Consider the following 57,671-nt stretch of genomic DNA (forward strand, 5'->3'; position numbering starts at 1 on the left):
GGGTCATGATAGATGAGATAGGGTCATGAACATTTTTTGCTTGAGCAACCACACGTTTCGTCATGTCCTTATCGGTGATCATTCCAATTAGATGTTTGTTTTCATCGACAATAAAAGCGCATGAAACGCCAACCACATTGCGCATTTGATGAGCTACAGCTTGAATCGAATCGGTAGGAGAGGCAATCGCTATGGTTGAATCCGCAATATCACTGTTAGGACGAAGGTAGTTTTGATGCGCATGCTGTTGGCTATCTTGTTTACTATCCTGCGCTCGCAAACGCGTTTTTAAACTTAAAGCAAGAGATGAAGCGACTTGAGGATAAGCCTCCACTGACGCCATTAGTGATGTGTAGTCAAAGCGATATAGAAGCGTATTTTCTATGGCAAAAATGGAATAGCCAAATTCTGAGTCATTTTGCTGTAGGTTAAAGCCAAAGATATCTTCAGGCCCTAATTTGGATCGCAATGTACCATCAAGGTTATTCTGCTGTACTACGCCTGTTCTAATAATATAGAGATGGGTAGCGTTATCTTCATGAGATATGGTCTCTTCAGGACCAAGCAATAAGATATCGACAGTTTGAGCAATATCATTGAGCGCTGTTTGTGGCAGTAAATCAAAAGGAGATATTGTTTGTAAGAAGGAAACAATATTTGGGAGGAGTTCATTATTCATATTGTTCATACCTTCTTATCATGGTCTATTTTGATTGATAATAACATTATGCTCTACAAACATTGCAGGCTATTCATATTAATTGCAACCAACTGATAATTAATATGAATAGCCCCATCATTGGATGAGGCTAGAGAAGATTACCAGAATACTGAGTACAGCACTGCAAGAATAATCACAACAACGTAAGCGGCAATATTAAAATTACGTTCTGTCGCAAACATGGAAGAGTCTAATGCGATGGCTTTAGGATCATCATCATGATCTGAGTAACTTAGGCTCGTGAATGCAATCACTGCCATAGTAAACAGAAGTGTGTATAGCATTTGATCCATAAACGGCATGTTTAATGGCATGAACTTTAAGAACAGTGCGAATGGGATTGATACTATTACACCAATAACGGCACCTTTACTGTTGGTTTTCTTCCAGAATAGACCCAGTAAGAAGACCGCTAAGATACCCGGGCTTACTAAGCCTGTGTATTCTTGAATATATTGGAATGCTTGACCAAGGTTACTTAGCATTGGAGCGATTAAACAAGCGACAACTAAAGCAACGATAGCTGAAATACGACCCACATTTACAAGCTTGTGATCGCCTGCTTTTTTACCAACAAACTCTTTGTAGATGTCCATTGTGAAAATGGTAGCCGTTGAGTTCAGCATTGAAGCTAATGATGACACGATTGCTGCGGCTAATGCGGCAAATACAATACCTTTAAATCCAACGGGTAAGAATTGTGTTAGCCATGGATAAGCTTTATCCGCATGAGCAAGCGTAGGAACGTTGGACGTTGCAATGCTTCCAAGTTGCGACATTAGTTCTGGAGAGGAGGTAATTACGTAAGCGGCGATACCCGGAACGACTACAAGGAATGGTACGAGTAATTTTAAGAAAGCCGCGAAAATAATCCCTTTTTGAGCTTCAGCAATAGATTTAGCCGCTAATGTTCGTTGGATAATATACTGGTTAAAGCCCCAGTAATATAGGTTTGCAACCCATAGACCACCAATTAGAACGGCAATACCCGGTAAGTTCATATATTGAGGATTACTTTGATCTAAAATCATTTCAAAGTGGCCTGGTGCGGCTGTCGCCATTTTTGATAAACCACTAAACCAACCGTCAGTACCGCCGATGAAATCAACAGCCATGTAAGTGGTTAATAGGCCACCAAGGATCAAGAAGAATACTTGAATCACGTCTGTCCAAACAACCGCTGATAACCCACCGTAAATAGAGTAGGCCAATGCAAATAATGCTAAGCCAATAATAGAGTACATGAGTGGAATACCAAGAATCGTTTGCAGTGCAAGGCCACCTAAGTATAGAACTGAGGTTAGGTTTACAAAGACATATAAGCAAATCCAAAATACCGCCAAAATGGTTTTTAAGTTTTTGTTAAAGCGTTTTTCTACAAATTCTGGAATGGTGTAGATGCCTTTATCGATAAAAATAGGTAAAAAATACTTACCAACAATGATTAAGGTTAGTGCTGCCATCCATTCATAGGAAGCAATCGCTAAACCGATAGAAAAGCCAGAACCTGACATTCCAATAAATTGTTCCGCTGAAATATTAGCGGCGATTAACGATGAACCAACCGCCCACCAAGGTAGAGATTTTCCTGCGAGGAAATAATCTTCTGTACTTTTTTGAGAGCCTTTTTTATCTCTGGATACCCAGAGGCCAACGCCAATAATGATTGCTACATAGAGAGCAAAAACGATGATGTCGACAATACCTAATCCATTTTCTACATGAGACATTGTATTAACCTACCACTTATTGTTTTGATTTGAGGTTGGATTGTAAACGTTTACAATTTTCGTGGTGGTGATAGCTGTCACAAAATGTTACAAATGGCATTATTTTCTTTATTATTTTTTAAGTTGTTGTTTTTAATTAATTATAATTTGATTTGAGTTCTTTGTTAGTTGTATTTATATGGTTTTCTTGCCTTGGTGTAAACGTTTACATTTTTTGAAACTGATCACGATATTATTTTGGAGGCACTGGTAAACTTTACTAAAATCTAGCAGGAAGAGTTGATCATGAAAGTATTAGTTACAGGTGGAATGGGTTATATAGGTAGTCATACGTGTATTCAAATGATTGAAGCGGGTATTGAACCAATCATTTTAGATAATTTGGAAAACAGTAAAGTAGCTGTATTAGATCGTATCGAGGCACTTACTCAAACTCGCCCTGTTTTTTATCAGGGAGACATTCGTGATGAAGCCTTTTTAGATAGTATTTTTGCTGAACACTCTATTTCATCTGTGATCCACTTTGCAGGTTTAAAAGCAGTGGGTGAGTCCGTTGCAAAACCTCTAGAGTATTACGATAACAATGTGAATGGCTCATTGGTATTAGCTCGCTCAATGCGAAAAGCCAACGTAAAAAGCATCGTATTTAGTTCATCTGCAACTGTCTATGGTGATCCTGCCATTGTACCGATTACAGAAAGCTCACCAACAGGCGCAACCACTAACCCGTATGGTCGCAGTAAATACATGGTTGAAGAGTGTTTCTCTGATCTGTTTGATGCCGAGAACGATTGGAGCATTACCTTACTTCGTTATTTCAATCCAGTCGGCGCACACCCATCGGGCACCATGGGAGAAGACCCTCAAGGTATTCCAAATAATCTAATGCCATTTATTGCTCAAGTTGCGGTTGGTCGTCGTGAATCATTGTCTGTATTTGGTAATGATTATCCGACACCAGATGGAACAGGGGTTCGTGATTATATTCATGTGATGGATTTGGCTGATGGGCACATTGCCGCATTAAAAGCGGTGGGTGAAAAATCAGGCCTGCATATTTACAACTTAGGCACTGGTAAAGGCTCAAGTGTATTAGAAATGGTTGAGGCATTTTCTCAAGTATCAGGTAAGCCTGTTCCTTATACCTTATGCCCACGTCGTGCGGGTGATATTGCTGAATGCTGGGCAAGCACGGAAAAAGCCGAAAAAGAACTGGGATGGAAAGCGACTCGCAATATCATGGAAATGAGTGCGGATACATGGCGTTGGCAATCGAATAATCCAAAGGGTTATTGAGAGCTAAAAGATTAAGAGTTCAGAATTCAGATCAGTCGCAAGCTCCTTGACAGAGTTCAGAGAAGAGCATGGTTAGAGCGAGAAATATAAGTATCTGAGTTCATCTGTATTTTATTAAAAAGAATTGAGTATAAAAATTATGTCAAATGTTGAGTTTAACCCAGTTGATCATCCGCATCGCCGTTATAACCCATTAACGGGTCAGTGGATTTTAGTATCCCCACATCGTGCGAAACGTCCGTGGAGTGGTCAAGATGAAAAGCCATCGACAGAGCAACTACCACAATACGATAAAGGCTGTTTTTTATGTCCAACTAACGAGCGTATTTCTGGTGATACTAACCCAGACTACAAAGGCACTTACGTATTTGGTAATGACTTTGCCGCACTGATGACGGATTCTCCTGAAGCGCCGCAATCGTCTAATCCGCTATTTAAAACACAAGGTGTTCGAGGATTAAGTCGAGTGATTTGTTTCTCGCCAGATCACAGTAAAACCTTACCAGAGCTACCTGTAGGTCAAATTCGTAATGTGATTGATACATGGAATGATCAAATTAAGGAGTTAGGAAAAGAATACGTTTGGGTTCAAGCATTTGAGAACAAAGGTGAGACTATGGGGTGTTCTCAACCGCATCCTCACGGTCAAATCTGGGCAAACAGCTTTTTACCTAATGAGATTGAACGTAAAGAAAAACATCTTAAAGAGTATTACCAAGAACACGGTTCAAACTTGTTAGTTGATTATGTTGAATCAGAACTAAAAGATGGCGAGCGCACAGTGGTAGAAACGGAACATTGGATTGCCGTCGTCCCTTATTGGGCTGCATGGCCATTTGAAACCATGTTATTACCAAAAACACACATTCGTCGTATGAGTGAATTAACGGACGAGCAACGTGATGACTTGGCGTTAGCCATTAAAAAATTAACCAGCCGTTACGACAACTTATTCCAGTGTTCATTTCCATATTCAATGGGTTGGCATTATGCACCTTTCTTTGAAGAGGGCACTGACATTGAGCATTGGCAATTACACGCATTGTTTTATCCGCCACTGCTTCGTTCTGCATCGGTTCGTAAGTTTATGGTGGGTTATGAAATGTTAGCCGAAAGCCAACGAGATTTAACTGCAGAGCAAGCCGCGCAAAAACTGCGTGATGTGAGTGATGTGCATTATAAGGATTAGGGACTAACTGCGAGGACGCTTCGCTAAAGGATTCAGGGGTATTTGTTGTGATTATGGTATCTAACAAATGTAACCCTGAAACCAACAAGGGAGCTTGCGACTGATCTGAAACCTAAAAATAGAATTCCCTACAAAATTTTGAGAACAAGACTATGACAAACCTAATTAAAAACGTAAAAGACGCATTCAACTCAGTACTTTCTTACGCTCCAACGCACATTGTTCAAGCACCGGGTCGTGTGAACTTAATTGGTGAGCACACCGATTATAACGATGGCTTTGTATTACCTTGTGCAATTAACTATCAAACGGTAGTGGCAGCAGCAAAGCGTGATGACAACATCGTTCGTGTTGTATCGGTTGATTATGGTAATGAAACGGATGAATTCGATATCACTCAGGAGATCATTTTCCAAGAAAACAAAATGTGGTCGAATTACATTCGTGGCGTAGTGAAGTGTTTAATTGGCCGTGGTTATGAGTTTAAAGGTGCTGATATTTCAGTATCGGGTAACGTACCTCAAGGCGCGGGCCTTAGTTCATCGGCGGCGCTAGAAGTGGTTATTGGTCAGACGTTTAAAGAACTGTATAACCTAAACATTAGCCAAGCAGAAATCGCACTGAATGGCCAGCAAGCAGAGAATGAATTTGTCGGTTGTAATTGCGGCATTATGGATCAAATGATCTCAGCAGAAGGCAACGAAAACCATGCGATGTTATTGGATTGTCGTTCATTAGAAACCACAGCGGTATCCATGCCAGAAGATATGTCAGTAGTTATTATTAATTCAAATAAAAAACGTGGGTTAGTGGATTCTGAATACAATACGCGCCGTGAGCAATGTGAAGAAGCCGCTCGCCTCTTTGGTGTGAAAGCATTGCGTGATGTGACTATTGAAGAATTCAACGCAAAAGCGCATGAATTAGATGAAATGGTCGCAAAACGTGCGCGTCACGTGATTACAGAAAATGATCGTACCGAAGAAGCCGCAAAAGTGTTAGCGTCAGGGGACATGAAACGCATGGCGGTTTTAATGGCTGAATCTCATGCCTCAATGCGTGATGATTTTGAAATCACGGTTAGCGAAGTGGACACCTTGGTTGATATCGTTAAAAACGTGATTGGCGCAGAAGGTGGCGTACGCATGACAGGTGGTGGTTTTGGTGGCTGTATTGTTGCCTTAGTTCCACCAACGTTAGTGGATGAAGTGAAAGCGGCCGTTGAAGAATTATATGAAGCGAAAACAGGCTTAAAAGAATCCATTTATGTTTGCCAAGCAACCAATGGTGCCGGTCTGGTTTTATAAGGAATAAAGATGATAGAACAATCAACATTGTTCGAAACCATGACTCAGGAGGCGACCAGCGATGGTCGCCTTGCTCAGTTATTCGAACTGAAAAATCAACATGGAATGCGTGCCGTATTTATGGATATTGGTGCAACGTGGCTAAGTTGCAAAGTGCCGGTTAAAGGTCAATTACGTGAAGTGTTGTTAGGGCAGTCAAGCATGGCTGATTTTTTAGAACAACAAAGTTATATGGGGGTCACTGTTGGCCGCTACGCAAATCGTATCGCAAATGGCCAATTTAAAATTGATGGTATTAAACATCAAGTTGAAACCAATCAAGCAGGAAACACCTTACACGGCGGGCCTGAAGGGTTTAATAAACGTCGTTGGAACGTGGTAGAAGCAACGGAAAGCAGTGTTGAATTTGGCTTGGTATCATCGGATGGGGATCAAGGTTTTCCCGGTGATCTCGATGTGACCGTAAAATATCAGCTTACTAATGATAATGAAGTAACCATTAGCTACAAAGCGACAACGAATAAGACAACCCCGATTAACTTAACCAATCATGCTTATTTTAATTTACTAGGGGCGGACAGTGAACACTTAGGGATAGATCATATCTTGAGTGTTAATTCTCAAGAGTTTGTACCAACGACAGAGTTTGGTATTCCTAAAGGACAATGGAAACGAGTTAAAAACACGAATTTTGATTTCACTTCACCTAAAGTGATTTCGCAAGATTTCATGCTCGATAAAGACCAAGAAAAAGCCAAGGGATACGATCACTCTTTTGTTCTTGATAAAGCGTGTTCTAAGGGAGAAAGCGCTGCGAGTTTAACTTCTCCAGATAGCTTAGTCACCATGCATGTATTTACGACTAAACCGGCAATGCAGCTGTATACCGGAAATTGGCTCGCTGGTACACCAAATCGAGTGGGAGGGGAGTATCAGGATTATTCTGGTATTGCATTAGAGACCCAATTCCTGCCTGATGCGCTAAATCATCCAGAGTGGGATCACCCAAGTACTATTTTGCAACCAGATGAAACGTATCAACATCAAACTTGCTATCAATTTATTGTTTGATAGTTAAGGTCATTAGATAGAAAAAAGGAGCGATCATTCGCTCCTTTTGATTTAGTTCTTTTTATGAACGATGTTACTCTTCAATGGCTTTGATTCTGAAGAACATCGCATAGAACAATGGAATAACGATTAACGTCAGAATCGTTGCAAATAACAAACCAAACATAATCGTTACCGCCATACTCTTAAAGAATGGGTCAATCAGTAATGGTGCAACCCCTAAGATAGTGGTCAATGCGCCAAGTAATACTGGTCGAGCACGACTTAAAGAAGCGTCGATAATGGCATGATATGGCATCTTACCTTCTCTAATTTCAGCATCCGCTTGGTCTACCAATACAATGGCATTCTTCACCATCATACCAATTAAGCTTAAGAAACCTAATATCGCCATAAACTCAAATGGTGTTTGGAATATGATTAATCCAACCGTTACCCCAATGATAGCAAGTGGTGCGGTTAACCAAATCACGAGAGGCTGACGTAGCGCATTAAACATGAAAATAACCGATAAGATCATTGCAGCAAAACCATAAGGCGCTGAAATTACTAATCCTTCATTCGCATCTTTAGACGCTTTGTATTCACCGTACCAAATTAACTCGTAACCTGCTGGCAGATCGATCGCTTCGATTTTTTGACGAACTTGATTAAATGCATCAGCGGTTAATACGCCCGGAGCGGGGTCCGCTTGCACCAGAATCGTCGGCATTCTATCAATACGACGCAAAATCGCATCTTCCCAAACCACATCAGTGGATTCAACTAATTGGCTAACAGAGATAAAACCACCAACAGCATGGCTGTATACTTCAGTGTTTTCAATTGCACGTTGGTGACTACGCTCTGTTTCTGGTGAGCGTGCCACAATCGGGATAAGATCATTGCCTTCACGATAAACACCAACATTACGTCCAGATAAGGTCTGTGCAATGGCTTGGTTAATTTCTTGTGTTGTTAAACCAAATTGTTGTGCTTTTTCTTCTGAATAGAGAGGACGCAGCACTGGCACTTGTTGACGCCAATCATCTTGAACCGCAATTAACTGTGGATCATTCAACATGATGGTTTTTGCTTGTTCTGCTAGTTGACGAAGTACGGCACTGTCTGGACCTTTAAATCCAGCTTCAATTTTTTTACCACCCCCACGACCCAGCATGAACTTCCATACTTTGATGGATGCATCCGTGTATTTTTCATCAAGTTCACTTTGTAATTCACCCAATAATGGCGCAATGTTTTGGTAATCATCAATATCAATTAATAATTGACCGTAACTTGGATTACGAGCCTCTGGTGAATAGGTCAGCATAAAGCGTAGACCACCGCCACCAACAAAGCTGGTGATGTTAGTAATACCTGCTTTTTGTTTTATGTCTTGCTCAATACTTGCAATAGTTTGCTCTGTACGTTTTATGTCTGAGCCTTGAGGTAAATACACATCAACAACAAATTGTGCACGCTGAGATTCAGGCATAAAACCTGGTGGAATGTATTTTGCCCCATAAATAGAAGTAAATAAGACCATCAATAATAGACTAAGACTAATGACTCGGTGTTTAATTACCCAAGTTAATAGCTGACGATACCAACGACTTACACGGCCAATAGGTGCTTGTGTATCTACTGGTTTTACTTTTAAAAAGTCGTAGCACAACATTGGTGTGATGGTTACGGCAAAGACCCAACTTAGTAGCATAGAGTAAAGAATTACCCAAAATAGTGAACCAGCATATTCACCCATATCTGATGGTGATAAACCAATGGCACTGAATGCACAGATACCTACAACCGTACCACCCAGCAGAGGCCATTTTGTGGCATTAACCACATCAGATACGATGTCATCTCGACTATCATTTGGCGTCGTTTGCAGGCGCACCAAAATACCATCAGTCACAACAATGGCGTTATCCACGAGCATCCCTAATGCGATGATTAAGGCGCCTAATGAAATGCGCTGCATCGCAATGTCTTCAATCAGCATGATGCATAAGGTGCCAGCAACGGTTAGTAGCAATACAAAGCCGATGATGATCCCTGAACGAACTCCCATAAAGAGAAGAAGTACAATAAATACGATCACAACCGCTGCAATCAAGTTATCAATGAAGTTCGTAACCGACGCTCGAACCGAATCTGATTGCATTGAAATAACATTGAGCTCAATACCTAAAGGGCGCTGGTTTTCTAATTCAGCAATGCGTGCTTTTACAGCATCACCCATATTAACCACGTTGCCACCTGCGACATTCGAGATACCAAACCCAACAGCGCGCTGGCCATTGTAGCGAACCATCATGCTTTGTGGCTCTTGATAACCACGAGTTACCGTTGCAATGTCACCTAAACGAAGTACCGCATTATTGTCACCCAGATTGATTTGCAGATTAATCAGATCATTAAACGAGTTCACATTTGAGCTTGGAATAACAGGGATACGCATTGAATCGGTCTCAATGCTGCCTGCAACCGTCACCATGTTTTGTTTTTGTAATACTTGATAGACTTTTTCTGCTGAAACCCCAAACTTAGCCATACGCTCGGCAGACATTTCAATAAAAATGGTCTCTTGGCGTTCACCTAATGTAGCGGTTTTTGCTACACCGGGAACTAATACCAGCTCACGACGAAGATCATCAACATAATCTTGCAGCTGTTTATCACTAAATCCATCACCAGTCACGGCGAAGAATAGGGCATAAACATCTGAGAAATCATCATTAACGATCGATGATCCAGCTCCCGGAGGTAACATGCGTTGTGCATCACCCACTTTGCGACGCAGTTTGTCCCATACTTGTTGCAGCGCGGCTTGACTGCCTGCAAATTCAAGTTTGATCTCGACCGTCACTTCAGACATGCCTTGCTTTGAGACTGACTTTATCTCTTTTACTTCTTGAAGAGACTGAACCGCACCTTCAATAACATCGGTTACTTCATCAGAGACCTCTTGAGCGGTAGCACCAGAATAAGGGGTATTGATTACCGCTTGGCGAATCACAAATTCAGGATCTTCAAATCGTCCAAGTTTTAAGTAGCTTAAATAGCCACCAAATAAAATTAATGCAATAAGCACCCATACCGAGGTACGTTTAGCTATGGTGTAACGAGCGATATCCATACGTTATTCCTCAACCTGCGAAGAAAGCGTGTCAGTATATGGTCTCACTTCCATGCCTTCTTTTAAGCTAGAAGCTCCTGCAATAATAATACGCTCACCAGTATGCAACCCATCGTTAATAACAATTCGATTTGATACTAAAGTTCCAGCGTTAATAGTACGCTTTTGAACTTTATTCTCTTGAGTTACAACCCATACAAATTGACCACCTTGGTTGTCCGGCACAACCGCTGTTAATGGTACAGTAATGAGTAATGACGCTTGATCTTGTTCATCTGAATAAACCGGTACGACTTTAACCGTCATCCCTGGAAGTACATTAACACCACGCAGATCTTCAAATTTAAGAACCACAGGATACGTTTGTGTGATTGGATCCGCTTGTGTTCCATAAGTGCTTAGCACAAGAGGGAAGGTTTCATTACGAAGTGCACTAATTTGAGCGAGTGCTTTAGATCCTTTTAAGTCTCCTAACATCACACTATCAGGAATATGGATTAGCACTTCCAAATCATCAAGGTTATGAACCGTTAATACAGGACTGTTTGCTTGAATTTGCACGTGATTATCGATCATTTTCTTGCCAATGATGCCATCAAATGGTGCATTTAGTTGCGTGTATTCGAGTTGACGTTGAGCTTCATCTAAACGGTTTTTGGCTAATTGATAACGCGTGGTTAATGTATCTAAATCGCTTTTTGCAATTGCTTGGCTTTTTTCATAAATGGCTTTGCCGCGAGTATATTCTGCCTTGCTGTTTTTGTATTCAACTCGAGCTGATTCTAATGCCGTTTGTGCATCACGAGGATCAAGTTGAGCTAATAGTTGTCCTTTTTTAACTTGTTGACCTTCATCAACTAAAACATTAATCACACGTCCGTTCATTCTAAATGCTAAATCAGCACGTTGTGCAGAGCGAACGACACCATTAAAACGCAGTTGTGCGTTAGCACTAGGAGATATGATCTCAGTAAGCGCTGGTCTAATTGTCGGTTGTGAGATCTCTTTAGCTACTTCATTAGTGTCACAACCAGAAATGACTATGGAGCCAACAGCAAGACTTACTGCAATGGCCGTTTTTTTAATTAACATTAATGTAGAAGTGGTAGAACGCATTTACTCAGTCCTCATGAAAGAGCGATTAATCCAATAAATTGATTGAAGGAGTTTTACAATTAAAAAGTAAACTCATGAGTTTATTTTATACATAAAAGTAATAAAGTAAACTCAAAAGTGTACATTTGTTTTAGGAATGGTTAGACTAGCTCATATAGATTGGAGGAGACATGCAAAAGAAACTGACGAGATCACAGCAAAAGCACCTAGATATTATTAATGCAGCAAAAGAAGAATTTATTGAATTTGGCTTTTTAGCCGCAAATATGGATAGGATTACCGCATCTGCAGAGGTTTCTAAACGTACGCTTTATAGACATTTTGAAAGCAAAGAAGTGTTATTTGAATCTGTTTTGACCATTATTAATGATTCAGTGAACGAGAGTGTTTCTTATCATTTTGATCCCGATAAGAGTACAGAAGAACAGTTGATAGAGATAGCTTATAAAGAGATTGATGTTCTTTATAAAACCTATGGTATTGCTTTAGCTCGAACCATTGTGATGGAGTTTTTGCGTCAACCCGAAATGGCAAAAAATCTTATCCAAAACATCTATAGTATCCGTGCGATTACTCAGTGGTTTAGAAGTGCAATTGAAGCGAAAAGGCTCAAAGATGTCGATCCAAAGTTAATGACAGATGTGTATGTAAGTTTGTTTCAAGGCTTGTTTTTTTGGCCTCAAGTGATGCATTTAGATAGCGAACCTCAAGGTGAAGAATTAAGACAAAAAATAGAAACATTAAGCACGATTTTCTTACAGAGTTATGAGTTTGTTGAGTAACCCATTTGTATAAAGATGTAAATATGCACCATATCATTTCAATAATTAATGAGGGAAAGATCAAACTTAGCTGAGTTATTTTACGACAAAGTACTTAAGGCGATTATAGTTAATAATTATATCTACAAATAAAGTGCTAGGTTTTTATGAATAATGATATGTCATTAAAGAAAAAGAGCATTCTCGCGTTAGCTTGCTATGTTTGTTTTTTAATTACGGTTATTGGCAGTATTACTTATTATGTTGTTGAACCTCCTATTCGTGAAAACCTTGAAAATAACCTCAATTTACGTACTCAACTTTTAGCCAGAGAAATTGAAGATCCGCTTAATCATTCTCTTTCAACATTGCATGCTCTTGTTGGTGTAGCTGTGAGTGGTTACTCTAAAGATGTTCTTGAAGATATGATTTATTCTGTTTTCAAAGAAAGTGACGAAATCATAATTAGTGGTGGGATCTGGCCTGAGCCAAATACACTTGAACCATCGAAACAGTTAGCTAGTATTTTCTTTTCACGTGATGATGAAGGAAAAATTAGTTTTATTAATGATTACAACCTTCCAAGTAACACGCCTTATCAACAAGAATCATGGTATACATCGGTTTCACATGAAAACAGTAGCCATAATATTTCATGGTCTGAGGTTTACATTGATCCTTTTACCAAGCAGAAGATGATCACCGCTTCACAACCTTATTTTGAAAATAACCAGTTTGTTGGTGTTGCAACTATTGATATTTCATTGAAAGGATTAATTGGTGTTATTGAATCTCAAGCTGAGAAGCATCAGTTAGGCATATCAATTTACGATGGGCACACAACCATTGCGGAGTATAAGTTTTCCGTTAATAAAAATATGTATGTGGTTGAGCACTTAATGAATGAGTTGAATTGGCAGCTGAAAGTGGTTAATTCAGTTCTTACCGTAGCAGATGAAACTTATGCCCAAGTGGTTAATATTGAGTTTGGTATTGTGCCTATTTTATTGGCTTGTGTGATTTTGGCGTATTACTTTATTAATCGTAGTTTAATTAACCCAATAGTCTTGATTTCACAGCAAGTAAATGAGAGGGAATCAAGCGGAAAAATCGATATTAATTATAGCTATAAAGACGAAATTGGTGATTTGATATATTCGTTTAACCAAAAAACAGAATATTTAGAGATTGAAAAAACAAAAGCAGAAGCATTAGCTAAAGCAAAAAGTTCATTCTTAGCTAACATGTCTCATGAAATTCGAACACCATTAAATGGTATTATTGGTATGTCTGATATCTTAGCTGAAACGGATTTAACACCGGTTCAATCAGAATATGTTGAAACCATTGATACCTCATCACAAACACTGCTTTTATTAATTAATGACATTCTTGATTTATCAAAAATAGAATCTGGAAATTTAGTTATTGTCCCTCAAGAATCAAATGTTGCGGAAGTTGCGTACGATACATTAACTGTGATTTTAAGCAAAGCGACAGAAAAAGGGTTAGCGTTACAAATCGATCTTGCCACTGATTTACCAGATATTGTCATGCTGGACGAGCATCGATTACGTCAAGTATTGATGAATTTGTTATCTAATGCAGTGAAATTTACCCAAGATGGGGCGGTCATTTTATCTATTAATTACCAGCAAAAAGAAAATGGTCGAGGTCTATTATTCTTTTCAGTAAAAGATACGGGCATTGGGATAAGTAAGGATAAGTGTGAGCAGATATTTGAACCATTTACACAAGAAGATAGTTCAATTACTCGTCAGTTTGGTGGAACTGGTTTAGGGCTAGCAATCTGTCGTCAATTAGTTGAAATGCTTGGCGGTGAATTGAAAGTGGATTCTGAAAAAGGTTTTGGAAGTAAATTTCACTTCATATTGGATGTTGAGGTAATTGAGCCTAAGCACAAAGGGTTAGAGCAATACGCTCAATCCCCATGCATCATCATTAGTAATAATGTGCTTTATGCGACCCAGCTTGAAATGGAGTGTAAAAAGTTAGGGATTCATAGTCGAATAATTCAAGCATTAGATTTACAAAATGAATCAATAAGTCAAAGTGATGTGGTTATTTATTGCCAAAAAACATCTACGGAAGCGTTAAGTGATGTTAGGTTAATGAATGAATTGAAGAATCGACCTGCAATTGTTGTATGTAAGAAGCATCAAGATGAAAAAGTTGATTTTGAGAGAACAATTGAAGGCGTGATTACGTATCCATTACTCGGTAAGCGTTTTTATAAGGTAATGAAACAAGCGTTTATGGACAGTGGATCTTTTCATGAAATAGAGTCAGAAAAGACGAAAGGCGATAAGCTAGAAATTGATCAAGTTAAAGAAAAACCGCACGAAATAGGTAATGCCGCTGTTGTTGAAAAAACGGTTCTTGTTGTTGAAGATAACGCGATTAATCAAAAAGTAGCGTCTTTATTACTTAAAAAAGCCGGTTTTTCTGTTGAAATAGCCAATAATGGCCAAGAAGCATTAGATATGGTTATGGCACAAACATCGTCTTATAGTTTAGTACTTATGGACTGTATGATGCCAATAATGGATGGATTTGCGGCTACTGAAGCGATTAGGAAATGGGAAGAAAATCAAGAGAAGAAACGCTTACCTATTATTGCGTTAACAGCGAGTGTTTTCGTTGAAGATATTGATAAATGCTACCAATCAGGAATGGATGATTATGTAGCAAAACCATTTAGAAAAGAATTGATTTTAGAGAAATTAGAAGCGTATACATAATTAAATAAATGATACGCTTCATTAATATTTATTGAGTATGTACTGAATTACGCTTGATAAGTGTCGGTGCATACATTTCTTTGCCTGTCTCTGGTTTTTCGTCTTTTGCTAGAACTAGGGACAGCAGTGCCGCTTGTGTGGCCATCTCGCTAATAGGGTAATCAATGGTCGTTAATTTCGGGTGTACGTATTTAGCAATCAGGCCATTATCGAATCCAACAATGGAAACTTGATCTGGTACCGAAATTCCAGCTTTTTCAAGAGAGGCAATAGCTCCGGCTGCCATATAATCGTTATAACAAACAACACCACTGAATGGCTGTTTAGTTTCAATTAACTGTGTCATTGCTTTTTCACCTCCTTCATCAGTGGGCTCACCTTCGCTTAATAAAGAATTATCAATGGGTAATCCATGTTTATTTAAGGCTTGAGTAAATCCCAGTTTTCGATCAAAGCTGTCATCAATTTGTTGATTTGAATTAATGTAAGCTAATTGTTGGTGACCATTTTCAATGAGATGCTCTGTTGCAAGTGTTGACCCTAATTGATTATCAAGGGATATACATCGATGTGCAATTTGAGGAACGTGACGGTTAATAATGACTAAGCCGGGAACTTCTTTTGCGAATTGAGAGAGTTCGTCATCACTTAGCCCTTTTGAATGGATAATTAGGGATTCACAACGGCTATTAATTAATAATTCAATGGCTTCTTTTTCGACTTGAGCATTATGGTAGCCATTGCCTATCAATAGGTGCTTATTGTTGGTTCTGGCAACGGCATCTACTGCCTTTATGAGAGAGCCAAAGAATGGATCAGAGACATCTGCGACTAATACACCAATCGTGTTGGTACTTTTACTCACTAAAGCACGAGCATTGGCATTGGGCCGATAACCAAGCTTGGTCATGGCTGCATTAACTGATTCTATTGCCGCTTTGCTGGCTTTAGGCGATTTATTTACTACACGAGAAACGGTGGCAACAGATACACCAGCTTCTTTTGCCACGTCTTTAATGGTTGCCATAATGATGCCTTAATTATTATTAATTTGATCTAGTTAAAGTTTTAGTAAACTTTTATTTTGTTTTCTATCTTAATGCAATAGGATTGATTTTGTAAACGTTATCATCAATTGATTGTAAGGATAAATTAAAATGGAAACAATAGCATACGGTGATTTTGCTAAATTAGATATTCGTGTAGGAAAGATCACGGAAGTAAAACGTCATGAAAATGCCGATAAATTATATATCGTTCAAATTGATGTAGGCGAGAGAAGTTTACAGACGGTAACGAGCCTTGTTCCTTATTATACAGAAGAAGAGCTTATGAATAAGCAAGTTGTTGTGCTTTGTAATTTAGCAAAAGCAAAAATGCGTGGTGAAACTTCAGAATGCATGCTGTTATGTGCAGAAACCGATGATGAATCAGAAAGTGTATTACTGACTCCTGAGCGTATGATGTCGACGGGAGTAAAAATCGTTTAATCTGACTTAAATTAAGTGTCATTGTTAATATATGATGGCACTTAGCTTACACCAAACTCTTCAAGCGACTTCTACAGCATAAAAATATAATGATGAAATATGAGGCGGATTATTTATTTGTTAAATTAATGTATACCATTATTTAGTGCTGCATTTCACACTTTCATTCTATTAAAGTTCCTTATTGTTAACTCGCTGTTAACTTTTGGTGTATGGTTGGTTGTATTTTGTACCAACACATACAATGAAAGGGAATTTTTATGCAAGGTGTAGTTGATTTTCTAAATGGAATAATTTGGAGTCCGTTTCTCATCTATTTATGCTTAGGTGCGGGTTTGTTTTATTCAATTCAGACGAGGTTTGTTCAAGTTCGACATTTTAAAGAAATGTGTCGCTTGTTAGTTTCAAATAAAGAATCAAGTAAAGGAATTAGTTCATTTCAAGCATTAGCAGTATCTTTATCTGGACGTGTAGGCACGGGTAATATCGCCGGTGTTGCTGCAGCGATTGGTTTTGGTGGTCCCGGAGCCGTCTTTTGGATGTGGGTTGTTGCCTTTCTAGGTGCTGCGACAGCTTATGCTGAATCCACTCTTGCTCAAATCTATAAAGAAGAAGATGAAGGGCAGTTCCGTGGTGGCCCTGCTTATTACATAGAGAAAGCAATGGGACAAAAATGGTATGCGTGGATTTTTGCTATCGCAACTATTTTTGCTTGTGGTGTGTTACTCCCGGGGGTTCAATCAAATAGTATTGGCAATGCAGTCGAAACCGCGTTTGGCTCCGGTAGCATGATTGACACTGGGCTTGGTGTATTCAGCTTTGCTAAGATCTTCACTGGTGCAGTTATTTCGATAATTCTTGGTTTCATCATTTTTGGTGGTGTGAAACGTATCGCCAATTTCACGCAAATTGTCGTACCGTTTATGGCTTTGGCTTATATTATCTTAGCGTTTGTGATTATTCTGTTGAACATTAATGAAGTTCCAGCGATTTTTGCAATGATCATTGGTGATGCATTTACACCAATGGCAGGATTTGGTGCAGCCATCGGTTGGGGGGTTAAGCGAGGTGTTTATTCAAACGAAGCGGGTCAAGGTACTGGTCCACATGCTGCTGCTGCGGCAAGTGTTGAGCATCCTGCACAGCAAGGGTTAGTTCAGTCATTCTCTATTTACATTGATACATTGCTAGTTTGTTCTGCTACAGCATTTATGATTTTAATTACTGGCGCTTATAATGTACATGGTAGTGGAGAAGGTGTTTTCTTAGTTCAAAATATTTCAGAAACTATTGGTGCAAATGGCCCTATGTTCACTCAAATGGCAATTGAAAGCACTCTACCTGGTATCGGAAAAATCTTTATTGCTTTTGCATTATTCTTTTTCGCATTCACGACAATTTTAGCTTATTACTATATTGCCGAAACGAACATTGCTTATATACGTCGAACATTAAAAATTGACGGAATGATGTTTGTTCTTAAAGTGGTGATTATGTCTGCAGTATTCTACGGAACGATTAAAACGGCGAATCTTGCTTGGGCTATGGGTGATGTCGGTGTTGGGGTAATGGCTTGGCTAAATATCATCGGTATTCTGATTATTTTCTTCTTGTCAAAACCTGCATTAAAAGCGCTAAAAGATTATGAAGAACAGCAAAAACAAGGTGTAAAGAGTTTTACGTTTGACCCTGTAAAATTAGGCATTAAAGGTGCAACGTATTGGGAACAAAAATTAGAAAGAAACAAAAATAAAGCCAGAGAAAAATAAATATTGTTATCTAAACTAAGAAAAATGCCGTTAATGTAACGGCATTTTTTATTGTAATTTGCATGGAGAACAACATGTCAGGGATTTTTGAATTAGATGAACTGCTTAGAACAATGAAGCCAGAATTGTTAACTCAAGAGTATGTGTTTTGTAGTGTGAAAGGGGAGCTGAAAGAATATATTAGCTTAAACCCTATCGGGACTTTTGTTGAGCAAGAAGGATTAACGTTAGTTTTAGAGAAAGACGTTGCTCTTAAGGAAAACATTCCATTTGATGGGGTATTTCGTCAAATAACGTTAACGGTTCATTCAAGTTTAGATGCTGTAGGCCTCACTGCCGCTGTTTCAACTAAATTAGCATCAAAAGGGATAAGTGCGAATGTCGTGGCTGCGTTTTATCATGATCATATTTTTGTTCCATCTAGCAAGGCTGAGTTGGCATTATCAGCGTTAAAAGAGATTGAATAATCACTATACATTTTATATGGCATTGCTAATGCCTATGGTAAAATCAGGGCACATTTGTTTGTTAACCAAGAAGTATAAACATGGATATTCAACGTATTAACCCAAGTGAAAAATGGTCTGATGTAACAGTATTTAATAAAATGGCTCATTTTGTCGAAGTAGCAGAAGATGAAACGGCAGATATGCTAGGACAAACTGAGCAAGTATTCGCTCAAGCTGAAGCGATGCTAGCAAGTGTAAATAGTGATAAGTCTCGTTTGGTATCGGTTACTATTTATGTGACTGATTTTGCTAATTTAGCCGTATTTAATGAAGCATGGATAAAGTGGTTACCAGAAGGGTGTGCTCCAAGCCGTGCGTGTTTAAAAGTAGAGCTTGCTGATCCTAATTACCTAGTTGAAATCGCATTCGTTGCTGCAGTGAAGTAATGATTATGTCGCTAAATAGGAAGACTATTTAGTGGCATAAATACAGATTTATTCAGTTGTTGTTTGCTCTTGTTTATAATGAAATGCTTATTATCAATAAATATGCTTTACAATCTTCGGGCTTTGATTTAGTTTAACAACAATTATTTTATAGAGTGTATAACTTATGTTTACGAACATTAAAAACAATCTGGCTGCTTATCAAGCAGAATCGAGCAAGATTGCTTATACACTTGTCTCTGTCGTCGTTGTCATTCACTGATACTGACGGCTTTTTTATTCGTCAGTTAGGCTGGCGGATAGAGCACTCCTTTTATATCTTCTAGCCCAACTGATACCAAGTAAACTTATAAGGTATGTTGTGTGAACAGAAGAGATCTCGCTGCTATTGGCTTTATGACCTTCGCCTTGTTTTTAGGTGCTGGCAATCTAATTTATCCACCATTAATGGCTCAACAAGCTGGTGAAAACTGGTTAGTCGCTATCGTCGGCTTTCTATTAACAGCTGTTGGTCTACCTGCATTTACACTTGTCGTGTTAGGGCGTTTATCTTCTGCTGATAAATTAACAGCGCTATTACCTAAATGGATGGATCGTTCATTTTGGTTTTTAGTTTTAACCACTTTAGGCCCTGCATTTGTATTACCTCGAGCTGTCACTGTTGCCTACGAAATGGGCGTGAAACCTTTCTATTCTGGTAATGGTTTAATGGTTTTTTCTGCTCTATTTTGTGCATTAACATTATGGTTAGCGTTAAAACCAGGTAAGTTAGTGGATTATATTGGTAAAGTGATGACACCGGCCTTAATAGCGATGTTAGCAGTATTGGTTATTGCAGCATTAGTGAATCCTTTAGGGGAACCAAGCCAAGCAATTGAGGTTTATCAACAAGCACCTACGGTGAATGGCTTAATTCAGGGGTACATGACATTAGATGCTATCGCTGCTGTTGCGTTTGGTTGGGTGATTATTCAAACTATTCGTAGTAAAGGGATTGAAGATAAAAAAGCGATTTCTTATTACACTATTCGTATTGCGGTTATTTATTCTGTTTTAATGTCGTTATGCTATTTAGCGATGGGCTACTTGGGTTCTACCTCATCTGAAATTGCACCAAGTGCAACCAATGGTGGTGAGATCTTAACGCGTTATGCGGCAGGTGAGTTTGGTATGTTAGGCCAAATTCTATTAGCTGCGATTACACTTATGGCGTGCTTAACTACAACTATCGGCCTAACAAATGCTAATTCAGAGTATTATAAAAATACTTACGGGGTTACATTCAAAGTTAGTGCTACTGTGATCATGGTGCTAACGGCGATCATTTCAAACTTTGGTTTAGAAACGATTATTGAAGTAAGTTTACCTGCTATTTTAATTTTGTGTCCTATTGCTATTTCATTGATTATTGCGATGGTGTTAATTTCTGAAAAATCGGAATCAAATACACCAACGATTTCAATGAGTCATACTGTAGTTGTATGTATTGCAGCATTGTTTGGTACGATTGATGCCTTACATATTTTAGGTAAGTTACCTGAGGGAATTACTGCGTTTTGTGAACAATGGCTACCGTTGTTCTCATCACATACATCTTGGTTATTGCCTGTATTTATAACTATTTTTGTTCATAAGCTGTTTAATAAAACAATGATAAAGAACGTTGCAGTAAATAATTAGTATTATTTTGTGTATTGATAAAGAGCAGCCATAATGGTTGCTCTTTTGGTTTTAGAATAGGGATCTTTTCGTACATGTTGGCGTTAATTTATCATCCGATATATTCTCAGTTGGCTCTGCCTGATGGACATCGATATCCTATCCAAAAATATCAGCGTTTGTATCAAGCCATTCAACCTCATTATTCTGATGAGGTTTATCGATGTTTTGAACCAATACCGTTATCTATTGAAGCACTTAAACAAGTACATGAAGAAAACTATGTAAATGCGTTAATTACAGGAACTTTACCTGCAGCAAAAATGCGACGTATTGGTTTTCCTTGGAGCGAATCATTAATAGAGAGAACACTGCTGTCAGCCTCTGGTACTTGTCTAACCGTTGATAAGGCAATTGAGAGTGGTATTGCTATACATTTAAGCGGTGGCTACCATCATGCTCATTATGATTTTGGAAGCGGCTTTTGCTTAGTTAATGATTTAGTTATTGCAGCACAGCACGGATTAAAGCAAGACAGCATAGATAAAGTATTAATCATCGATAGTGATGTACATCATGGAGATGGAACCGCGACACTATGTGCTGATAGAAATGACATCATTACGCTTTCTTTTCATTGTGATAAAAACTTTCCTGCGCGAAAACCCATGTCTGATTATGATGTTCCTTTGCCCATTGGCACACAAGATAAGGCATTTTTAGAGGCCTTTAAGCAAGTTGTTGAAATGGCAATTAATCATCATCAACCTGACCTCATTATTTATGATGCAGGTGTAGATATTCATATTGATGACGAATTGGGTTATTTAAGTGTATCAACAGAAGGTCTATACCAACGAGATAGATTTATGAAAAGTATTGCAACACAAAAGGGGATCCCTATTGCTTGTGTTGTTGGTGGTGGATACAGGGGTAACCACGAAGACTTAGTTGAACCTCATTTGCAATTGATACGTGCATTTGTCAGCTAAGTTTCAATAAAGCATGTGACACTGTCACTATCTTAACAAGAGAGGAGTGGGGTGCTGTTGGTTGTAAAGAAATAGATTATATCATTTAATTAACTTTATGATTTAATAGCTTATTTTCTTTTTAAGCGTTTGTTTTGTCATCTGGTTTTTTCTTTATTTTTGTATTGTTATGAAAAATAAAAGCGTATACTCCTTTCTTTTTTTAAAAACCAAAATGAAAAAATTAATCTTGCTGATTGCTGGGATCACCATTATTTCAGTTGCGACAGCTTTTGTTGTGAATGAAACGCTTCATTCCCATGATGTTAGTGATAGATCTGTTGATTATAAGAAGCAGCTCATTGAACTATCAACGTTGTGTAAGCCACTTGAATGCCAAGTTATTGCTGATTTTAACCGCTTTAGTAAAAACGAATATCAGCATAATATTGAAGATATAGCTGAAAGTATTCGACCAATTATTAACTATCAAAATGGTCCTAAAATTGGTACAGCAATCTTAAATATTGCATTACAAGATGGTCATCTAAATGAAGATTTCCAATTATTAGTTTTAGATAAAATAGCTACGCTACGATATAAAGATAATGATCTTTATGGAATGATCGATCCATCATTAAAATATATAGACATTGCTCATGAAAGTGGAGATGAATTAAAAGTTGCCACTGGAGAATTTAGCTTGGCATTAATTATTACTTATTTTAAAGGTTATGATTTTGCAAATAAAATAATTAATTCTATTCAATATAAAGATAGCTCAGATGATTGGAAAAAATTAAAAACTAGAGCAATATTAAGCTTAGCTGAAAATAAATTAGCAATAAATAAACCAAGGAGAGCATTGGATCTTCTTGAAAATGTAGATAAATATCAAGCTGCATATAATGAGGAGGATTGGCGTGATTATCATGTCTATCTATTATCTTTGAAAGCAGAAGCTTATGATGAAATCGGTTTAATTGATAAAGCAAATCAGTGTTTAACACTTGCTCAATCAGAATTAGAGAAAGATAAAGTTAGTTTATTACTAGATAAGCACATATTAATAAGAGTAATAGAGTTTAAATTAGCATTGAAAAATGAGAATTACTCATTAATTGAAAATAAAAAAGAAGACTTATTAAAAATTGCAGACAGAACCAATCAAATAAGATTTACGAAATTAGTGTATTCAACTCTTTTTGATTACTATCTTAAAACGAATAATACAACTGAATTTTATCATTTAAATAAAAGATATAATGCTGTACGTGATGAAAGACAGAGCGCTAGTTATCATCTTTTAATCTCAAATAAATTAAAGCAAAGTGAAAATAGTCATTTGAATGAAGACCATCAACAATCGTTGTTATTTTTGAAAATTGCATTTGTGATACTGCTTGTTATCTCATCGTTATTATTAGTGATGATAGTTAAAATAAAATATTTGAATATTGAAACGTATACGGATCCACTAACTCGTTCATTAAACCGAAGAAAGTTTATGATTGATTATGAGGAGATTTTACAAAAGAATCATGCTTTTTTAATTGTAGATATTGATGACTTTAAGGCTATCAATGATCGATTTGGTCATGAGGTTGGAGATGAGGTTCTAGAAAAAGTCGCTAGTGAAATAGCATTCATACTTGGAAGGGATCATTATCATTATCGGATCGGTGGTGAAGAATTTGTTGTTCTTTTTACTTTGATAGAGCCTCAAGCTTGTATTGAATTATCGGAAGATATTCGTAGGCGTGTTGAGAGTCTGAAATGGAGCCATGATTTAAAAGTAACCATTAGTGGTGGGTTGAGTTTTTCAAGTAAAGATAAAAACACGTATAAATCAGCCGATGAATTACTTTATAACGCAAAGCGTATGACTAAAAATGTTATTTTGAATGATCAGTTTCTTTAAGTAACTCTGAATCTAATAAGTCGATTTAGCCGCTAATTTAAGTTAGCGGCTTTTTTATGTGTGTAATTGTTACTGAACTCACACTTTGGATCTGAGGGTACAAAAGTCCAGTAAATGCTTGAAATATCAACTTACCAATCTTGTTCTAAATTCATATCATCTTCCTATCGAATAAAACCATATAACTTATAAGGTAATATTTTGTTTTTAACCTTTTGAATTTTAATGGTTTTAATTTTTTTGCTTTGACTCTTTTATGAGTGTAGGAAATAAAAATGATCACATCATTAGTTAATACAGATTTAATTACACTGGATTTAAAATCAACCACAAAAGACGGTGTTTTTGCCGAACTAGCTGAAACTCTGTTTCAAAATGGCCGAATTAATAATAAAGAGAATTTTTTAACTGATATTTATGCTCGTGAAGCGCAATGCGTAACTAGCGACATGGGAATTGCTTATCCTCATGCAAAAAGCTCAGCTGTTACCTCTCCGGCAATCGCCGTTGGTGTATCGAAAGAGGCGATTGAATATCAAGCTGATGATGAACAACCAAGCGTATTTTTTATGATTGCATCACCTGAAAGCGGTGACCACCACATTTATGCACTACAAGCGTTATTTGAAAAGTTTGGTGATGACCTGATTGCAGATATGCAAAAAGCGACAACTAAGCAACAAATTTTAGACCTATTGACTAACTAACTTTTAGGATTACTTTTATGTCAACGATGACTGCAACGCATAATCAAAGTGATTGGAAACAAACACTATCAAAATTAAAAGGACACTTACTTTTTGGTACTTCTCACATGCTTCCATTCGTGGTTGCTGGTGGGGTTTTGTTAGCTTTAGCGGTAATGGCTACAGGTAAAGGTGCGGTTCCTGATACAGGTATCTTAGCGGATATTTCAACCATTGCGATTAAAGGGTTGGTTCTTTTTCCAATCATTCTTGGTGGTTTTATTGGTTACTCAATTGCAGATAAACCAGCATTAGCGCCTGCATTTATTGCATCAGGCATTATGGCTGATTTAGGTGGTGGTTTCCTTGGTTGTATCGTTGCCGGTTTCATTGCTGGTGGTGTGGTTCTTCAACTTAAGAAACTTCCTATTCCTGCTCATTTAAGTGCGTTAGGTGTGTACTTTATCTATCCTCTAGTTGGTACATTAGTATCTGCTGGTATCGTAATGTGGGGCTTAGGTGCTGCTATCTCTTCTTTCATGGTTGGCATGAATGAATTCCTAGCATCAATGGCGGGTTCTTCTAAAGCGGTTTTAGGTGCGATTCTTGGTGGTATGACGGCGTTCGATATGGGTGGTCCAATCAACAAAGTAGCAACACTATTTGCTCAAACACAAGTAAACACGCAACCATGGTTAATGGGCGGCGTTGGTATCGCGATTTGTACTCCACCACTAGGTATGGCGCTTGCAACATTCTTATTTAAGAAGAAATTCTCTAAAGAAGAGCAAGAAGCAGGTAAAGCAGCAGCTATCATGGGTTCAATTGGTATATCTGAAGGTGCAATCCCATTCGCAGCAAACGATCCAGTACGTGTTTTACCATCTATCGTAATTGGCGGTATGGTTGGTTGTGTGTTTGGTTTCTTAACTGACGTATTACTTCATGCTCCATGGGGTGGTTTAATTACAGCTCCTGTATCTAGTAACATTCCAATGTATGTTGTCGGTATTGCTCTAGGTTCATTAACAACAGCATTAATTGTAGGTTTCTGGAAACCAGTTGTTGAAGAAGAGGCGGAATTAGCAACAGCAGCTCCAGTTCAAGCCCCAACAGCTGCACCAGTAGCAGGTGAAGGTGAATACGATGTGTTAGCTGTGACTTGTTGTCCTTCAGGTGTCGCACACACATTCATGGCAGCAAAAGCACTAGAGAAAGCAGGTGCAGCAGCTGGCATCAAGATTAAAGTTGAAACTCAAGGTTCTAACGGTCTGGTGAATAAACTGACAGCAAAAGATGTTGCGAATGCTAAGTTCATCATCCTTGCTCATGATATTCCAGTAAAAGAATCTGACCGTTTCGCTAACATTCGCCAAGTTGAATGTTCAACGAAAGAAGCAATGAAGAATGCGTTAACTCTGATTCAGGGTTAATAGAAAAACAGAAGAGATTAACCATCTTCTCTGAATAAAATCTCCTAATTAAAAGCCTCTTATCCCCCAAGAGGCTTTTTTGTTATTTACAATAAAAAGCCCGTATTATAAGAATACAGGCTATATCTTTTAAGTTAAGTAGTTCAAATGCAGACCAACAATCTGTTTAGAACCGTATTTCTATGCTTTTAACGCTTTTCTGATTCGTAAACCGATAAAAAGAAAGCTCATTCCTTCAAATATTAGTGATACACCAACAAAAGTGCCTAATAGTGATAACGAGAACTCAGGGTTATCTAAAAGGAAGAAGAAATACCCACCAATAGCAACAGAAAGCAATCCACTCAATATAACCATGCCGCTACCAGGTAGATTTTTATTGGTAAATCCGAAAATCATACGTGTTAAGCCATTAAATATCATAACTACAATCATGATAGTAGTTATGGTCATAAGGCCTTCTAGTGGCTTAAAGAGAATAAATAAAGCACCAACAATATAAAATAAAGCACTTAATACATACCATAACTTTTCTTTCCATGCGTGAATACGGAACGTATGGTATACCTGAACTAAACCTGTGATTAACAATACAATACCAATTAATGTCGAAATGGTTACACCAGCCATTACTGGTAGGCTCGTCGCTCCTAAACCTGCTAGCGTAACTATTAGGCCTACAGCAATAAAATATTTCCAACTTTTTGAAATTAAAGCCTGACTTGGTGTTTGATTTTTCATTTTAACCTCTGAGTTAAATAAATGAGACATCAGTAGTGTAGTTGATAAATGTGATATTGATCACGATACAAACTTAGTTTTCATATTTAGTCATAATGTATAAAATTTAGTCTGATTGAATAAGAATAGAACGTAAATGAAGTAGGGATGCAGACGATGTTTATTTTATGAACTAGACCTATACTAAAATAGTTCTTGTAGAAATAGATCAAGAGCTTAAACTCATTTTTTAGCAGACGTATGTAGTAAAGGTGATAATTTGTTAGAACATCATTTTCGTAATTATATTGCAGGTAAATTAAATGCGTTAGGTATCAATAGTGATCCTTATGGCATGGAACTGACGATCGTATTTGTTCTAGTTGTTATTGGGATTGCAGCGATAAGTCACCTTATTACTCATCATATTATTGTTCGTACCATTAAAAATGTACTTCATCGTACAAATGAGCCTTTATCTGAGAGTTTTTCTAAATATAAGGTATTAGAGAAACTCACACTTTTTGTACCCATGATGGTGTTGGATCTCTTTATTCCTCTTGCTCTTGGACATTATGAATTGCTTTCAGCTATCGCAGATAAACTGCTTAGTATTTCAATTTTAGTCATCTTTATAAGGATGGTATTTGCTTTATTAGATGCGCTTAATGATGTTGCTAATGCCAGAGGTATTACTCGACGAATGCCAATAAAGAGTTTTGTACAATTAACTAAACTGTTTACTTTTTTAGTGGGTTTGGTTGTGTCGATGTCAATTCTTGCTAATGAGTCTCCTGTAATATTCCTTAGTGGGTTAGGGGTAGCAACTGGTTTTGTCATGTTGGTGTTTAAAGATACGATTTTAGGATTTGTTGCTGGAATACAGCTTTCTGCTAACCGAATGATCACACTAAATGATTGGATAGAAATGGATGCGTATAAAGCAAATGGTACCGTTGAGGAGATTTCATTAACAACGGTTAAAGTTCGTAATTTTGATAATACAGTGAGTATGCTTCCTGCTTATGCCTTGGTGCAAAATGCGTTTATTAACTGGCAAGGCATGTCAGATTCAGGTGGCAGACGCATTAAACGAGCGGTAAATATTGATGTAAATTCAATTCGTTTTATGACCGATGATGAAATTGAATCATTAAAAGATATTCGGATCCTTAGAGAGTATCTGTTTGAGAAATCAAAAGAAATTAAAACCTTTAATGATGAGTTAGACGATATTCCACATTTGGGCAATACACGTCAGATGACCAATGTAGGTATTTTCCGTGCATATTTAGCCGCTTATTTGCGAACAAATAAAGATATTCATCCATATATGTTATTTATGGTTCGGCAGCTTGAACCAACTGCTGAAGGTCTTCCACTGCAGATTTATGCATTTACCAATAATACGGATTGGGTGTTTTATGAAGGTGTTCAAGCCGATATTTTTGATCACATATATTCAATTATGCCGTTATTTGGTTTACGTCCTTATCAAGCCTTAAGTGGGTATGATGCGTTAGCGCTTTCCTCTACAAACCTTCACAATTAATTATGAATAAATGCTAGTGACTAACTAGCATTTTATCTATTAAACCGTTTTTGGATAATGCTCGTATTCATCGTAGGCATATATTCAGCATAAATTGTTTTTAATTGGTTAATTTCCCATCGTTTACGAGCAAGAATTTTGTTCTTAAAACTAAAAAGAGGTTAAAAAAAGACTAATAAAACATTTGGAAACATTCATTATCGGTCTTTTTTATCTTTATATATCAATGTTATTTATTGTTTTTTATTTTTTATTGTGTTTTTTGTTAATGTTTGATTCTGATTGTGTTCAATGATCGTTTATCTTGTTTTTAAATTGTTACTTGAACGGTCTGGTTATGGATTAAACCATAATAGACATCATTAAATGGAAATTAGAATGAACAAAAAATTACTTGCCTTAGCTATTATCACTGCTTCTTCAAATGCAGTTGCTGTTGAATTGTATAATGAAGATGGAACAACATTTGATATTGGCGGACATGTATCTGTTGCTCTTGAAGGATCTGATGAAGGGGATACAGGTTTAACCGCTGTTTCTCCACGTATCAACTTTAATGCTACACACGATTTAGGCAATGGTTTTGTTGCCGACGCAAAAGGTGAATGGGCGCTAAATTATTTAGACGGTGGTGAAAACGCATTTACTACGCGTCTTGGCTACATTGGTGTTACTCATAATGATTTCGGTCGTATGGTTGCTGGTACACAGTGGGCTCCTTACTACAGTGTTGCTGGCGTAGCAGATATGCCGATTGCTTTTGCGAATGATTTTATTTATGAAGATCATGGCAATTTAGGTACAGGTCGTGCTGAAGAGATGTTGAGCTATGGCAAAATGTTTGAGATGGGTGATGCTGGCAAGTTAGGTTTAGCAGCAGGTTGGCAAGGTCGTAAATCTGATACAATTGACGGATCGGTTTCAGTAACGAATGATTATGGTAACCGTGGACAGGTTGCATTAAATTATCGTATTGCTGGTTTCTCTGCTAACTATGCATACAATACGGGTGATGTGAATTATGGACTTAGTAGCCAAGCGGTAACTTCTGAATCACACGTAATAAGTGGCACATATGGCACATACGGTTCAGGTTTGTATGTAGCAGGTGTTTATGCGATGAATGAAAACATGAACAGTGATGCATCACCAATAAAAACTCTAATTGAAGATAGTTCAGCATACGAAGCATTAATTGCTTATGCTCTAGATAACAGCTTAAACCTAAGCTTAAACTATGAATCAGTGGTGGATAATGACGCAAGTAAAACAGTTTATAGCACCTCTGCAATTCAAGCGGAATACAATTTCACTAAGAAGTTCGTTGGCTTTACCGGTTACCAAATTGATCTAGGTAACGATTACAATAATAAAGAAGACAATAAATGGATGTTAGGTGCACGTTATTACCTATAATCTTAGTTGATTAAATCCATTACTTTCCTAATTAATCCAGTGTATCTGCAAAGTACACTGGATTTTTCTTATGTTTAGAAAATAAATGCATAAATGATGGCGACTTACCGTAGGGTTAATATGAATGGTTTGCTACAATCAGCGCCAATTATTGTCTATGCATAGGTTCATCATGTCATTTGCGTCTCTAGGATTAACAGAACAAATCCTAACAACGGTTGCAGAATTAGGTTTTAAAGAAGCAACTCCCGTTCAGAAACAAGCTATTCCACTGGTATTACAAGGACATGATGTACTGGCTGGAGCACAAACAGGCACTGGTAAAACAGCTGCATTTGGTCTGCCATTGATCCAACGCTTGATTGAAAATCCGATTGAACGTCATGAAGAATCCAAAGTGGTGCGAAGCTTAATTCTTACGCCTACTCGTGAATTAGCACAACAAGTTTTTGATAGTTTAGTAAGTTACACTCAACATACTGAATTAAAAGTTGTAGTGGCATATGGCGGTACAAGTATTAATGTGCAAAAAGAAAACTTGCTTGGTGGGACCGATATATTAATCGCAACACCAGGACGTTTGTTAGACCATCTGCATATAAAAACCATCACATTAAATCAAGCTGAGTATTTAGTGTTAGATGAAGCTGACCGTATGTTAGATATGGGCTTTATTCCTGATATTAAAAAGATTTTGCGTAAAATGCCTGATGAACGTCAAACTTTGTTTTTCTCTGCGACTTTCAGTAAGAAAGTAAGAGAGATTGCCTATTACATGCTTAACAAACCTAAAGAAGTGCAAGTAACTCCTACTAATAGTACGGCTGATACGGTTGAGCAGATGGTTTATCCAGTAGATAAACATCGTAAGAGTGAACTATTGGCTTATTTAATTGGTTCCCGTAATTGGCAGCAAGTACTGGTCTTTACTAAAACTAAACAAGGCTCTGACGAGTTAGTAAAAGAGCTAAAAAAAGATGGGATAAAAGCCGCTTCTATTAATGGAGATAAAAGCCAGGGAGCGCGTTTGCGAGCTTTAGAAGAATTTAAAACAGGTAAAGTTCGTGCATTAATAGCAACAGATGTTGCTGCTCGTGGTTTAGATATAGAACAACTTGAATGCGTGATTAACTATGAGTTGCCATTTAAAGCAGAAGATTATGTACACCGTATAGGACGTACAGGCAGAGCAGGGCATACGGGTAAAGCTATCTCTTTAATGAGTATGGATGAAGAGTATTTATTAAAGGCGATTGAAACGTTATTGGATGCACGTTTACCACAAGAGTGGTTACAAGGATATGAACCCGATCCGAATGCGCCATTAAAAGAAGATCGTCCAAGACAGAGTCGCGGTCGTTCTTCTGATAAACGAAAAATGAAAGCAAAATTAAAAATTCATGCAAATCGTGGCAAAAATAAGCGATAAATATAAATAAAAAAGGCGCTATCGGCGCCTTTTTTGTTAGAATTAATGTTGTCTTTATGTTTTTCTTTGTTAATGGTATTGCGTTTATCTATTGTTCACTACGAAGTATTCTGTGATTTGATTCTAAAAAACGCCATTGCTTCTCATTTTTAATACAGATTCTATCTATTTGTAAATCAGTGTAAAAGAAGATTGATTATGAAAAGGTGGAGAGTATTATTCATCGAAAACTGAAGCCGCTTTTGGATTACTTTCCTTCAGTATTTGGAGTCTTTATGTCGCAAAGAGCACTTTCTGTACTTTGCTTGTTATTCTTATCTTATTCATCTTCGTTGTTTGCAGAATCCTTTACGTTACCTATTTGGAAAGATGAAGCAGAAGCTCGTGGTTATGATTTACCAGAAGCATTTGGATTAAATATTAGCTATATGAAACAAACTCAGGATATCTCTGTAGATAGCGTGGGTTTTGAAGGAACTATTCCTGCATTATTACCTTGGAATCCGCCTCACCAAATCAGTGACTTAGTGGAAATTGAACCTATTGGAAACGGCAAACAAATGAGTGAAGTTCTGACATTACGGGGTGATGTGTGGCTTTTTCCTTTTTTGAATTTGTATGGAATTGTCGGTCAATTAAAAGGGTATTCAGAAACCACGATTAATGTTAAACCGTTTGGTAAAGAAGCGGGTATAAAAATGCCATTTCGCCTAGATTTAAATGGCACACTTTATGGTGCTGGTTTTGTATTGGCTGGTGGATATAAAGATGTATTTGCATTGGCAGATGCCAGTTATACGGAAACTGAGCTTAATGTTATTGATGGCACTATCAGCTCCATTGTTATTTCTCCACGTATTGGTTATGACTTTAATCGTTTAGGTGCACCACTTCGTCTGTGGGTAGGTGCTATGTATCAAGATGTAGAACAATCATTATCAGGTAATTTAACTGATATTGGTTTAACGGGTAGTTTGGGTAGTCTTGTTGGAAAAGTCGATAATGGTCGTTTTAATGTTGAACAGCATCTAGTGACACCATGGAACCCTCTAATTGGTATGCAATATAAACTACATGATCGATTGTACTTGCTCGGTGAAGCTGGACTTGGTGATCGTAAAAGCATTTTCTTTACCGTTGATATGCGATTTTAAACAATGACACTTTTAAAAAAATCGACGGCAGTATTATTGAGCTGTTACGCATTGTCGATCTCGGCAAAAGAAGAACCACAAAGTTGGGTTGACACTTTTCTTGAAGAGTTAGGTTCATCTGAAGACATCGATGTTAGCCAAGGTGTTGATTGGGCAGTGCTACCCGGTCCTTTTGCTAACCCTGAGCAAGGTTTTGGTCTTGGTATTGCCGCTGTTGGCTTATATTCGCCATTAGAAGATAAAGACAGCGCTCCATTATCTACGGTTAGTATTACGGGTTATGGTTCGAGCTCTGGTTCCTATGGAATAGGGGTTAATAATCGCACTTATTTTGAGAATGATGAAATTCGTCTTTTAGTTCAAGCTAAAGCAAGCCATACCCCTGAATACTATTGGGGTATAGGTAAAGAGCAAGCTGAGAATGAAGGAAACAAAACCTTAGTTGAAGCTGAGATCTTTGGGTTTACTCCTAAAATAGCGTACCAGTTTTACCCTAATACCTATTTGTTAGCGGGTTTTGATCTAGAAAGCCATCGTAAACAGACTTCAGACTCGTTACTTTTAAATTCAAAAGATTTAGAAAATACCTTATTGACAGCTGCAACAATCAGTCTTGAATACGACAGTCGAGATTTTGAACTTAATGCTCATAAAGGCATGTTACTTAGTATTAATTGGAATGAGTACAGCAAGTCTTTAGGTTCCGATTATGAATTTAATAAAGCGACCTTTAACTATCGTCAATATTACAAAGTAACCAGTGATACGGTACTTGCATGGGAAGCGTACAGTGAGACTGTGCAAGGAGATGTTCCTTGGTTTGCTTTGTCTTCATTAGGCAGTGATAAACGTATGCGTGGTTATTATAACGGGCAATATCGTGACAATACGCAGGCGTCAGCTCAAATAGAAGTGCGTCATCAATTTAATCACCGTCATGGAATGGTTGCTTGGGCTGGTGGTGGTAATGTTGCAGATTCTTATCAAGGATTATTTGATAGTAAGTGGCTACCTACGTATGGAGTAGGTTACCGGTTTGCTTTCAAACCAAGAGTCAATGTAAGACTTGATTACGGTATAGGTAAAGATAGCCAAGCCGTATATTTTCAAATTAACGAAGCATTTTAAGGGCGGGAATATGAATAACAAATCTTTATTCATGATAGCGACCAGTCTTCTTTTCGGAAGCTCATTTTCAGTATATGCAGACGCCCCTGTTGGTGTGAGGCCATGTTGTGCATTTGGTACTAATTTACAAACAGAAGTTGGGGGAATTCCCGTACCATTTGTCTCTGTAGAGAATGTACTAAATGTTGATGATCTTGGTGATCATATTTATAACGATGGCAGCCAAAGTGTAGCAAGTAGCCTGATGGGCTTTGGTGATGAGAGCAATGGTATCTTTTATTCAGAGAAAGGTGGTTTTTTAGATTCAGCACACGTTCGTGATACCGCTGATTTTACTTATTATTTGTATACTGAATTTAAATCTCATTTAGGAACAGACTATTCGATTACTTTATCACCTGAATTAAAAGATCGTGTTATTCAATTAACCGAGTCAAAAAACAGTTTTACGAGTGAAGAAAAAGAAAAAATCAGTGTTGAATTAGCTGCTTTAACAGCATATCGCCTTGCTCAATGGCATGAAATAGCTCAGTGGTTTGGTATGGAATCGGTTGGTGGTTTCAAAGAATTGGCTTCAGCATTTTCTCCTGAAGATTTATATTCAAATATGCTAGGAGCGAAAATAGCGAGCTCTGTTATCGCAAAAGATCCAAGTTTATCGAAAGATGATTTCTCAAAGGCAATGACAAAAGCCATTGAAGCTAAATTTATTGAGCTTGGCGTTGTATCTAAAGAAGAATCAAAAGCTCAAATCGAAAGTATGGATGGGGTATGGTGGGATAGCGATAAGCGCTTGCCAAACAAATGGGTTGTTATTCATCGTGAATATCATTTAGGGACAGATCTTCGACCAAATGGTTTTAAAAGTGGGGTAGAAGAGAGTCTATCAACAGAGTATGAAGACTTAGCAACGTTTAAGCTGCTGCATAATAAAAATGATAATGCGTTTAATGCCTTACCTGAGGCTCTGAGAAATAAAGCTTATTGGACACCAAGTGATTTTCAAACGATAGCTGATTTTGCTAAAGCACAAGACGAAAAAGAACAAGCTAAAAATAAATAATATCACTTATTGATAATAAAAAGCCCTGATTCGATTTTTCGTATCAGGGCTTTTTTAATTATAACATTAAATAATTTATGCTTTTGCTTTATCCATATTTGGTGTCGAACCAAACTTTTCAGTGCTAAAGCCTTTAATTAGACTGACACACATCATAAGTAGAATAAACGTAAATGGTAGTGCAGTAGATACCGTACCTGCCTGCAGCGCTTGCATTGCTTCTGTACCACCAACCCACAGTAGTACCGCCGCAATCGATCCTTGAACCGTTGCCCAGAAAATACGCTGAGGAACTGGAGCATCAACTTTACCACCAGCAGTAATACTGTCGATAACTAATGAGCCAGAATCCGATGAGGTTACAAAGAACACCATAATCAGTACGATAGAAATAACCGAAAGGGCAGTGCTCATAGGAATCGCATCATACATATTAAACAGTGCCATAGTGATATCTTGTAGACCATTCTCACCTAATTCACCGACTTTATTTACGACTTGTTCAATTGCAATCCCACCAAATGCAGACATCCATAATGCCGTAGCCAACGTTGGAATGATCATTACAGATATCAAGAATTGACGAACGGTACGACCTTTAGATACACGAGCAATGAACATACCTACGAATGGGGACCATGAAATCCACCAAGCCCAATAGAATACTGTCCAACCGTGCATCCAACCTTCATCTTCACGACCATGAGGATTACTTAGTGGAATGATGTTTTCAATATACCCTGTCACAGTTAACGGTAATGCACTCATTACATCAGAGAAACCAATGAAAATAATGAAGAATAATAAAGCAACAGCCACAAGCATGTTGACGTTACTTAATAGTTTTACACCGCCATCAATCCCTCGTATTACCGAGATCATAGCAAGCATGGTAACAAAAATGATCACGCCAATTTGCATATTAACGCCACCATCGGTACCAAATACGTGATTGATTCCACCAGCTGCTTGTTGAGCTCCAAGACCAAGAGAAGTAGCAAGGCCAAATAGCGTTGCAAGTACCGTCATTATATCAATGATATGACCAAACCAACCCCATGTTCTATCACCTAAAATAGGATAGAAAACAGAGCGCATTGATAACGGTAATCCTTTGTTAAAGGTAAAGAATGCTAAAGATAGCGCGACTAAACCATATATTGCCCAAGGGTGAATACCCCAGTGGTACATCGTTCCGCCTAATGCCAGTTTTTTAGCTTCTTCGGTAAATGGTTCAACATCTAAAGGCGTACCATACCAATCAGTGAAGTAAGCAAGAGGCTCTGCAACACCATAAAACATTAAACCAATACCCATGCCAGCAGCAAACAGCATTGCCATCCATGAGATTGTAGAGTGTTCAGGTTTTGCCTTGTCGCCACCAATACGAATTTTTCCAAAAGGAGAAATGATCAGCGCTAAACAGAATATCAGGAAGATATTACTAGACCACATAAATAGGCCATCAAAATTGTTGATGATTTGCCACTTAACACCGTCGAGAAGAGATTTTGCTTCAGTTGGGTCCATAACTAGAAGCACAGTAAGAAAAAGAATAATGGAACCAGCACTAATACCAAAAACCTGGTTATGAATATCAAAACCCCATTTTTGGATATTGTCCTGTCCAACCTCGTAGTCAGTACTGTCTATACTGTACTTATCCGTAGTACTCATGCGTCCTCACATTAAAATATAATGGCTCCCATTGGAGACCATCAAACGACTGCAACATCAATGTAACAGCTTTTTTCATGAGGATAATATCAGAGTTAAGAATCCAATAACATATATAATTTTTTTATTGATATAAATAAAAACGCCTTAAAACAGTGCTTTAAGGCGTTTTGATACAGATTAAAGGTGATTAGTGGTCAAGGTATAGATAGTTTTGCCAAGACTTCATACGAATTAATACTTTACGCATAATTGATACATGCTCGAAGCTATCAGAGTAAACGGAAATCTCAGCGTTTGAACCAGCTGGAAGGTGAAATTCCGATACATCATCAGTCAGTTTCAGTTTTACTAATGCTCGACCATTTGTACGGATTGCATTTGTTCCTAAAAGGGCGCCAGATGCTTGGATTTGACCTTCACCAATTGCAGGAATAACTTCGACGACTTCTCCTTTAAACACACGTCCAGGAATCGCTCTGAAAAGAAACTCAGCTTCAAAGCCTGCCTGTAATCGTTGTAATGAGTTTTGTCTGAAAGCACCAACAAAGTATTGATCTTCTGTGTGTACAAACGTCATTACAGGACGAAGTGGAATAGGGACGGCCATCATTCCTGGGCGAAGTGCCATTTGAGTTACATATCCATCAGTTGGTGCTTTAACAACAGTTTCGTCAAGGTTAAATTGCGCTTGTTCTAACTCTGCACGCATACGAGCTACTGTGGTATTTTCACCATTTATTTCAGATTCTAGTGCCAGTTTTGCTTGTTGCTCTTGCGCTTGAACCGATTCTAATGTTGCTTCAGATGCTTTGTAGGTTTGTTTACGAGTATCAAGCTGTTGTGCGGTGAAAGCGCCTTTTTTATAACCTTTTTCATAACGTTTAAATTCACGGTAGGCTTTATCTTTATCCGCTGTTGCTTTTATTGTGTTTGATTGTGCTGATTTATAAACCGACTCTAATTGAAGAGCGGCTTGCTCGGCTTCACTTAAAGCTGCTTGTTTACGAACAACTTCAGCTTGAAAAGGAATTGGGTCAATTTTAAATAAAACATCGCCCGCAACAACAGGTTGGTTAGGCGTAACATTAACCTCTATAACTTTCCCCTTAACACTTGGGACAATTGGCGTGGTTACATAAAATTGTCCACCAAATTGAGTAAATGGGTGGTTGTAGTTCATCAATAGAACTAAAGTGCCAACTAATACAACGCCACCTAAACCTGCGGTAGGAACTGTCCATTTGTTTAGTGGAATATTAAAGATTTTAAATACCGCGATACATAAAGCGGTGTACGTCAAAATAAGCAATAAATCCATTACGCTTGCTCCTCTTGAGATGGCTTTTGAGGCGCTTGTTTAACTTGATTAACTTCTATTTGAGAGAGTTTTTCAGTTAATAGCTCTACTTGGTCATTAAGATGATTAACACGAGTTTGTAGCTCTAATTGATTGTTTTCGATTTTATGGAAGCCCCAACCACGATCTTCACGCCATAGCGTTGCCCAGATCCAAAGAAATGGCCATAAAACATGGAGTGTAAATAGACTTACCCAACCTGCGACATGAATAGCATCAGAATGTGGGTGATTACGTTTGTGAGCTATTTCATAAGGAATATCATGAATGACAATGATGCCATAGAAAATGACAAGGGCAACGAAGACCAATAAACCAAGTGCAAAATAATCTAAAAACATAAACGTATCCTTGTTTATCTTTATTGTTAACAAAAACTATATTTTTTAATAACTTGAGTTTGGCATTTGTAAGAACAATACGCAAGGTTAATAAGTTTTTAGAATAAAAAAAACCGACTGCAGTCAAATGAGTCGGTTTTTTGAGTGTTTTTAAGCAAAGGTTAAGTTATTCACTTACACAGTTACGTCCACCTTCTTTAGCTCTGTATAAAGCTTCATCGGCTGCTTTAATCACGAGCTGCGGCTTTCTTAAATCTTCGCTATCGGCAACACCAATACTGATGGTTACGTTTACGACTTTTGTTTTATTTGCTTTACCACGCTTAGCTTGTCCTTCTTTATTATCTTTAGGACGAGTAGAAGTATCACGAATAATTAGATCATAATCAGCGATGTCTTCTCGTAACTCTTCAAGGTACTCTAAGCTTTGTTTTGCCGTTTTTCCTTTAAATAAAACCGTAAATTCTTCACCACCGTAACGATACACTTTTGCGTTACCACCGGTTTGCGCCATGATACTCGCTACTAGTTTAAGTACATCATCACCAGTATCGTGCCCATAGGTATCATTGAATTTCTTGAAATGGTCAACGTCAAGCATTGCAATGGTATAGGTGCGACCAAGGTGTTTCATTTCAGATTCTAAAGCTCGTCGGCCCGGAATTCCCGTCAACTGATCAATAAACGCTAACTCATGACTTGCTGTAATGATATAGAGTAAAAGCAGCAACCCTGCAATTGAAAACATGGTGCTTGAAATATAATCAACACTAAATAATGAAAAAGTAAGTGATGAATACAGTAGACACGTATAAGACGCCAAATCCGTATTATTGCTTCGAGTTAAAACGAAAATAGCGGATAAACCACACATTACGATACTATAAAGAACAACGATAACAGGTAAAGGTGAAATTTCTGGAATATTGAGCAAATAGGTTTGCCATATTTCAGTCATGTCATTATCTGCAAAGTGTACTGTGATTATCCAACACCAGAAAAACATGAAGAGTAATATACATAAATAGCCAGCGCCAAACTTAGAGAAAATGCGACGCTCAGGGAAAATAAATGTAGCCATCATGCAGATAGGTAATAAGAAGGCGGTTAATGTAAATTCAATTCGTGTCGTACCGTATGATAATGGTACTTGCAACCTTTCTTGAATTATCCAATAAGCGATAGCCATACTTATCGCTATCATACCAATACGCCCTTGATTAAAAGGCTGACTGAGTAATAAAACAATAGATAATACAATATAGGGCAGTATATAGGAGAACCCTTTATTCTCAGATGAGAGTTGGATTATACCATCCATTCCAGTAATCACAGATACAACTATGATAATAGGCAGCAATAATTTGAATAAAGGATGGCTGAGAAGGTTAAAAGACATTATTTTTTTAACTAATCCTATAAAACTAAAAAAAGAAAGAGTGTGTCACTGAACTGATAAGACAATTTGTTATTCTATCAATAACGTGACTCTATTCATATGCTTACGATACACTTAATGCATTAAACAACAACAAGGTGCCTCTATGGAATCAAACATTCATAATTATATGGAAGTACTCGTCAATAAACGATTTTTTGCATTGGAATTCCACCAGATTTATACGCTTGATCAAATCACAGATATGAAGTGTATTGCTTTAAATCAGCTTCCTACACTTTATATTCGTTATAGCTTGGATATGTTAGCGGCAACATCACAGAAAAAATTAATGCAATATAACGAAATGGTTGCAGCTGCGGTTGAAAATGCAGAAAAAATGATCGCGAATGATAGAAGAGAAAGAAAAGATGATTTTGAAGATATCGTTGTTTATCGACCAAAAGATCGTTTTCAACTGGAAGATGAAGAGGAGTCATTTTCAGGAAAATTGAATTTAGATTAGTATTTAGCTATAAAAAGAAAACCCATACCGAGAAGTATGGGTTTTGTTTTGTACGAAAATAAAGATTACTTATGCGTTCGCATTTGTTGCTTTATCTTCACTTTCAACAACAGGTGCTTCCACTGGTTCAGGCGCAGGAAAAGCCTGGAGTGGTTTAGCAACCATATTACGAGTGTCTTCTTTTACTTCAGCTAATACGACAGGAAGTTGATCGCCAAGTTTAAACGTTTCATGTTTATCAATAGAGATAATACCTTGGTCAGCATTACATTCGATACGTTCTTTATTATCAACGATTAATGAACCAGGAATAAATGCTGCTGCGCCGTTTTCAATTAAACGTACACGCATACCTGCACGGTTGATATCAAAGATTTCCGCTGTGAACTTAGTTTCTTTTTCAACTTCTGATACTAATGTTCGACAGTATAACCAATCACTTACATTTCGTTCTGCCATACGATGGAAGCGGCGGCTAAGTGCTAGCTCTTCTCCAACGATATCATCAGGGCGTTGAACTGGCTCTTTTCCTAAAATGTGGGCTTTAAGCATACGATGGTTGATCATATCGCTGTATTTACGGATTGGAGAAGTCCATGTTGCGTAAATGTCTAGGCCCATTGCGTAATGAGGAAGTGGTTCGTTACCTGTTTCGCTGTAGGTTTGGAATTTACGAATACGCGCATCTAAATAAGACGTTGGTTGCTTTCCTAATAGACGACGTAATTCACTGAAGCCTTCAAGAGTCGCAATTTGTTCTTCTGTAAATTCTACGCCTTCCAATTGATTAACAATTTCAATAACGTCTTTTAATTTGTCAGATTTAATGCCGGCATGAGAGTTAAATACGCCCATATTAAATGCGGCACGTAATGTTTTACCCGCACAAATGTTTGCCGTTACCATTGCTTCTTCAACAAGTTTGTTCGCGGTACGGCGCATATCTGCGTGGATAGCAATAACATCGTTGTCTTCGCTTAATTCAAATCGATAATCAGGACGATCTGGGAAAATAACCGCGTGAGTTTCTCTCCAAGTCGTACGTACTTGAGCAAATTCATACAGCTCAGTAACGACTTGTGCGATAGTGTCATTTGGTTGCCATTTATCACAAGAGCCTGTTTCTAAGAAATCTGAAACATGATCATAAGCTAAACGAGCGTGTGATTTGATCGTTGCCGCAAAGAAGTTGATGCTTTCTTCTTGGATATTGCCTTCAGCGTCAACCATTACCGTGCAGCAAAGCGCTGGGCGTTCTTGGCCTTCAATTAAAGAACATAACTCATCACTTAAGTCACGAGGTAACATAGGAATATTACGACCCGGTAGGTAGATCGTATAACCACGTTCACGCGCCACTTTATCCATACTGTCATCTGGTGTGATGTAAGCTGTAGGATCTGCAATAGCGATGGTTAGTTCAAATGAACCATTTTCAAGCTTTTTGATATATAACGCATCATCCATATCTTTGGTTGATTCGCCATCAATAGTCACGAATGGTGTTGCTGTCATATCAACACGAACTAGATCGGCATCGTCTTTGATTTCCCAATGCTCAATACCTTCAGGCTCAGAGTTAGGTAAATCGTTTTGAGCTAGAGTTACCCACCAAGGTGCAATCTTGTCATTGCTGTCAGTGATTTTATGGGTAATATCACATTGAAAGCCTTGATCCCCTTTTAATGGGTGTTGAGTTAATTCTGCAACCACCCAGTCACCTTCTTTTAGTGTCTCTGGATTTACGCCTTTGCGAGTTTTTGCCTTAATAGCATTTTTTAAACTAGGGTGATCAGGCATCACTTGTAGACGTTTTTTAAACATCTGAATACGACCAATGAATCGTGTAATTGATTGTTCGATTAATTGATCAGGTTCTGCCTGCTCTTTTTCATTCTCTGTACGAATAAGAGCCACTACTTTGTCACCATGCATAACTTTTTTCATTTGTGCTGGTGGGATAAAGATGCTTTTTTTCTTATCATCTGATTCTAAGAAGCCAAAGCCACGTTCAGTTGCTTTAATTGTGCCTTCTTTTTTTGGGAGTTTTTCTTGTATTTGCTGCTTCAATTGCGCAAGTAGTGGGTTATCTTGAAACATGAGCCTTCATTATAATAGAGAAATAACGAAGTAATTTTACTATTGCACCTAATTGATTACTAGAAAACTTGGACGAAATGTACAAAAAAGAACATTTAAAGTACAAAAAACTACCAAATCTAAGAAAATGAAGCTAAATTTGTGAACTCGCTCAATTTTTTCTGGTAATTCTTGCCGTATTAGGGCATTATGCGCGCCCTGAGTTAATCCACTTTCTATAATTGAGTGGAATTAACCTGTCCTGTCCCGAGAGCTTGTGTGTGTGTATGGAACTTGCTGAGCAAATGGGACCTTTTTTATATGATTAATTATTGGGATCCCAATGTCAGAATCTATTACTGAATTTCGCCAACTGGCTTTAGACGAATCAATCTTATCTGCACTTGATGATATGGGCTTTGTAGCTCCAACTCCTATTCAAGCAGCTTCGATTCCTCTACTTCTAGAAGGCCGTGATGCTCTTGGTAAAGCGCAAACAGGTACTGGTAAAACAGCTGCATTCTCTTTACCACTATTAAACAAAATCAATCTTAAGCAACATAACCCACAAGCAATCATCATGGCTCCAACGCGTGAACTTGCTATTCAGGTTGCTGCTGAAGTTAAAAACCTTGGTCGTAACATCAAGGGTCTTAAAGTTTTAGAGATCTACGGTGGTGCATCTATCGTTGATCAAATGCGTGCTCTAAGCCGCGGTGCTCATATCATCGTTGGTACTCCTGGCCGTGTTAAAGATTTATTAAACCGTGACCGTCTAAACCTAGGCGAAGTTCATACGTTCATCCTAGATGAAGCGGATGAAATGCTTAAAATGGGCTTTGTTGACGATGTAACTTGGATTCTTGAAAAAGCACCAGATACAGCTCAACGTATTCTATTCTCTGCAACTATGCCTCCAATGGTTAAAACAATTGTTGACCGTTACCTACGTGATCCTGCTCGCGTTGACGTTGCTGGTACTAACCACACTGTTGATAAAGTAGAGCAAAACTTCTGGGTTGTTAAAGGCGTAGAAAAAGACGAAGCAATGTCTCGTCTACTTGAAACTGAAGAAACTGATGCATCAATCGTATTCGTTCGTACTCGTCAAGATACTGAGCGTCTAGCTGATTGGTTATCTGCTCGTGGCTTTAAAGCGGCGGCACTGCACGGTGATATCCCTCAGTCTCAACGTGAACGTACTGTTGATAACATTAAAAACGGCGTTATTGATATTTTAGTTGCTACTGACGTAGTTGCTCGTGGTCTTGATGTTCCACGTATAACTCACGTATTCAACTACGATATCCCATTTGATGTTGAGTCTTACATCCACCGTATCGGTCGTACAGGTCGTGCTGGACGTAAAGGTAAAGCGATCCTTCTTGTTCGCACAAACCAAATGCGTATGCTTCGTACAATTGAGCGTGTAACTAAGTCAACTATGGAAGAAATTCAACTTCCACATCGTGACCAAGTTGCTGAATCTCGTCTAGCTGCATTAGCTGCTGAGCTTCAAGCTGATAAAGAATTCGTTGCTCTTGATGCGTTTACTGATTTAATCAATAAACTTCAAGAAACACTAGAAATTGATGCAACTACTATTGCTGCTATGCTTCTTAAGCGTCAACAAGGTAAGCGTCCTTTATTCTACAAAGGTCCAGACCCAATGATCGCAGCTATGGAACGCGCTAAGAACCGTCGTTCTGATCGTGGCGAACGTGGAGAGCGTGGTGAACGCGGCGGTCGTGGTGATCGTCCTGAGCGTGGTGAACGTCGTCAATACAATAACGATGACTTCGATACGTACCAATTAGAAGTTGGTCGTGAGCAAGGCGTACAAGTTAAAGACATCGTAGGTGCTTTAGCTAATGAACTTGGTTTCACTAAAGGTTCTATTGGTGCAATCAAACTTGCTCCTGGTCACACATATGTACAACTTCCTAAGAAAATGTCTGCAGATGTTGCTGGCAAACTTAAGAAACTACGTATTCGTCAAAACGAAACAAAAGCGGTTGTTGTTGAAGGTGTTGACCTAACAATCGAACGTCGTCCACGTACTGGTGGTGGCCGTGATGAAAACCGTGGCGGTAACAGCCGTGGTGGTTACCGTGGTAATCGTGAAGGCGGAAACCGTGAAGGTGGCCGTGGTGGCGAGCGTCGTTTTGATCGCAACAAAGGTGGTGATCACCGTGGTAGTCACCGTGGCGAGCGTGCACCAGGCGGTCGTGGCCGTGGTCGCAGCGAGCGTAGCGAAGGTTAATTAATCCTTAGCAAAGAATTAAAATAAAAACCGAGCTCATGTAGCTCGGTTTTTTTATGTCTGCATAAAAAGTAATAAAGGTAATAGAAGTGTGCCGTTACTGTCTTAACTACGTGATTAGAGTAGGCAAATAGGCGATAATGATTTAATTATTTATAATTGAAATAGTTGTTTCTGTTTTTCATAAATAGTGATATTTTCTGAAAAATCAGCAGTGTTTACGATATTGACTGCTGTGAATACTCTTTTTATTCATAAATGGAAAATAACATGGATAATGAAATCCGATTACGTGCTCTTGAGCAAACCGATCTTCGTTTTATTCACCAACTGAACAACAATAGATCAATCATGTCATACTGGTTTGAAGAACCATATGAATCGTATTACGAACTAGAAGATTTATTTCGTAAACATATTCATGATAGTAATGAGCGTCGTTTTATTGCTGAAAATGCACAACAGCAATCAATTGGTTTAGTAGAATTAGTTGAAATTAACTCCATTCACCGTAATGCTGAATTTCAAATTATCATCGCACCAGATTTTCAAGGTTGTGGTTATGCGCGTGGATTAATCAATAAAGCATTAAATTACGCATTTACTATTTTGAATTTGCATAAAGTTTATTTGCACGTTGCGGTAAATAATGAAAAAGCGATTCATTTATACGAAAAATGTGGATTTGTTGAAGAAGGGCATTTGATTAAAGAGATTTTCGTGAATGGAGAATACAGTGACATTAAACGTATGTATATTCTTCAAGATACGTATTTAAAGAATCGTAACAATTAATAGAAAATAGAAAATAGAAAATAGAAAATAGAAAATAGAAAAAAGGGCTTCTAATATAAGAAGCCCTACTTATTTGCCAACCGTACGTTGTTATTTTATTAAGCTACGATAGCATCAACTTCTTCAGTTTTTACCGCTTCCATACGCTCACCGTAGATAGAGCGTAGTTGACTAACAACATCTTCACGAGTAACAACACCAACTAATTGATTGTTCTCAATTACAGGTAAGATACGTGGTTTAGAAACACGCATGTCACGAGCGCGGTCATTAATTGATAGTGTGCTGTAGCTAGTCGCAATGCCCATATCTGTTGTTGGGTATAGCTTCGGCTTGTCAATCGCATAGAACTCAGCCAGTTGTAACAATGTATCTTTAGGAGAGATGCTTGTGATATCTGTTTTCATTAAATCAGCTACGGTGCGGCCTTTCTCTGGTAAATAGTCTTCACACCACAATTCAACTAACACATCGTGCTCAGAGAAGAAACCAACTACTTCGCTATGATTGTTTACAACGATTGCACCTGAAAGATGGCGGTCTAATAGGTTATCCAGTGCAACTTCTACAGGCATTTCTGGTTGAAGAACGTAAGTGTTAACATCCATAAATTGATTTACTGTTTTGTTCGCGTTCATTTTGATCATTTCCTTAGAGTCTGAATCTGTAAATAGTGGTGTAATTTGTGATGTTTCTACTGCTTTTAATTGAGGGCGAGTGAAGATTGACCAATAAGCCAAACCAACAAGACCAGCACCACCAACGATATTTCCTAACGTTACAGGGATTAAGTTCGCTGTAATAAAATTAACGATATTTAAGTCTGCGTATTGTTCAGGTGTTGCACCTACCGCAAGCCAAAACTCAGGTGGAGCAAGCTGTTGAATCGCAATACCTAAAGGAACCATGAACATGTTTGCAACACAGTGCTCAAAACCACTACTAACAAACATTGCAACAGGTAAAATAACCATTACTGCTTTAGTGAGCATGTTGGTTGAACAGAAAGTTAACCACACAGCTAAACACACTAATAAATTACATAAAATACCCAGAGCAAATGCTTCTAATGGTTGGTGATGCAATTTATGTTGAGCGATATTTAGTGCGTTCAAGCCCCATTGACCACCGTCGTTTTGGTACATACCAGCTGAAACCACAAGAGCGAGTAATAAACCAGCACCAATAAAGTTACCGATATACACTTTTCCCCAGATGCCTAACATTTTGCCAAAACTGATTTGTCTATTTGCTACAGCGATTGCCGATAAAACCGAGCTTGTAAATAATTCACCGCCACCGATAACAACTAGGATCAAACCTAAACTAAAAGCTAAGCCACCAGCAAAACGACTGATACCCCAACCAGTTTCTGTATTGCCTGTCGTTACCGTTGTATAGAAAATGAATGCTATCCCGATAAAGACACCAGCCATAATGGCTAAGCCAATTACCATGCTTGTTGGCTTCTTCGATTTAGCCAGTGCGTAATAAGCCGCTTGTTCCATCATTTCGCTGGGATTAAATTGTCCAGTTGTATTTGGACTGAGATTAGAACTCATTTGTCCTCCTTAAGTATTGGTTATAAAAATGCTTAAGGAATATGAGCTAGCTCGTCTTGCTTAAGCCCAGTTAGATTATGAGTAAAATTGCTTGGGGTAAAATTGATTGTTTTTAGGTTCTATATCAGTTTTCCTTATGAAACTAAAATGGTATGATTTACACAAAATAAGTTCTTATAAAAGAGATGGTTATGCGTTATTCATTAAAACAGTTGGCAGTTTTTGATGCAGTAGCGACAACAGGAAGTGTCAGTCAAGCGGCTGAATTATTGTCGTTGACTCAATCAGCAACCAGTATGTCGTTGTCGCAGTTAGAAAAAATGTTGGGGCGTTCATTATTTGAGCGTCACGGAAAACGAATGGCGCTCACTCATTGGGGTGTATGGCTTCGGCCGAAAGCTAAAAAGCTGATCCACGATGCTCAACAAATCGAATTAGGCTTTTATGATCAGCATTTGATCAGTGGTGAAATATCGTTAGGTGCAAGCCAAACAGCGGCAGAACACTTAGTTCCAAATCTTATCAGTAATATTGATAATGATTTCCCAGAAATTCGAATATCTTTAGGTGTAAAAAATACCACGGGTATTATCGAAGGGGTGTTAGATTACAAATATGAACTAGGGATTATCGAAGGGCGTTGTGATGATAGCCGAATCCACCAAGAAGTTTTTTGTACTGACCATTTGATTATTGTTGCCGCTGCTCACCATCCCTTTGCTAAGCATGAAAAAGTCAGCTTAGCCCAATTAGAGCAAGCAAAATGGGTATTGCGTGAACATGGTGCAGGAACTCGAACTATTTTTGATAGCGCCATTCATGGAAAAATCCCTGATTTAGATGTATGGCGTGAGTACGAATACGTTCCAGTATTACGAACATTAGTAGCAAATGGACAATATTTAAGCTGTTTACCTTATTTAGATGTAGTGAAATACATTGAACGCGGTGAATTAGTCGCATTAAATGTACCTGAACTTAATATGGAAAGAACACTCTCATTTATTTGGCGCTCATCAATGGATCAAAACCCGATTAGCGATTGCATAAGAAGAGAGGGTATAAGAATGATTAAGAATCATAACGTTATACGATAAGTGATAAGAAAAATTAACTTCTTAGTTTGTTTGATATTTGTTATTCTCATTAAATAACCGTTATTTATTATATTTATTCTTAGGGATAGAAAAATATGCCAGCCTTATCAGTTTTATTGATGGATAGTTTCAACTACTTCAAAAAGCATTTTATTGCCTTTTGTATGCTTGTCCTTCCATTCGCGCTTATCACTAATGGGATAGCGTTAAGCTTTAATGAGAACGATGGTCCGGGTAAGTTTTTAGTATATATGCTATTTATTTTGACTATCTATCCTTTTTATAAAGGAGCTATTCTCTATTACATCGCTTATTCATTTGATGGTAGAAGAGTTCCATTTAGTCAGTTGTATCAAATACCAGCCAAAACATGGTTTTCGTTTGTATTGATGAACATGATTTTGGGATTAGCGATATTAATGGGGTTCATGGCGCTTATTTTGCCTGGTTTGTATTTGATGGCACGTTTCTCATTTACAGAGATCTATTGTGTTCTTTATAAAGAAAATACAAATGATGCGATTAAATTGGGTTGGCATGATACAAAAGACAATTACTGGGTTTTATTTAAAGGCCTAGTGATTATTTTTGGTTTTACTACAGGCTTGATGTGGGCATTAGAATATGGACTTGGTTTGATTGGTTTACAGTCGCCAGTATTGTCTTTCATTTTTTCCATTTCTGAAGTGGTTTTATCAATGATGAATACGATTTTCATTTTTAGAGTGTTTACAGTAAATACGGCTAAACTTGAAGAAATCCAAGCTATTGAATAATTAATATTTTTATCATTATTTATTATAAAAACGGTCAACTTTATAAGGTTGACCGTTTTTTTATGTAAAATTATTAATGAGACAGCTGTTGCAAAAATGTTGCATTGTATTGGTTTGTACGAATTTTAGATGACATGATGTTTCGAAATGTAAATTTAAATATCGGATTTAGGATGTTTCTATGAAGTTTCGACACAAAATTATTTTAGCTTTTTCTATTGTTATGACAGTGACTTTGGCTCTATTAAGTACTGTTCAATACCTTAATATGAAAAAAGAAGTAGAGCATGAAGTTCAATCAAGCATCCGTGAGATTGTTGATGGCGTACGAACAACAGTGAATTCAGAACTAGCGGGAAAAACATTATTAGCCGAATACGTAACAGAAATTGCTGAAAGAGATTTGAATTCAAAAACGCTTGAGACAATCTTAAGCCAGCCTCAAGTTAAAAAGGCGTTTGTACTTGCAGGTATCGGTTTTGAAGATGGGCATGATTTTGTTAGTAATGATCCAACGTGGGATCCACAAGGGTATGATGCAAGAACGCGTGGTTGGTATCAATCTGCAAAACAAGAAAATGGCACAATAATTACTGAGCCTTACGAGGATGCTCTTACTGGAGAAATTCTGATTTCAATTGCAACGGCAGTGAAGTCAAATAATCAGTTTATTGGGTCAATTTTTTTCGATCTGAGTTTAGGCAGTTTAGCCGAGCTAGTGAATCAAGTAGAATTATTTGATGCTGGATATTTATTTATTGTTGATGAGGTTGGAACCGTTATCGCTCACCCTGATAGTCAATATAATGGCCAATCAATGGCGTCATTCCTACCAAATATTCAATTAAACTCAAACTTACAAGCAATAGAGATTAATGGGGCTATACATGATGTCTCATTCACCTCAATTGATGGATACCCTTGGTCGATTGGTGTAGTTCTTAATGAGGCTAAAGTTTTTAAACAAATCAATGAATTAAAAAATGATTCATTAATATATTCACTCGTTGCGGTTATTGTATCAATTATTCTAATGCTGATGTTCATTACTCGTCTTATCCGTCCGGTTCAAACATTAAATTCTGCAATTCAGAACGTAGCATCAGGAGAAGCGGATTTAACACAGCGACTTGATACCAAAATTGATCCTGAATTCGCTCCTCTAGCGGAAGGCTTTAATCAGTTTATTATTAATCTTCAAACCCAAGTAACAGAAACAAAAGCGTTAAGCCATCAATTAAATCAAGGTGCTCAGAAGATTCTAGTAGGTGCAAATGACTCCGAAACGGCAATGAATACGCAGATGATGGAGCTAGAACAACTTGCAACGGCCATGAATGAAATGGCAGCTACGTCGGTTGATGTGGCTGGAAATGTACAAAGCGCCGCTGAATATGCGAAAAAAGCGGACAGTGCAACAGAGAATGGTATGGCGGTTGTAAACCAAACATCGGAAGAAATTACTGATCTATCAACAAATATTAATCAAGCAGTCGAAGAAGTTGGAAAACTAGAAAAAGCGACAGACAGTATTGGCACGATTTTACGTGTTATTAATGATATTGCAGAGCAAACAAACTTACTTGCTCTTAATGCGGCAATAGAATCAGCAAGAGCAGGGGAGGCTGGGCGTGGGTTTGCTGTTGTTGCTGATGAGGTAAGAACCCTTGCCAAGCGCACACAGGAATCGACAACAGAAATCGCGACCATGATTGAACAGTTGCAATCGGGTGCTGCAAGTGTTTCTTCTTCCATGTTAAGTAGTCAGCAAAGAGCGGATTCTACCGTTGATAAAGCAAAACAAACTGCTGAAGCGTTAAGTCAAATAAGAGAAACGATTCAACAAATTAACGATATGAATATCCATATAGCTTCTGCAGCTGAAGAGCAAAGCCATGTTGCTGAAGAAATAAATGGAAAGACCGTGAATATTAAGGATTTGTCAGTTTTGGTTCATGAAGCGGCACAAGGTGCTGCAATTGCTATTAACGAACAGGTGAGTGTCGTTGAAAGCCAAGAAAAGATAATGAATAAGTTTACAGTGTAACTGACATATAACTATCAATTTTATTGATACAAAAGCTCAAGAGTATTCTTGAGCTTTTTTACTTCTTTACTTACGTTCCCAATAATTAAAGAGTTGGGAAAGCATAAAACAAAGAATGAAATAACAGAAAGCGACAACAATCCAAATTTCGAAAATCATACCGCTTGAGTTTGCCATTTCAGTGCCAACAAACGTCAATTCTTGTATTGAAATTAAAGAGATAATAGAAGAGTCTTTAACTAAAGAGATGCATTGACCAGCTAACGGTGGAATGATCACTTTAAATACTTGTGGAGCGATAATGTATCGATATCGATGCCAAGTTGATAATCCCAGTGTTTTTGCTGCTTCATGTTGGCCTTTAGGTATTGCATCCAAACCTGAGCGTACGACTTCACCAATATAAGCGGCAGAGATCATACCAATACACAATACTCCAGCCGTTAAGTTTTCCCACAGATTAGCAGAACCAAAAAGGAACTGTTGAAGCAAATTAATATCACCAGAGTGCTCACGTAATAAGTTTTCAAGACCTAATAAAGGAACCAGTTGGTTAGCGATAAAAAAGTAAAATATAAAAATAAAGACCAAAGGTGGAATGTTTCGGATCAGTTGAATATAGCTATTTGATAACGCTCTAATCACAGTAAGATTTGAGCGACGTCCTAAGCCCAGTAAGACACCGAAACAAATGGCAAAGAGCATCCCCCAAAACGTTAAACGTAATGTTGAAAACAAACCATCAAAAAAGTAAGGGAGAGAACCATCCGCTTTTGAAGTAAATAAAAGCTGAATGGCTTTAGACCACTGCCAATGATAGGCCAAGGTGCCACTATCTTTGGTTAATAACCAAGTAACAAAGCCTATGATAATGATCAGTAATCCCCAATCTAATCGATTGAGCCGAAAGGATGCTCTTTGATACATGTTCTATTTCGCTGTTTGTGATTGCCAATCTAGGCTTGTAAACCAATAGTCGTAACGCTCTTTTAGCCAACCATCATTGGTACGTGCTTTGATCCACTCATCAAAATACGCTTTTTTATCTTCTTCGCCTAACCGAACAGCAAAGGCTTCATTGCCTTGTGATAAACGCTCTTTAAATGGTAGGTAAAGAATATCAGCGTGTTTGAGCGAGTCAAACTCAGGTTTAGGTGTTGATGCTGCTACTGCGTGAGCATTACCATTTAATACTTCTTGAAAGGCTTGTGCTTCGTCATCAAATTGTAGAACTTTTGCTTTTGGAAAATGCTCTTTGATAGCTGCGACGGTAATTGACCCACGGCGTGCTGCAAATTTTACGCGTCTGGAGTTGAAGTCTTCACGAGTAAAGCCATCGGTTAACTCTTTATTAGCAGCAACCTGTACACCTGAGTGTGAATATGGAACAGTGAAAAGAACACTTTTTGAACGTTCATCGGTTATCGTTAATCCACCAATAATGACGTCAAATTTACCAGAAATAAGAGAGGGAATAATGCCATCCCAAGCTGTAGGTATAAACTCAACTTTTAAACCAGAGTCTTCAGCAAGACGTTTTGCTACATCCACTTCAAAACCAATTAACTCACCTTGTTGATTTCTCATCGCCCATGGAACAAAGGTACTTAAGCCTACTTTTAATGTGCCACGCTCTTGAATCTTGTCTAAATTTGGTGTGTTGTCGGTTGTCGTTGCGGAAAATGCTGAACTACTAAATAGTAAACTTAATCCAAAAAACGAAAGTAATAGGTGCTTCATGCGAGTTGTTCTCCTTAATGTGCGTTATGCATTCTGTATTCTAGCCATGCTGATAAAGCAGAAAGGCTTAATGTAATGATTAAATAGATAGCAGCAACTGTAAACCAAATTTCAAATGGCATTGCCGTATCCGATACAATATTTCTTCCCTCAGTTGTAAGGTCAAAAATAGCCATTACACTGACTATAGAAGAGTTTTTAACTAAGGAAACTAATTCGTTGGTTAGTGAGGGTAAGGTTTTTCTAATTACTTGAGGTAAAACAACATATCGATAGCTGTTGAATTGAGAAAGTCCTAATGTCTTACACGCTTCAAATTGTCCTTTGGGTAGGTTGATTAAGCCCGAACGTAAGATTTCGGCCGTATATGCTCCTTGAAACAAAGCTAAGGCTAATACGGCAGTAGTGAAGCGATCTAAGCCTAAAAAAGGACCAAAAACGAAATACAATAAATAGATTTGAACCAATAATGGGGTATTACGGATCAGCTCAATGTATAGCGTTGATATTGTTTTTCCCACAATAGAATTTGATAAGCGTAATAATGCGGTTATCAGAGCAATAGTAAGTGTTGCAATCGCACTGATGGCGGATATTTTTAAAGTAACCAACAAACCTTCAATTAATTCTGCTGGAAACCATTCACCATCTTCATAAAAGAAAATGAAATCAGGAACTCGATCCCATTGCCATTGATAGTTCATGGCTTGAGCACCACTGTCCAAAACCCACAAAAGACCTAAGCTAAGTAATAAGATCTGAAGAGTTGCAGAGAGAACTGGTGCAAAAATACGAGTAAAGTAATTCATCTTAATAGCTTAATATTTGGTTTAAAAAGCGTTGAGTTCGGGCGTGTTGTGGGGATTCAAAAAACTGGAGAGGCTCTGCAATCTCAACAATTTCGCCTTCATCCATAAAAACGACTCTATCCGCTACCTTTTTGGCGAATCCCATTTCATGAGTAACACAAACCATTGTGATGCCTTCTTTAGCCAAATCCGACATTACATCAAGAACTTCACTGATCATTTCAGGATCAAGTGCTGAAGTCGGCTCATCAAATAAGAGAATTTTAGGTTCCATACAGAGTGAACGAGCAATAGCGACACGTTGTTGTTGGCCACCAGAAAGTTGTGATGGATACTTATCAGCTTGCTCAGCGATATTTACTCGTTTTAAATACGTCAATGCTCGCTCTTTTGCTTGAGCCTTAGAAAGCTTTAACGTTTTGATAGGGGATAGGGTTAAATTTTCTAACACGGTTAAATGCGGGAAAAGATTAAAATGTTGAAATACCATACCAATCTTTCCTTTATCAAGGTGCTTTGGTGATAAAACCTCATCAAAAAGAGAAAGTTGACCATTCTGGATGGACTCTAATGCATTAATGCAGCGAATAAGCGTAGATTTTCCTGATCCAGAAGGACCACAAATAACGACTTTTTCACCTTCTTGAATGGTTAAGTTGATATCTTTTAGCGCGTGAAATTGGTCGTAAAATTTATCAACAGCTTCAAAAGTAATGACATTTGCTCTCTTTGTATTTTTTATCGTCACAATTAGTCCTTTCAGTTACTAGCCAAAGTTACTGTAACATATTCATTAAACTAAAGAAGTGATTCTTGTTTCTTTGATTGTTTATTGCGCAAAAAATAAGGTTATGTGTGGTTCATGTCAAAAGAGGTATGAGTAGTAAGTTATATTAAATTAACCATTGCACAACAGAACAAGACACGTTACGTTAACAGAATGGAGAATAAAGATGCAGGAAGATAACCTGTATAACAGAGATGGAAGAATAAGCAATGTATCAAACTGATGATGTACGAATTAAACAAGTAAAAGAACTTTTACCGCCTGTTGCTGTACTAGAAAAATTTCCGACAACTGAAACGGCTGCTAAAACGGTGTTTCAGTCTCGTCAAGCTATTCATAATATTCTTCAAGGTGAAGATGATCGTCTTTTAGTCATTATAGGACCATGTTCTATTCATGATCCAAAAGCGGCACTAGAGTATGGTGAAAAGCTAAAAGTATTGCGTGATGAGTTGGGTGATCGTTTAGAAGTTGTGATGCGTGTTTATTTTGAAAAACCACGTACCACAGTTGGATGGAAAGGGTTAATCAATGACCCTTATATGGATGATTCATTTAAATTGAATGATGGTCTACGTATTGGTCGTAAATTGTTGCTTGATCTAACGGATATGGGCTTACCTACTGCTGGTGAATTTTTAGATATGATCACTCCGCAATACATGGGTGACCTAATCAGTTGGGGAGCAATTGGTGCTCGTACAACCGAATCTCAAGTTCACCGTGAACTTTCTTCTGGTCTTTCATGCCCTGTAGGATTTAAAAACGGTACTGATGGTAATATCAAGATTGCAACGGATGCTATTCGTTCAGCTGGTTCATCACACCACTTTTTATCAGTAACAAAATATGGTCATTCTGCAATCGTAGAAACAGCAGGGAATCCTGACTGTCATATTATTCTTCGTGGTGGTAAAGAGCCAAACTACAGCGCAGAACACGTTAAACCTGTTAAAGAGCAACTTGCAGCTTCTGGTTTACCGCAAAAAGTAATGATTGATTTCAGCCACGCAAACAGTTCAAAAGACTTTAAACGTCAAATGGTTGTTGCAGATGATGTTTGTGGTCAAATCTCAGGTGGTGAAGATGCCGTATTTGGTGTCATGATTGAAAGTCATTTAGTTGAAGGTCGCCAAGATTTAGTTAACGGCAAAGTAGAAACTTATGGTCAATCAATTACGGATGCTTGTATTGGTTGGGATGATACCGAAAAAGTACTTCGTCAATTAGCAGATTCAGTAACGGCACGACGTAATAAATAAGAGTTCTTTATAAAATATCAACGCCAACAGTCTATGCTGTTGGCGTTTTTTTATCCTTGTCCTTTTGCCATTGTAACCGTACGTTTTAATGTCCATCGCAGTAATAAAGGAATACTTTCAGGTCCCATCTCTTCACAATGTTCCACAATAGCTAATGCGACATCCGGTTTTGCGTATTTTTTTAGTGTTTTTACGATGATCTTTTTAGGTGGAACAGCTTGATCGGCTGAAATATTTGATAGTGTTCTGAATAATTCTTCAAAACCATGATGATATAAATAATGCTCGATGTCTTTATGAGGTAACTCGGTTAAACGGTGACGTTCGTGTTCGTTTTCGAGCTGACTTTTTACTGCAAAGGCGTATTTCTTCCCTGCAGGATCTCCATCCGTAACTACATGCCACTCGATATGAAGAGCTTTGGCCATTTTTATTAATGATTTTAATCCAGATTGAGCAAATTCAATGATTTGTACACCTTCCGCTGCAAGGTTGTAGCCAAGGATTCGAGCCATCTCATTAAATAACCATACTTCAGTTTCACCTTCAACAAGTAACCAACAGCGAGCAAATAAAGCATTAGAACGTTGAAATCGAATATGAAACGTAATCCGACGCAAGTCATCACGAGATAAACTCGTCGGGGTCAATGCGTAACTAGAAGTCGAGTCAGATTCTCTTACTAAACGTCTTATGGATGATAATGGAACGGCGCTAAGCAATTCACTGCTGTTTGTCGTAAGTATTTTTTGCATGGGAATGTGGTTAAGTAATGTCCATGCTTGAATTAATTGGGTTGGGTGAAGCCGACCTTCTGGATCTTCGACAATCATGACTGGTCGCGCCGATTGTTTTAATGTATTCGGTCCTTTTGCTCGTAAGTAGGTATTAAGCAAACCTAATAATAGTAATTTAGTCTGTTTACTTTGATTTTGATTTACAAATTGGTTTAAAGAAACACCTTCCGCTTTTTGCCCAAAGAATAAATCATCACGCATTTTATGTTGACCATGTCGTCTATGGTTTCTAAAAGAAAAGTAATGATCAACAAGAGATTGCATTGATTGTAAGGCACTTTTTATTTCGCCACTACTTACTTGCCCAGGAGCAGTTAATAGGCGTCGGCAGGTATTATTAATTCGTCGTTCAATTCGATCATCGGGAACATGGTCAGTAAAAGGACCAGGGCTAAGTCGGCGTGAGTCTCGGATCCGAATAACAGGATGTAACTTAATGAGCTCATAAACCAGGCATTCGATACGGTGATAACGTAATACATTACCATCTTTATCTAAAAAGGTACTTGAAGAAGTTATCTTTCCATCATTATTTGTCGCACTCACACGGTAGTAAATACGTTGTGTATTGTTATTTGTATCATGTTGCCACAGTGATGAAAGTTTTCTATATCGACCCGCTTTATGTTCGTTTTTTTCTGTGGTTTGCCAAGTAATAATGATTTGAATATGTTGATCTTGAGTATATGAAATAGAGTGGTCTTGGTGAAAATCTTTAAGTGTAAATTGATGTAGTTCGCCTGAAATGGGCAGGGCAATAGAAAGCGCATCAAGTAATGATGACTTGCCCCATGTATTTTCGCCTATCAAAGTGGTGAGTTGTTCAAAAGAAAGTGATAAGCGTTTAATGCCTCGAAATCCTGAAACTTCTATTCGTTCTAAGAGCATATGACTTCCTCATCAGATACTTGTATAAATAACTATATAGCATGTAACGAGAGTAAAGCATTATGGATATCACAATTATAGAATTGATTTTTTTGAATAAATTTCTTTGATAGTGCAATTTTCTTTATCTTCAAAAACGAAAGAGAACAATAAGTGATATGATAGTCGCAGATTGTTTGATGAAGCTTGTGCAATTGAGTTTTAAGGCTTCGAAAAGGGAAAGAAGATGAGTGATAAGCAAAGCAATAAATTAAGAGTTATGCATATTAATGATACGCACTCTTATTTTGATGAATCTGTAATTGCTTTGAATTGTGAAAGCGTTGATAAATTTTATATAAAGTGTGGTGGTTTTTCTCGATTATCACACCAAATGACTTTACTTAGTAATGAAATGAAAGCTGAGGGTGGCAATGTTGCGACTTATCATGCTGGAGATTGTTTTCAAGGGACACTCTACTTTTCTCTGTATAAAGGCAAGGCCAATGCTGAATTGCTTAACCAGTTACCGTTAGATGGTATGGTACTTGGCAATCATGAATTTGATTTAGGAAATGAATTAGTTAGTCATTTTGTCTCTCAGGTTAACTTTCCAATTTTAATGGGAAACTGGGATCTGAGTGAGGAAGACCAAAGCAAAGGTCAAAAACTAAAATATCAAGATAATGTGCTGTCTTATGATACAGAGCGTGAGATAGCAAATTATATGATTAAACATGCAGGCAATGTCGATATTGCTGTATTTGGTTTAACCATAGATAAAATGGATGTATTGGCGAGTCCAGATCCAGATACTCCATTTTTGAATGCGATTGAAACAGCGAAAAAAACCATTGAATATTTAAAAGTAAATGGAATTAATAATGTCATTATTATTAGTCATTTAGGATACGACGCTGATAAACAACTCGCTGAATCTCTTTCTGGAATCGATCTTATTGTTGGTGGGCACAGTCATGTATTACAGGGTGATTATGCTGATATTGGCTTAGAAAGTATCGCCTCATATGGTGAGAAGGTAAATAACACCTATATAGTTCAAGCTGGTTGCCATGCTTTAGCGTTAGGCTATTGTGATTTAGAGTACTCTGATAGTGGTGAGTTAATTTCGTTTAATGGACGAA

Annotated in this window: 46 protein-coding genes (2 of these 46 cut by a window edge); 29 read left to right on the top strand and 17 right to left on the bottom strand. The window is 37.8% G+C overall.

The features are described 5' to 3' along the window. Together GNP81_RS17215 and GNP81_RS17220 are read right to left on the bottom strand one after the other, a co-directional pair. Nucleotides 1–679: the start of a putative nucleotidyltransferase substrate binding domain-containing protein gene (locus tag GNP81_RS17215; RefSeq protein WP_155674014.1), read on the bottom strand. Its footprint begins 1,181 nt before the window's first position; 679 of the gene's 1,860 nt are visible here — the first part of the coding sequence; its start codon is at nucleotides 677–679; the stop codon falls past the left edge of the window. A 140-nt stretch (nucleotides 680–819) separates the two neighbouring features. Next, entirely contained in the window at nucleotides 820–2,451 is a 1,632-nt protein-coding gene (locus tag GNP81_RS17220) for a sodium/sugar symporter (protein ID WP_155674013.1), read from the bottom strand. Between the two features lie 285 nt (nucleotides 2,452–2,736). Between GNP81_RS17220 and galE the strand changes: the two genes are divergently transcribed. The 4 genes from galE to galM all read left to right on the top strand — a co-directional run bounded on the left by galE (nucleotide 2,737) and on the right by galM (nucleotide 7,314). After that, entirely contained in the window at nucleotides 2,737–3,747 is a 1,011-nt protein-coding gene (gene galE / locus GNP81_RS17225; RefSeq protein WP_155674012.1) for a UDP-glucose 4-epimerase GalE, read from the top strand. A 139-nt stretch (nucleotides 3,748–3,886) separates the two neighbouring features. Continuing rightward, a complete protein-coding gene (locus GNP81_RS17230; protein ID WP_155674011.1) occupies nucleotides 3,887–4,936 on the top strand; it encodes a UDP-glucose--hexose-1-phosphate uridylyltransferase in 1,050 nt (349 codons plus the stop codon). 152 nt (nucleotides 4,937–5,088) lie between these two features. Next, nucleotides 5,089–6,243 (top strand): galactokinase, encoded by a 1,155-nt coding sequence (galK, locus tag GNP81_RS17235; protein WP_155674010.1) that lies wholly within the window; start codon nucleotides 5,089–5,091, stop codon nucleotides 6,241–6,243. A gap of 9 nt (nucleotides 6,244–6,252) precedes the next feature. Beyond that, entirely contained in the window at nucleotides 6,253–7,314 is a 1,062-nt protein-coding gene (galM, locus tag GNP81_RS17240; RefSeq protein ID WP_146863214.1) for a galactose-1-epimerase, read from the top strand. Between the two features lie 73 nt (nucleotides 7,315–7,387). Here the strand turns inward: galM and GNP81_RS17245 are convergent, their stop codons facing one another. Further along, on the bottom strand, nucleotides 7,388–10,438 hold the full coding sequence (locus GNP81_RS17245; protein ID WP_155674009.1) for an efflux RND transporter permease subunit: 3,051 nt from the start codon (nucleotides 10,436–10,438) through the stop codon (nucleotides 7,388–7,390). Between the two features lie 3 nt (nucleotides 10,439–10,441). Continuing rightward, a complete protein-coding gene (locus GNP81_RS17250) occupies nucleotides 10,442–11,554 on the bottom strand; it encodes an efflux RND transporter periplasmic adaptor subunit (protein ID WP_155655816.1) in 1,113 nt (370 codons plus the stop codon). Nucleotides 11,555–11,724: 170 nt separating this feature from the next. Here GNP81_RS17250 and GNP81_RS17255 point away from each other — a divergent pair, with 170 nt between their 5' ends. Both GNP81_RS17255 and GNP81_RS17260 read left to right on the top strand, forming a co-directional pair. Further along, nucleotides 11,725–12,336, top strand: a complete 612-nt coding sequence (locus GNP81_RS17255; protein WP_155669970.1) for a TetR/AcrR family transcriptional regulator — start codon at nucleotides 11,725–11,727, stop codon at nucleotides 12,334–12,336. A gap of 146 nt (nucleotides 12,337–12,482) precedes the next feature. Then, complete coding sequence (locus GNP81_RS17260; RefSeq protein ID WP_155674008.1) at nucleotides 12,483–15,077, top strand: ATP-binding protein; 2,595 nt, start codon at nucleotides 12,483–12,485, stop codon at nucleotides 15,075–15,077. A 28-nt stretch (nucleotides 15,078–15,105) separates the two neighbouring features. On the opposite strand, the gene GNP81_RS17265 is transcribed toward GNP81_RS17260, so the two are convergent. Beyond that, complete coding sequence (locus GNP81_RS17265) at nucleotides 15,106–16,104, bottom strand: substrate-binding domain-containing protein (protein ID WP_155669966.1); 999 nt, start codon at nucleotides 16,102–16,104, stop codon at nucleotides 15,106–15,108. A 130-nt stretch (nucleotides 16,105–16,234) separates the two neighbouring features. Between GNP81_RS17265 and GNP81_RS17270 the strand changes: the two genes are divergently transcribed. The 9 genes from GNP81_RS17270 to GNP81_RS17310 all read left to right on the top strand — a co-directional run bounded on the left by GNP81_RS17270 (nucleotide 16,235) and on the right by GNP81_RS17310 (nucleotide 25,901). Then, the gene (locus GNP81_RS17270; protein ID WP_005422363.1) at nucleotides 16,235–16,567 is read left to right on the top strand and encodes a tRNA-binding protein; all 333 of its coding nucleotides are present in this window, start codon (nucleotides 16,235–16,237) and stop codon (nucleotides 16,565–16,567) included. Nucleotides 16,568–16,827: 260 nt separating this feature from the next. Next, entirely contained in the window at nucleotides 16,828–18,336 is a 1,509-nt protein-coding gene (locus GNP81_RS17275) for an alanine/glycine:cation symporter family protein (protein ID WP_155651656.1), read from the top strand. A 74-nt stretch (nucleotides 18,337–18,410) separates the two neighbouring features. Further along, entirely contained in the window at nucleotides 18,411–18,803 is a 393-nt protein-coding gene (locus GNP81_RS17280) for an ACT domain-containing protein (protein WP_155669964.1), read from the top strand. 80 nt (nucleotides 18,804–18,883) lie between these two features. After that, entirely contained in the window at nucleotides 18,884–19,231 is a 348-nt protein-coding gene (locus GNP81_RS17285) for a RidA family protein (RefSeq protein ID WP_011263244.1), read from the top strand. Between the two features lie 363 nt (nucleotides 19,232–19,594). Then, a complete protein-coding gene (gene brnQ, locus GNP81_RS17290) occupies nucleotides 19,595–20,911 on the top strand; it encodes a branched-chain amino acid transport system II carrier protein (protein WP_336495470.1) in 1,317 nt (438 codons plus the stop codon). A gap of 74 nt (nucleotides 20,912–20,985) precedes the next feature. After that, nucleotides 20,986–21,882, top strand: coding sequence for a histone deacetylase family protein (locus tag GNP81_RS17295; RefSeq protein WP_155674007.1), 897 nt, complete (start codon nucleotides 20,986–20,988; stop codon nucleotides 21,880–21,882). Nucleotides 21,883–22,096: 214 nt separating this feature from the next. Beyond that, on the top strand, nucleotides 22,097–23,782 hold the full coding sequence (locus tag GNP81_RS17300; protein ID WP_155669958.1) for a GGDEF domain-containing protein: 1,686 nt from the start codon (nucleotides 22,097–22,099) through the stop codon (nucleotides 23,780–23,782). A 275-nt stretch (nucleotides 23,783–24,057) separates the two neighbouring features. Continuing rightward, nucleotides 24,058–24,489, top strand: coding sequence for a PTS sugar transporter subunit IIA (locus tag GNP81_RS17305; protein WP_155672871.1), 432 nt, complete (start codon nucleotides 24,058–24,060; stop codon nucleotides 24,487–24,489). A gap of 17 nt (nucleotides 24,490–24,506) precedes the next feature. Further along, a complete protein-coding gene (locus tag GNP81_RS17310) occupies nucleotides 24,507–25,901 on the top strand; it encodes a PTS fructose transporter subunit IIBC (RefSeq protein WP_155672870.1) in 1,395 nt (464 codons plus the stop codon). 180 nt (nucleotides 25,902–26,081) lie between these two features. On the opposite strand, the gene GNP81_RS17315 is transcribed toward GNP81_RS17310, so the two are convergent. Then, the gene (locus GNP81_RS17315; RefSeq protein ID WP_155674006.1) at nucleotides 26,082–26,642 is read right to left on the bottom strand and encodes an HdeD family acid-resistance protein; all 561 of its coding nucleotides are present in this window, start codon (nucleotides 26,640–26,642) and stop codon (nucleotides 26,082–26,084) included. Between the two features lie 259 nt (nucleotides 26,643–26,901). Here GNP81_RS17315 and GNP81_RS17320 point away from each other — a divergent pair, with 259 nt between their 5' ends. From GNP81_RS17320 to GNP81_RS17345, 6 genes are all read left to right on the top strand, one after another. Next, a complete protein-coding gene (locus tag GNP81_RS17320) occupies nucleotides 26,902–28,173 on the top strand; it encodes a mechanosensitive ion channel family protein (RefSeq protein ID WP_155674005.1) in 1,272 nt (423 codons plus the stop codon). A gap of 378 nt (nucleotides 28,174–28,551) precedes the next feature. Further along, nucleotides 28,552–29,589 (top strand): porin, encoded by a 1,038-nt coding sequence (locus GNP81_RS17325; protein WP_155672868.1) that lies wholly within the window; start codon nucleotides 28,552–28,554, stop codon nucleotides 29,587–29,589. A 172-nt stretch (nucleotides 29,590–29,761) separates the two neighbouring features. Next, nucleotides 29,762–31,018, top strand: coding sequence for a DEAD/DEAH box helicase (locus GNP81_RS17330; protein WP_196587382.1), 1,257 nt, complete (start codon nucleotides 29,762–29,764; stop codon nucleotides 31,016–31,018). 275 nt (nucleotides 31,019–31,293) lie between these two features. After that, nucleotides 31,294–32,172 (top strand): hypothetical protein, encoded by an 879-nt coding sequence (locus GNP81_RS17335; protein WP_005422407.1) that lies wholly within the window; start codon nucleotides 31,294–31,296, stop codon nucleotides 32,170–32,172. A 3-nt stretch (nucleotides 32,173–32,175) separates the two neighbouring features. Next, complete coding sequence (locus GNP81_RS17340; protein WP_155674003.1) at nucleotides 32,176–33,300, top strand: BamA/TamA family outer membrane protein; 1,125 nt, start codon at nucleotides 32,176–32,178, stop codon at nucleotides 33,298–33,300. Nucleotides 33,301–33,310: 10 nt separating this feature from the next. Further along, a complete protein-coding gene (locus GNP81_RS17345; RefSeq protein WP_155674002.1) occupies nucleotides 33,311–34,363 on the top strand; it encodes a DUF4056 domain-containing protein in 1,053 nt (350 codons plus the stop codon). 75 nt (nucleotides 34,364–34,438) lie between these two features. On the opposite strand, the gene GNP81_RS17350 is transcribed toward GNP81_RS17345, so the two are convergent. The 4 genes from GNP81_RS17350 to GNP81_RS17365 all read right to left on the bottom strand — a co-directional run bounded on the left by GNP81_RS17350 (nucleotide 34,439) and on the right by GNP81_RS17365 (nucleotide 39,140). Next, entirely contained in the window at nucleotides 34,439–36,040 is a 1,602-nt protein-coding gene (locus tag GNP81_RS17350) for a BCCT family transporter (RefSeq protein WP_155674001.1), read from the bottom strand. A gap of 190 nt (nucleotides 36,041–36,230) precedes the next feature. Then, nucleotides 36,231–37,361: an HlyD family secretion protein gene (locus GNP81_RS17355; protein ID WP_155673120.1), complete on the bottom strand. Its 1,131-nt coding sequence runs from the start codon at nucleotides 37,359–37,361 to the stop codon at nucleotides 36,231–36,233. Then, complete coding sequence (locus tag GNP81_RS17360; protein ID WP_005422416.1) at nucleotides 37,361–37,741, bottom strand: DUF3302 domain-containing protein; 381 nt, start codon at nucleotides 37,739–37,741, stop codon at nucleotides 37,361–37,363. The genes GNP81_RS17355 and GNP81_RS17360 overlap by 1 nt, the downstream gene beginning before the upstream one ends. 166 nt (nucleotides 37,742–37,907) lie before the next feature. Beyond that, a complete protein-coding gene (locus GNP81_RS17365) occupies nucleotides 37,908–39,140 on the bottom strand; it encodes a GGDEF domain-containing protein (protein ID WP_196587381.1) in 1,233 nt (410 codons plus the stop codon). Nucleotides 39,141–39,285: 145 nt separating this feature from the next. On the opposite strand from GNP81_RS17365, the gene GNP81_RS17375 reads away from it, so the two are divergent. Further along, nucleotides 39,286–39,645 carry a late competence development ComFB family protein gene (locus GNP81_RS17375; protein WP_155655828.1) on the top strand — a complete coding sequence of 120 codons (360 nt, stop codon included), beginning with the start codon at nucleotides 39,286–39,288 and terminating at the stop codon, nucleotides 39,643–39,645. 69 nt (nucleotides 39,646–39,714) lie between these two features. Here the strand turns inward: GNP81_RS17375 and GNP81_RS17380 are convergent, their stop codons facing one another. Then, entirely contained in the window at nucleotides 39,715–41,745 is a 2,031-nt protein-coding gene (locus GNP81_RS17380; protein ID WP_155673122.1) for an exoribonuclease II, read from the bottom strand. 322 nt (nucleotides 41,746–42,067) lie between these two features. Between GNP81_RS17380 and GNP81_RS17385 the strand changes: the two genes are divergently transcribed. After that, nucleotides 42,068–43,987 (top strand): DEAD/DEAH box helicase, encoded by a 1,920-nt coding sequence (locus tag GNP81_RS17385; protein WP_065597365.1) that lies wholly within the window; start codon nucleotides 42,068–42,070, stop codon nucleotides 43,985–43,987. Nucleotides 43,988–44,257: 270 nt separating this feature from the next. Then, a complete protein-coding gene (gene speG / locus GNP81_RS17390; RefSeq protein WP_196587380.1) occupies nucleotides 44,258–44,782 on the top strand; it encodes a spermidine N1-acetyltransferase in 525 nt (174 codons plus the stop codon). 98 nt (nucleotides 44,783–44,880) lie between these two features. Here the strand turns inward: speG and focA are convergent, their stop codons facing one another. Continuing rightward, the gene (gene focA, locus GNP81_RS17395; RefSeq protein ID WP_155674000.1) at nucleotides 44,881–46,344 is read right to left on the bottom strand and encodes a formate transporter FocA; all 1,464 of its coding nucleotides are present in this window, start codon (nucleotides 46,342–46,344) and stop codon (nucleotides 44,881–44,883) included. Between the two features lie 191 nt (nucleotides 46,345–46,535). On the opposite strand from focA, the gene GNP81_RS17400 reads away from it, so the two are divergent. The 3 genes from GNP81_RS17400 (at nucleotide 46,536) to GNP81_RS17410 (ending at nucleotide 50,264) form a co-directional block, all read left to right on the top strand. Beyond that, nucleotides 46,536–47,441, top strand: a complete 906-nt coding sequence (locus GNP81_RS17400; protein WP_155652608.1) for a LysR substrate-binding domain-containing protein — start codon at nucleotides 46,536–46,538, stop codon at nucleotides 47,439–47,441. A gap of 95 nt (nucleotides 47,442–47,536) precedes the next feature. Continuing rightward, nucleotides 47,537–48,217 (top strand): hypothetical protein, encoded by a 681-nt coding sequence (locus GNP81_RS17405; protein ID WP_155673999.1) that lies wholly within the window; start codon nucleotides 47,537–47,539, stop codon nucleotides 48,215–48,217. A 181-nt stretch (nucleotides 48,218–48,398) separates the two neighbouring features. After that, on the top strand, nucleotides 48,399–50,264 hold the full coding sequence (locus GNP81_RS17410; protein WP_155673998.1) for a methyl-accepting chemotaxis protein: 1,866 nt from the start codon (nucleotides 48,399–48,401) through the stop codon (nucleotides 50,262–50,264). Between the two features lie 66 nt (nucleotides 50,265–50,330). Here GNP81_RS17410 and GNP81_RS17415 read toward each other — a convergent pair whose 3' ends face one another. From GNP81_RS17415 to GNP81_RS17430, 4 genes are read right to left on the bottom strand one after another with little or no spacing between them, the layout of a single operon-like run. Next, entirely contained in the window at nucleotides 50,331–51,191 is an 861-nt protein-coding gene (locus GNP81_RS17415; RefSeq protein ID WP_155673997.1) for an amino acid ABC transporter permease, read from the bottom strand. A gap of 3 nt (nucleotides 51,192–51,194) precedes the next feature. Further along, nucleotides 51,195–52,004 carry a transporter substrate-binding domain-containing protein gene (locus tag GNP81_RS17420; protein WP_155673128.1) on the bottom strand — a complete coding sequence of 270 codons (810 nt, stop codon included), beginning with the start codon at nucleotides 52,002–52,004 and terminating at the stop codon, nucleotides 51,195–51,197. Nucleotides 52,005–52,018: 14 nt separating this feature from the next. Continuing rightward, nucleotides 52,019–52,813 carry an amino acid ABC transporter permease gene (locus GNP81_RS17425; RefSeq protein ID WP_155673996.1) on the bottom strand — a complete coding sequence of 265 codons (795 nt, stop codon included), beginning with the start codon at nucleotides 52,811–52,813 and terminating at the stop codon, nucleotides 52,019–52,021. A gap of 1 nt (nucleotide 52,814) precedes the next feature. Beyond that, on the bottom strand, nucleotides 52,815–53,561 hold the full coding sequence (locus GNP81_RS17430) for an amino acid ABC transporter ATP-binding protein (RefSeq protein WP_336495471.1): 747 nt from the start codon (nucleotides 53,559–53,561) through the stop codon (nucleotides 52,815–52,817). A 248-nt stretch (nucleotides 53,562–53,809) separates the two neighbouring features. Here GNP81_RS17430 and aroG point away from each other — a divergent pair, with 248 nt between their 5' ends. Beyond that, nucleotides 53,810–54,862 carry a 3-deoxy-7-phosphoheptulonate synthase AroG gene (gene aroG / locus GNP81_RS17435; RefSeq protein ID WP_011263273.1) on the top strand — a complete coding sequence of 351 codons (1,053 nt, stop codon included), beginning with the start codon at nucleotides 53,810–53,812 and terminating at the stop codon, nucleotides 54,860–54,862. A gap of 50 nt (nucleotides 54,863–54,912) precedes the next feature. On the opposite strand, the gene GNP81_RS17440 is transcribed toward aroG, so the two are convergent. After that, nucleotides 54,913–56,547: an ATP-dependent endonuclease gene (locus GNP81_RS17440; RefSeq protein ID WP_155673995.1), complete on the bottom strand. Its 1,635-nt coding sequence runs from the start codon at nucleotides 56,545–56,547 to the stop codon at nucleotides 54,913–54,915. A gap of 226 nt (nucleotides 56,548–56,773) precedes the next feature. On the opposite strand from GNP81_RS17440, the gene GNP81_RS17445 reads away from it, so the two are divergent. Next, nucleotides 56,774–57,671, top strand: the 5' portion of a protein-coding gene (locus tag GNP81_RS17445) for a bifunctional metallophosphatase/5'-nucleotidase (protein WP_155673994.1). Its footprint extends 842 nt past the window's final position; the window shows 898 of its 1,740 coding nt (coding positions 1–898); its start codon is at nucleotides 56,774–56,776; the stop codon falls past the right edge of the window.

It is taken from the genome of Aliivibrio fischeri (assembly GCF_009727955.1).
In the GTDB taxonomy this organism is placed as follows: Bacteria; Pseudomonadota; Gammaproteobacteria; order Enterobacterales; family Vibrionaceae; genus Aliivibrio; species Aliivibrio fischeri_A.

Bases quoted from the DNA above. Each gene is read 5' to 3' on its own strand.
- GNP81_RS17245 (WP_155674009.1), bottom strand. From the start codon at position 10,438: ATGGATATCGCTCGTTACACCATAGCTAAACGTACCTCGGTATGGGTG.
- GNP81_RS17310 (WP_155672870.1), top strand. From the start codon at position 24,507: ATGTCAACGATGACTGCAACGCATAATCAAAGTGATTGGAAACAAACA.
- GNP81_RS17285 (WP_011263244.1), top strand. From the start codon at position 18,884: ATGGATATTCAACGTATTAACCCAAGTGAAAAATGGTCTGATGTAACA.
- aroG (WP_011263273.1), top strand. From the start codon at position 53,810: ATGTATCAAACTGATGATGTACGAATTAAACAAGTAAAAGAACTTTTA.
- GNP81_RS17340 (WP_155674003.1), top strand. From the start codon at position 32,176: ATGACACTTTTAAAAAAATCGACGGCAGTATTATTGAGCTGTTACGCA.
- GNP81_RS17305 (WP_155672871.1), top strand. From the start codon at position 24,058: ATGATCACATCATTAGTTAATACAGATTTAATTACACTGGATTTAAAA.
- GNP81_RS17440 (WP_155673995.1), bottom strand. From the start codon at position 56,547: ATGCTCTTAGAACGAATAGAAGTTTCAGGATTTCGAGGCATTAAACGC.
- GNP81_RS17375 (WP_155655828.1), top strand. From the start codon at position 39,286: ATGGAATCAAACATTCATAATTATATGGAAGTACTCGTCAATAAACGA.
- GNP81_RS17335 (WP_005422407.1), top strand. From the start codon at position 31,294: ATGTCGCAAAGAGCACTTTCTGTACTTTGCTTGTTATTCTTATCTTAT.
- GNP81_RS17220 (WP_155674013.1), bottom strand. From the start codon at position 2,451: ATGTCTCATGTAGAAAATGGATTAGGTATTGTCGACATCATCGTTTTT.
- galK (WP_155674010.1), top strand. From the start codon at position 5,089: ATGACAAACCTAATTAAAAACGTAAAAGACGCATTCAACTCAGTACTT.
- GNP81_RS17425 (WP_155673996.1), bottom strand. From the start codon at position 52,813: ATGAATTACTTTACTCGTATTTTTGCACCAGTTCTCTCTGCAACTCTT.
- GNP81_RS17230 (WP_155674011.1), top strand. From the start codon at position 3,887: ATGTCAAATGTTGAGTTTAACCCAGTTGATCATCCGCATCGCCGTTAT.
- GNP81_RS17350 (WP_155674001.1), bottom strand. From the start codon at position 36,040: ATGAGTACTACGGATAAGTACAGTATAGACAGTACTGACTACGAGGTT.
- GNP81_RS17405 (WP_155673999.1), top strand. From the start codon at position 47,537: ATGCCAGCCTTATCAGTTTTATTGATGGATAGTTTCAACTACTTCAAA.
- GNP81_RS17345 (WP_155674002.1), top strand. From the start codon at position 33,311: ATGAATAACAAATCTTTATTCATGATAGCGACCAGTCTTCTTTTCGGA.
- GNP81_RS17300 (WP_155669958.1), top strand. From the start codon at position 22,097: ATGAAAAAATTAATCTTGCTGATTGCTGGGATCACCATTATTTCAGTT.
- GNP81_RS17365 (WP_196587381.1), bottom strand. From the start codon at position 39,140: ATGTCTTTTAACCTTCTCAGCCATCCTTTATTCAAATTATTGCTGCCT.
- GNP81_RS17315 (WP_155674006.1), bottom strand. From the start codon at position 26,642: ATGAAAAATCAAACACCAAGTCAGGCTTTAATTTCAAAAAGTTGGAAA.
- GNP81_RS17400 (WP_155652608.1), top strand. From the start codon at position 46,536: ATGCGTTATTCATTAAAACAGTTGGCAGTTTTTGATGCAGTAGCGACA.
- GNP81_RS17275 (WP_155651656.1), top strand. From the start codon at position 16,828: ATGCAAGGTGTAGTTGATTTTCTAAATGGAATAATTTGGAGTCCGTTT.
- GNP81_RS17355 (WP_155673120.1), bottom strand. From the start codon at position 37,361: ATGGATTTATTGCTTATTTTGACGTACACCGCTTTATGTATCGCGGTA.
- GNP81_RS17250 (WP_155655816.1), bottom strand. From the start codon at position 11,554: ATGCGTTCTACCACTTCTACATTAATGTTAATTAAAAAAACGGCCATT.
- GNP81_RS17260 (WP_155674008.1), top strand. From the start codon at position 12,483: ATGAATAATGATATGTCATTAAAGAAAAAGAGCATTCTCGCGTTAGCT.
- GNP81_RS17380 (WP_155673122.1), bottom strand. From the start codon at position 41,745: ATGTTTCAAGATAACCCACTACTTGCGCAATTGAAGCAGCAAATACAA.
- focA (WP_155674000.1), bottom strand. From the start codon at position 46,344: ATGAGTTCTAATCTCAGTCCAAATACAACTGGACAATTTAATCCCAGC.
- GNP81_RS17330 (WP_196587382.1), top strand. From the start codon at position 29,762: ATGTCATTTGCGTCTCTAGGATTAACAGAACAAATCCTAACAACGGTT.
- galM (WP_146863214.1), top strand. From the start codon at position 6,253: ATGATAGAACAATCAACATTGTTCGAAACCATGACTCAGGAGGCGACC.
- GNP81_RS17265 (WP_155669966.1), bottom strand. From the start codon at position 16,104: ATGGCAACCATTAAAGACGTGGCAAAAGAAGCTGGTGTATCTGTTGCC.
- GNP81_RS17295 (WP_155674007.1), top strand. From the start codon at position 20,986: ATGTTGGCGTTAATTTATCATCCGATATATTCTCAGTTGGCTCTGCCT.
- speG (WP_196587380.1), top strand. From the start codon at position 44,258: ATGGATAATGAAATCCGATTACGTGCTCTTGAGCAAACCGATCTTCGT.
- GNP81_RS17415 (WP_155673997.1), bottom strand. From the start codon at position 51,191: ATGTATCAAAGAGCATCCTTTCGGCTCAATCGATTAGATTGGGGATTA.
- GNP81_RS17420 (WP_155673128.1), bottom strand. From the start codon at position 52,004: ATGAAGCACCTATTACTTTCGTTTTTTGGATTAAGTTTACTATTTAGT.
- GNP81_RS17255 (WP_155669970.1), top strand. From the start codon at position 11,725: ATGCAAAAGAAACTGACGAGATCACAGCAAAAGCACCTAGATATTATT.
- GNP81_RS17360 (WP_005422416.1), bottom strand. From the start codon at position 37,741: ATGTTTTTAGATTATTTTGCACTTGGTTTATTGGTCTTCGTTGCCCTT.
- GNP81_RS17280 (WP_155669964.1), top strand. From the start codon at position 18,411: ATGTCAGGGATTTTTGAATTAGATGAACTGCTTAGAACAATGAAGCCA.
- galE (WP_155674012.1), top strand. From the start codon at position 2,737: ATGAAAGTATTAGTTACAGGTGGAATGGGTTATATAGGTAGTCATACG.
- GNP81_RS17270 (WP_005422363.1), top strand. From the start codon at position 16,235: ATGGAAACAATAGCATACGGTGATTTTGCTAAATTAGATATTCGTGTA.
- GNP81_RS17410 (WP_155673998.1), top strand. From the start codon at position 48,399: ATGAAGTTTCGACACAAAATTATTTTAGCTTTTTCTATTGTTATGACA.
- GNP81_RS17385 (WP_065597365.1), top strand. From the start codon at position 42,068: ATGTCAGAATCTATTACTGAATTTCGCCAACTGGCTTTAGACGAATCA.
- GNP81_RS17325 (WP_155672868.1), top strand. From the start codon at position 28,552: ATGAACAAAAAATTACTTGCCTTAGCTATTATCACTGCTTCTTCAAAT.